General features: G+C 38.4%; 58 protein-coding genes, 1 tRNA gene, 1 riboswitch and 2 other annotated features (1 of these 62 running past the window's edge). Of the genes, 47 read left to right on the top strand and 12 right to left on the bottom strand.

Translation table 11 applies throughout. The features are described 5' to 3' along the window. From CD31_RS13580 to CD31_RS13535, 10 genes are all read left to right on the top strand, one after another. On the top strand, positions 1–144 hold the end of the coding sequence (locus CD31_RS13580; RefSeq protein ID WP_016994857.1) for a M42 family metallopeptidase. 945 nt of this gene lie to the left of the window's left edge; 144 of the gene's 1,089 nt are visible here — the last part of the coding sequence; its start codon lies off the left edge, out of view; its stop codon occupies positions 142–144. A gap of 277 nt (positions 145–421) precedes the next feature. Beyond that, positions 422–1,387, top strand: a complete 966-nt coding sequence (argF, locus tag CD31_RS13575) for an ornithine carbamoyltransferase (protein WP_016994858.1) — start codon at positions 422–424, stop codon at positions 1,385–1,387. A gap of 298 nt (positions 1,388–1,685) precedes the next feature. Next, on the top strand, positions 1,686–2,582 hold the full coding sequence (locus tag CD31_RS13570) for a LysR family transcriptional regulator (RefSeq protein ID WP_016994859.1): 897 nt from the start codon (positions 1,686–1,688) through the stop codon (positions 2,580–2,582). A gap of 144 nt (positions 2,583–2,726) precedes the next feature. Next, on the top strand, positions 2,727–4,055 hold the full coding sequence (locus CD31_RS13565) for an LLM class flavin-dependent oxidoreductase (RefSeq protein WP_016994860.1): 1,329 nt from the start codon (positions 2,727–2,729) through the stop codon (positions 4,053–4,055). Between the two features lie 45 nt (positions 4,056–4,100). After that, on the top strand, positions 4,101–5,114 hold the full coding sequence (locus CD31_RS13560) for an LLM class flavin-dependent oxidoreductase (RefSeq protein WP_036078315.1): 1,014 nt from the start codon (positions 4,101–4,103) through the stop codon (positions 5,112–5,114). Positions 5,115–5,126: 12 nt separating this feature from the next. Then, entirely contained in the window at positions 5,127–5,405 is a 279-nt protein-coding gene (locus CD31_RS13555; protein ID WP_004226351.1) for a glutaredoxin family protein, read from the top strand. An 18-nt stretch (positions 5,406–5,423) separates the two neighbouring features. Next, entirely contained in the window at positions 5,424–6,248 is an 825-nt protein-coding gene (locus tag CD31_RS13550; protein WP_016994861.1) for a transporter substrate-binding domain-containing protein, read from the top strand. Positions 6,249–6,272: 24 nt separating this feature from the next. Further along, entirely contained in the window at positions 6,273–6,977 is a 705-nt protein-coding gene (locus CD31_RS13545) for an amino acid ABC transporter permease (protein WP_016994862.1), read from the top strand. A gap of 12 nt (positions 6,978–6,989) precedes the next feature. Next, positions 6,990–7,703: an amino acid ABC transporter permease gene (locus CD31_RS13540; RefSeq protein WP_036078312.1), complete on the top strand. Its 714-nt coding sequence runs from the start codon at positions 6,990–6,992 to the stop codon at positions 7,701–7,703. A gap of 15 nt (positions 7,704–7,718) precedes the next feature. Continuing rightward, positions 7,719–8,231, top strand: a complete 513-nt coding sequence (locus CD31_RS13535) for a GNAT family N-acetyltransferase (RefSeq protein ID WP_016994864.1) — start codon at positions 7,719–7,721, stop codon at positions 8,229–8,231. A 46-nt stretch (positions 8,232–8,277) separates the two neighbouring features. Here CD31_RS13535 and CD31_RS13530 read toward each other — a convergent pair whose 3' ends face one another. Beyond that, positions 8,278–9,657, bottom strand: coding sequence for an FAD-binding oxidoreductase (locus tag CD31_RS13530; protein WP_016994865.1), 1,380 nt, complete (start codon positions 9,655–9,657; stop codon positions 8,278–8,280). Positions 9,658–9,735: 78 nt separating this feature from the next. Beyond that, positions 9,736–9,945 carry a small acid-soluble spore protein SspI gene (gene sspI, locus CD31_RS13525; protein WP_004226361.1) on the bottom strand — a complete coding sequence of 70 codons (210 nt, stop codon included), beginning with the start codon at positions 9,943–9,945 and terminating at the stop codon, positions 9,736–9,738. 237 nt (positions 9,946–10,182) lie between these two features. On the opposite strand from sspI, the gene CD31_RS13520 reads away from it, so the two are divergent. After that, positions 10,183–10,710, top strand: a complete 528-nt coding sequence (locus CD31_RS13520) for an RNA polymerase sigma factor (protein ID WP_036078308.1) — start codon at positions 10,183–10,185, stop codon at positions 10,708–10,710. 198 nt (positions 10,711–10,908) lie between these two features. Continuing rightward, complete coding sequence (locus tag CD31_RS13515) at positions 10,909–13,053, top strand: bifunctional diguanylate cyclase/phosphodiesterase (RefSeq protein WP_244905039.1); 2,145 nt, start codon at positions 10,909–10,911, stop codon at positions 13,051–13,053. 44 nt (positions 13,054–13,097) lie between these two features. Here the strand turns inward: CD31_RS13515 and CD31_RS13510 are convergent, their stop codons facing one another. The 3 genes from CD31_RS13510 to CD31_RS13505 form a co-directional block, all read right to left on the bottom strand. Beyond that, a complete protein-coding gene (locus CD31_RS13510; RefSeq protein ID WP_016994871.1) occupies positions 13,098–13,289 on the bottom strand; it encodes an H-type small acid-soluble spore protein in 192 nt (63 codons plus the stop codon). Between the two features lie 12 nt (positions 13,290–13,301). Further along, positions 13,302–13,466 (bottom strand): YfhD family protein, encoded by a 165-nt coding sequence (locus tag CD31_RS23345; protein ID WP_004226371.1) that lies wholly within the window; start codon positions 13,464–13,466, stop codon positions 13,302–13,304. 130 nt (positions 13,467–13,596) lie between these two features. Next, a complete protein-coding gene (locus CD31_RS13505) occupies positions 13,597–15,006 on the bottom strand; it encodes a glycoside hydrolase family 18 protein (RefSeq protein ID WP_036078306.1) in 1,410 nt (469 codons plus the stop codon). 152 nt (positions 15,007–15,158) lie between these two features. Between CD31_RS13505 and CD31_RS13500 the strand changes: the two genes are divergently transcribed. The 3 genes from CD31_RS13500 (at position 15,159) to CD31_RS13490 (ending at position 18,427) form a co-directional block, all read left to right on the top strand. Then, positions 15,159–16,508: an FAD-binding oxidoreductase gene (locus CD31_RS13500; RefSeq protein ID WP_036078304.1), complete on the top strand. Its 1,350-nt coding sequence runs from the start codon at positions 15,159–15,161 to the stop codon at positions 16,506–16,508. A 125-nt stretch (positions 16,509–16,633) separates the two neighbouring features. Further along, positions 16,634–17,425, top strand: a complete 792-nt coding sequence (locus CD31_RS13495; protein ID WP_016994873.1) for an alpha/beta fold hydrolase — start codon at positions 16,634–16,636, stop codon at positions 17,423–17,425. A 24-nt stretch (positions 17,426–17,449) separates the two neighbouring features. Beyond that, positions 17,450–18,427, top strand: coding sequence for a sensor domain-containing diguanylate cyclase (locus CD31_RS13490; RefSeq protein ID WP_036078300.1), 978 nt, complete (start codon positions 17,450–17,452; stop codon positions 18,425–18,427). A 7-nt stretch (positions 18,428–18,434) separates the two neighbouring features. Here the strand turns inward: CD31_RS13490 and CD31_RS13485 are convergent, their stop codons facing one another. Then, a complete protein-coding gene (locus CD31_RS13485) occupies positions 18,435–18,830 on the bottom strand; it encodes a (deoxy)nucleoside triphosphate pyrophosphohydrolase (protein ID WP_036078298.1) in 396 nt (131 codons plus the stop codon). A 172-nt stretch (positions 18,831–19,002) separates the two neighbouring features. Here CD31_RS13485 and CD31_RS13480 point away from each other — a divergent pair, with 172 nt between their 5' ends. The 4 genes from CD31_RS13480 (at position 19,003) to CD31_RS13465 (ending at position 24,907) form a co-directional block, all read left to right on the top strand. Continuing rightward, entirely contained in the window at positions 19,003–19,767 is a 765-nt protein-coding gene (locus CD31_RS13480; RefSeq protein WP_036078296.1) for a TrmH family RNA methyltransferase, read from the top strand. Between the two features lie 90 nt (positions 19,768–19,857). Continuing rightward, positions 19,858–20,098, top strand: a binding site (T-box leader). A gap of 59 nt (positions 20,099–20,157) precedes the next feature. Further along, positions 20,158–21,195 carry a phenylalanine--tRNA ligase subunit alpha gene (gene pheS, locus CD31_RS13475; protein WP_004226385.1) on the top strand — a complete coding sequence of 346 codons (1,038 nt, stop codon included), beginning with the start codon at positions 20,158–20,160 and terminating at the stop codon, positions 21,193–21,195. Between the two features lie 12 nt (positions 21,196–21,207). Continuing rightward, the gene (gene pheT / locus CD31_RS13470; RefSeq protein ID WP_036078293.1) at positions 21,208–23,625 is read left to right on the top strand and encodes a phenylalanine--tRNA ligase subunit beta; all 2,418 of its coding nucleotides are present in this window, start codon (positions 21,208–21,210) and stop codon (positions 23,623–23,625) included. A 343-nt stretch (positions 23,626–23,968) separates the two neighbouring features. Then, positions 23,969–24,907 (top strand): nuclease-related domain-containing protein, encoded by a 939-nt coding sequence (locus CD31_RS13465; protein WP_036078291.1) that lies wholly within the window; start codon positions 23,969–23,971, stop codon positions 24,905–24,907. A gap of 329 nt (positions 24,908–25,236) precedes the next feature. Here the strand turns inward: CD31_RS13465 and rnhC are convergent, their stop codons facing one another. Next, entirely contained in the window at positions 25,237–26,160 is a 924-nt protein-coding gene (rnhC, locus tag CD31_RS13455; protein ID WP_036078288.1) for a ribonuclease HIII, read from the bottom strand. A 135-nt stretch (positions 26,161–26,295) separates the two neighbouring features. On the opposite strand from rnhC, the gene zapA reads away from it, so the two are divergent. The 14 genes from zapA to CD31_RS13385 all read left to right on the top strand — a co-directional run bounded on the left by zapA (position 26,296) and on the right by CD31_RS13385 (position 43,009). Next, positions 26,296–26,556: a cell division protein ZapA gene (gene zapA / locus CD31_RS13450; RefSeq protein WP_016991554.1), complete on the top strand. Its 261-nt coding sequence runs from the start codon at positions 26,296–26,298 to the stop codon at positions 26,554–26,556. A 5-nt stretch (positions 26,557–26,561) separates the two neighbouring features. Next, positions 26,562–27,101, top strand: coding sequence for a CvpA family protein (locus CD31_RS13445; protein ID WP_016991553.1), 540 nt, complete (start codon positions 26,562–26,564; stop codon positions 27,099–27,101). Positions 27,102–27,159: 58 nt separating this feature from the next. Continuing rightward, positions 27,160–28,869, top strand: coding sequence for a DNA polymerase/3'-5' exonuclease PolX (gene polX / locus CD31_RS13440; protein WP_036078287.1), 1,710 nt, complete (start codon positions 27,160–27,162; stop codon positions 28,867–28,869). A gap of 18 nt (positions 28,870–28,887) precedes the next feature. Beyond that, positions 28,888–31,254 (top strand): endonuclease MutS2, encoded by a 2,367-nt coding sequence (locus tag CD31_RS13435; RefSeq protein WP_036078285.1) that lies wholly within the window; start codon positions 28,888–28,890, stop codon positions 31,252–31,254. A gap of 22 nt (positions 31,255–31,276) precedes the next feature. After that, positions 31,277–31,690, top strand: coding sequence for a DUF350 domain-containing protein (locus CD31_RS13430; protein ID WP_008179180.1), 414 nt, complete (start codon positions 31,277–31,279; stop codon positions 31,688–31,690). Positions 31,691–32,134: 444 nt separating this feature from the next. Then, positions 32,135–33,829 (top strand): AMP-binding protein, encoded by a 1,695-nt coding sequence (locus CD31_RS13425; RefSeq protein WP_036078283.1) that lies wholly within the window; start codon positions 32,135–32,137, stop codon positions 33,827–33,829. Positions 33,830–33,967: 138 nt separating this feature from the next. Then, positions 33,968–34,549, top strand: a complete 582-nt coding sequence (locus CD31_RS13420) for a fatty acid metabolism transcriptional regulator FadR (protein WP_016991551.1) — start codon at positions 33,968–33,970, stop codon at positions 34,547–34,549. 14 nt (positions 34,550–34,563) lie between these two features. Beyond that, on the top strand, positions 34,564–35,337 hold the full coding sequence (locus CD31_RS13415) for an enoyl-CoA hydratase (protein ID WP_016991550.1): 774 nt from the start codon (positions 34,564–34,566) through the stop codon (positions 35,335–35,337). Positions 35,338–35,451: 114 nt separating this feature from the next. Further along, entirely contained in the window at positions 35,452–36,225 is a 774-nt protein-coding gene (locus CD31_RS13410; protein ID WP_016991549.1) for an electron transfer flavoprotein subunit beta/FixA family protein, read from the top strand. Between the two features lie 47 nt (positions 36,226–36,272). Then, a complete protein-coding gene (locus CD31_RS13405; protein ID WP_036078280.1) occupies positions 36,273–37,250 on the top strand; it encodes an electron transfer flavoprotein subunit alpha/FixB family protein in 978 nt (325 codons plus the stop codon). Between the two features lie 138 nt (positions 37,251–37,388). After that, positions 37,389–37,620 (top strand) — a binding site (T-box leader). A gap of 91 nt (positions 37,621–37,711) precedes the next feature. Next, the gene (locus CD31_RS13400) at positions 37,712–39,028 is read left to right on the top strand and encodes an amino acid permease (protein ID WP_425319311.1); all 1,317 of its coding nucleotides are present in this window, start codon (positions 37,712–37,714) and stop codon (positions 39,026–39,028) included. 121 nt (positions 39,029–39,149) lie between these two features. Continuing rightward, the gene (gene trxA, locus CD31_RS13395) at positions 39,150–39,461 is read left to right on the top strand and encodes a thioredoxin (RefSeq protein ID WP_004226420.1); all 312 of its coding nucleotides are present in this window, start codon (positions 39,150–39,152) and stop codon (positions 39,459–39,461) included. 123 nt (positions 39,462–39,584) lie between these two features. Continuing rightward, complete coding sequence (gene uvrC, locus CD31_RS13390; protein ID WP_036078276.1) at positions 39,585–41,375, top strand: excinuclease ABC subunit UvrC; 1,791 nt, start codon at positions 39,585–39,587, stop codon at positions 41,373–41,375. A 107-nt stretch (positions 41,376–41,482) separates the two neighbouring features. Then, positions 41,483–41,660: riboswitch (Lysine riboswitch) on the top strand. 122 nt (positions 41,661–41,782) lie between these two features. Further along, positions 41,783–43,009, top strand: a complete 1,227-nt coding sequence (locus CD31_RS13385; protein ID WP_036078274.1) for an aspartate kinase — start codon at positions 41,783–41,785, stop codon at positions 43,007–43,009. 98 nt (positions 43,010–43,107) lie between these two features. On the opposite strand, the gene CD31_RS13380 is transcribed toward CD31_RS13385, so the two are convergent. Then, positions 43,108–43,542, bottom strand: coding sequence for a YslB family protein (locus CD31_RS13380; RefSeq protein ID WP_016991545.1), 435 nt, complete (start codon positions 43,540–43,542; stop codon positions 43,108–43,110). A 272-nt stretch (positions 43,543–43,814) separates the two neighbouring features. On the opposite strand from CD31_RS13380, the gene CD31_RS13375 reads away from it, so the two are divergent. The 13 genes from CD31_RS13375 to CD31_RS13320 all read left to right on the top strand — a co-directional run bounded on the left by CD31_RS13375 (position 43,815) and on the right by CD31_RS13320 (position 54,045). Further along, positions 43,815–44,423: a succinate dehydrogenase cytochrome b558 subunit gene (locus CD31_RS13375; protein WP_004226428.1), complete on the top strand. Its 609-nt coding sequence runs from the start codon at positions 43,815–43,817 to the stop codon at positions 44,421–44,423. 66 nt (positions 44,424–44,489) lie between these two features. Beyond that, positions 44,490–46,244, top strand: coding sequence for a succinate dehydrogenase flavoprotein subunit (gene sdhA / locus CD31_RS13370; protein WP_004226429.1), 1,755 nt, complete (start codon positions 44,490–44,492; stop codon positions 46,242–46,244). 5 nt (positions 46,245–46,249) lie between these two features. Then, the gene (gene sdhB, locus CD31_RS13365; RefSeq protein ID WP_004226431.1) at positions 46,250–47,029 is read left to right on the top strand and encodes a succinate dehydrogenase iron-sulfur subunit; all 780 of its coding nucleotides are present in this window, start codon (positions 46,250–46,252) and stop codon (positions 47,027–47,029) included. Between the two features lie 193 nt (positions 47,030–47,222). After that, complete coding sequence (locus CD31_RS13360; protein ID WP_036078272.1) at positions 47,223–47,687, top strand: acyl-CoA thioesterase; 465 nt, start codon at positions 47,223–47,225, stop codon at positions 47,685–47,687. Between the two features lie 187 nt (positions 47,688–47,874). Continuing rightward, positions 47,875–48,096 (top strand): helix-turn-helix domain-containing protein, encoded by a 222-nt coding sequence (locus tag CD31_RS13355; RefSeq protein ID WP_004226437.1) that lies wholly within the window; start codon positions 47,875–47,877, stop codon positions 48,094–48,096. 74 nt (positions 48,097–48,170) lie between these two features. Continuing rightward, entirely contained in the window at positions 48,171–48,623 is a 453-nt protein-coding gene (locus CD31_RS13350) for a MarR family winged helix-turn-helix transcriptional regulator (protein ID WP_016991542.1), read from the top strand. A gap of 10 nt (positions 48,624–48,633) precedes the next feature. Continuing rightward, positions 48,634–49,431, top strand: coding sequence for a glutamate racemase (racE, locus tag CD31_RS13345; RefSeq protein ID WP_036078269.1), 798 nt, complete (start codon positions 48,634–48,636; stop codon positions 49,429–49,431). Positions 49,432–49,566: 135 nt separating this feature from the next. Beyond that, positions 49,567–50,316 carry a ribonuclease PH gene (gene rph / locus CD31_RS13340; RefSeq protein ID WP_036078267.1) on the top strand — a complete coding sequence of 250 codons (750 nt, stop codon included), beginning with the start codon at positions 49,567–49,569 and terminating at the stop codon, positions 50,314–50,316. A 1-nt stretch (position 50,317) separates the two neighbouring features. After that, entirely contained in the window at positions 50,318–50,911 is a 594-nt protein-coding gene (locus CD31_RS13335; RefSeq protein WP_016991540.1) for an XTP/dITP diphosphatase, read from the top strand. 12 nt (positions 50,912–50,923) lie between these two features. Beyond that, a complete protein-coding gene (locus tag CD31_RS13330) occupies positions 50,924–51,427 on the top strand; it encodes a metallophosphoesterase (RefSeq protein ID WP_016991539.1) in 504 nt (167 codons plus the stop codon). 129 nt (positions 51,428–51,556) lie between these two features. Then, complete coding sequence (locus CD31_RS13325) at positions 51,557–53,017, top strand: protein adenylyltransferase SelO (RefSeq protein WP_036078265.1); 1,461 nt, start codon at positions 51,557–51,559, stop codon at positions 53,015–53,017. Between the two features lie 108 nt (positions 53,018–53,125). Next, positions 53,126–53,287: a DUF2639 domain-containing protein gene (locus tag CD31_RS23010; protein ID WP_016991537.1), complete on the top strand. Its 162-nt coding sequence runs from the start codon at positions 53,126–53,128 to the stop codon at positions 53,285–53,287. A gap of 59 nt (positions 53,288–53,346) precedes the next feature. Next, a complete protein-coding gene (locus CD31_RS13320) occupies positions 53,347–54,045 on the top strand; it encodes a YqjF family protein (protein ID WP_036078263.1) in 699 nt (232 codons plus the stop codon). On the opposite strand, the gene CD31_RS13315 is transcribed toward CD31_RS13320, so the two are convergent. After that, complete coding sequence (locus CD31_RS13315; RefSeq protein WP_016991536.1) at positions 54,042–54,692, bottom strand: hypothetical protein; 651 nt, start codon at positions 54,690–54,692, stop codon at positions 54,042–54,044. The genes CD31_RS13320 and CD31_RS13315 overlap by 4 nt on opposite strands. Positions 54,693–54,785: 93 nt before the next feature. Next, entirely contained in the window at positions 54,786–55,532 is a 747-nt protein-coding gene (locus tag CD31_RS13310) for an SDR family NAD(P)-dependent oxidoreductase (protein WP_036078260.1), read from the bottom strand. Between the two features lie 221 nt (positions 55,533–55,753). On the opposite strand from CD31_RS13310, the gene CD31_RS13305 reads away from it, so the two are divergent. Next, positions 55,754–55,827, top strand: a tRNA-Arg gene (locus CD31_RS13305). 178 nt (positions 55,828–56,005) lie between these two features. Here the strand turns inward: CD31_RS13305 and CD31_RS23700 are convergent. Together CD31_RS23700 and CD31_RS23850 are read right to left on the bottom strand one after the other, a co-directional pair. Continuing rightward, entirely contained in the window at positions 56,006–56,593 is a 588-nt protein-coding gene (locus CD31_RS23700; protein ID WP_052125380.1) for a site-specific integrase, read from the bottom strand. 224 nt (positions 56,594–56,817) lie between these two features. Continuing rightward, positions 56,818–57,027 carry an Arm DNA-binding domain-containing protein gene (locus CD31_RS23850; RefSeq protein ID WP_036078258.1) on the bottom strand — a complete coding sequence of 70 codons (210 nt, stop codon included), beginning with the start codon at positions 57,025–57,027 and terminating at the stop codon, positions 56,818–56,820. Positions 57,028–57,671 lie beyond the last annotated feature (644 nt).

The raw sequence follows: 57,671 nt of genomic DNA, 5'->3' as shown, positions 1-57,671 counted from the left end.
CTATCTATCGGTATTGCAACACGCTACATCCATTCACATGCAGGTATCCTACATCGTGATGATTATGATAATGCTGTTAAATTAATGGTAGAAGTGATTAAAAAATTAGACCGTGATGCGGTCAATAAAATTACTTTTGATTAAGTAGAAGAAATGGACTTGCCCTCTAACAAATTTGTTAGGGGGCTTTTCGTGTTTTCAGTATTAGAATTTCTTCCTCTAATACCAATGGTGACAATACTATCCCTAAATAGCGGGTATTCTAAAATGGCCTTTTATGCATAAATATTCGTTTTGACGAATTTTTGTCACATTTTATAACAAACGAATAATAATTAATATTAATTATAAAAATTCAGTTGATTTTATATTTATGCATGTTATACTAATTTCAACAGCAACGATATAAGGAGCGAAGGCTATGAAATTACTCGAAGAAGTACAGTTAAAGTTAGTGTCTAGTTTAAAAGGAAAAGATCTACTAACTTTGCTAGACTATACAAGTCAAGAGGTTCAAGATCTTATAGAATTAGCAACACAGCTTAAAATGATTACAAAAGAGGGGAAATGTCCAAGATTACTAGAAGGTAAAACGCTTGGTATGATTTTTGAGAAACATTCAACTCGTACACGTATTTCATTTGAAGTTGGTATGAATCAATTAGGTGGAAAAGGTATGTTTATGCATGCTCGCGATTTACAAATTGGTCGTGGCGAATCGATTTATGATACAGCCCATGTATTATCGGGCTATTTAGATGGTATTATGATTCGTGCAAACTCTCATGAGATGGTGAAGGAGCTTGCAGAGCATGCAGTAATTCCTGTCATCAATGGATTAACGGATATTTATCATCCTTGCCAGGCATTAGCTGATTTAGAGACAATTGCAGAAAATAAAGGCATGTTAAAAGGGCTTAAAATTGCCTATGTAGGAGATGGCAACAATGTAGCACACTCACTCGTAGTAGCTTCAGCACACGTTGGCATGAATGTAGCCGTTGCGACTCCTGTAGGCTATGAATGTGATGGGGAAGTCATCGCAAAAGCACAGGCGATTGCAGCAGCAAATGGCAGTACGATTATGATCACAAATGATCCTGTTGAAGCCGTATTAAATGCAGATGTTGTCTATGCAGACGTTTGGACATCTATGGGTCAAGAGGAAGAGGCAGCAAAACGCTTACAAGACTTTGCTGGCTATCAAATTAATGATGAGTTAGTAGCCTATGCAAAACCAAATTATATGTTCTTGCATTGCTTACCAGCACATCGTGAGGAAGAGGTTGCGACTTCTGTTATTGACGGACCTAATTCTTACATCTTTGAGCAAGCCGAAAATAGATTGCATGCACAAAAGGCAGTATTAGCATCGATTTTAGCTTAAATTTAGACATATGCTTTCTCGAGTTGAGAAGTACGATAGATAGAGTTTACATGGACAACAGAGGGTGTTCATGTGAATAACATACAAGTGGTAGGCAGACAGAGGGATGTTCACCACGTGCGATGTTTGTTGTCAAGATGGATGGCTACATCGCTACATAGCAAAGTAACCTGGGAGACGCTGGGTTGCTTTTTTTCTTTGTCAAAAAATATAAAACATAGTTTTCTTATAAGTTATAGAGAATATAAGGAATTATTTATATAATAGGTTAAATAAGTAATGAAGGGGTGAACTCCTCGTGAATATAGACCATATCGAGGCATTTTTATATGTTGTCCATTACAAAAGTATCCATAAAGCAGCCAATGCATTATTTCTTTCACAGCCAACTGTAACTGCACGTATTAAGTCATTAGAACGAGAACTAGGTGTTGAGTTATTTTACCGAGATGGAAGAAGTGTGAGCGTATCAGAGAAAGGGAAAGATTTTTTACCATTTGCTACGCAAATTGTGCAAACATTTCAGCAAGGAAAGAAGCAATTAGAAGAAACGCAGGAGACTGATGAGGTATGTATTGGTGCAAACGGTGTAACAGCTCAGTATTTCTTAGCCTATGCATTGCCTAAATGGAAAGAGCAATTCCCTTATTTGCGTTTTCAATTATTTACAGGCTCCACAGCAAACATTTTAGAAAAGCTACAAAGCCACCAAATTCATCTAGGCTTTATTCAATATGTACATGGGGATGACATTGAGAACGAGCTTTTATTGAACAATACAGTAAAACTTGTTAAACATCGTGATCACCCTTTACAACTACATGAACTCATTCAAGCAAAAGAATTAGCTCAACAGAAAATGGTGTTTTTTGAATGTGGAGCGTTTGATTGGAATTATGTGCATAAAATGTTCGAGGTAGAGGGAGTAGCAGCCAATATTGAAGTACGAACAGATCATTTAGAAGTTGCCAAAGAATTTATCCGGACAAAAGACTATCTAAGCTTTTTACCACATCTTTGTGTCAAAAAGGAACTGGAAAGCGGTGAATTTGTGGAGATAGACGTCAAGCATTTGCTGGATATGAATCAACATATATTTTTAACCTATAAAGAGAAAGAGACGTTGCCATCAGCCTTTTGGCAGACAATTTGTGAAACAGCTAAGCATTTTGAAGGCATGGGAGACACGTATTGATAAAATATTTTATCACCACATAAAATTTTTTCTATTACTGTACCTATTGCATATCGTCTAAAGGAACGGTAAGATCATTCTCAATCCAATAAAACATACTTAACCACTATGTTTAGTAAAATAAAAAATTGAGGAGGAATTGACATGGCTAGACAGGATAAAATTCGATTTGGAGCAATTATTCATGGGGTAGGAGGGAATATTTCTGGTTGGCGTCATCCAAAGGTGGCGAGCAATCAAAGTGTAAGTTTGCCTTTCTATATTCAACAGGCTCAGAAAGCAGAGCAGGGGAAATTTGATGTAGCATTTATTGCGGATGGTTTATTTATTAACGAAAAATCCATTCCTCATTTTTTAAATCGATTTGAACCGATTACAATCTTATCGGCTTTAGCAGTAGCGACGAAAAACATTGGGTTAGTTGGAACAGTGTCAACCTCCTATAGCGAACCATTTACAGTAGCAAGACAATTCGCTTCATTAGATCATATTAGTGCTGGCCGTGCTGGATGGAATGTTGTAACGACACCATTAGAAAGTACTGCTTTGAACTATAACAAAACAATTGACGAACATCCTAGCCATGCAGAGCGCTATCAAATTGCGGAAGAATACTTAGAGGTTGTCAAAGGCTTATGGGACTCGTGGGATGATGATGCGTTTATTGCAGATGTCAACAAAGATCAATTTTTTGATCCAGAAAAATTACACACATTACATCATAAAGGGCGATATTTTTCAGTCCAAGGACCACTCAATATTGGTCGAACAAAGCAAGGTCAGCCCGTTATTTTCCAGGCTGGGTCGTCTGATGCAGGCATTCGATTAGCTGCAAAAGATGCAGATGCCATTTTCACACATGGGGCATCTATTGAAGAGGCACGGAAATTTTACTCAAGAGTAAAAAAAGAGGTGGCAGCATTTGGACGAAATCCCGAAGAAGTAAAGATTTTTCCAGGTATATCACCAATTATTGGCGATACAGTGGAGGAAGCAGAGGCGAAATATCAAGAAATTGTTGAGTTAGTTTCCATAGACCGTGCTCTTGCTTATCTTGGGCGTTACTTTGACCATCATGATTTTACTCAATACGATGTGAATGCACCGTTCCCTGAGCTAGGAGATATTGGAGCCAATAGCTTTAGAAGCACAACCGATTATATTAAACGATATGCTAAGCAAGAGAGTCTGACATTACGTCAAGTCGCTTTACGCGAGGCGACACCAAAAACAGCCTTTTTTGGGACAGCTGAGCAAGTAGCAGATCTTGTACAAGAATGGTTTGAAAAGGAAGCGGCAGATGGCTTTATTATTGGTGTGACTGTTCCTGGTGCTCTCGAAGATTTTGTTGATAAAGTAGTGCCAATTTTGCAAGCAAGGGAGCTTTATCGTAAAGACTATGAGGCGGATACTTTACGCGGGAATTTAGGTTTACCATTCAAGGAAAGTCGCTATGTTAAACAATCTGTCTAAAAACCTAGTAAATTTATTTGAATAAAAGAAATTAGGAGGGGTTGTATGAGTTATACATTAGGCATATTAGATCAAAGCCTCATTATTGAAGGAGCAAGCAATGAACAAACATTACAAAAAACGGTGGCCTTAGCACAACGAGCTGAGCAGTTAGGCTATTCACGTTTTTGGGTATCGGAGCATCATGATACAAAGTCATTAGCAGGCTCTTCTCCAGAAGTATTAGTTTCTTATTTACTTGCCAAAACCAAATCCATTCAAATTGGATCAGGAGGGGTTATGCTACAGCATTATAGCCCCTATAAAGTTGCAGAAAATTTCCACGTACTAGCCTCATTGGAGCCAGGACGTGTAGATTTGGGCATCGGTAAAGCCCCTGGCGGCTTACCACTTTCAACAAAGGCTCTACAATACGGCACACTCAATCAGGGGGAAGATTTTGAAGAGAGATTAACATTCTTACAGCAATTGATCAAGCAAACCATACCAAAAGAGCACGAACTCTATGGCATACAAGCAACACCGATACCGCAGACAAAGCCAGCTTTATTTTTACTAGGTGCAAGCCCAGAAAGTGCTGCTCTTGCAGGGAAACTTGGCATTGCCTTTGTCTTTGCTCGATTTATTAATAGCGACGATAAGGTTTTGGCACAAGCGGCTTCAACCTATCGTAGTCATCATCCAAACGGCACTTTTGCACTTTCCATTGCCGCGCTTGCTGCTCCAAGCAAAGAGGAAGCGAAAGAGCTAATTGGAGATCAAAAAATCACAAAGGTCCATTTAGCAAGTGGCAGAAGCTTGACATTACAATCAGTAGAGCTAGCAGAGAAATTTGGTCAGGAATCTGGAGAGGAATACACGGTGGAGCAGTATGAGGCTGATATTTTATACGGTACAGCAGAAGACATTAAAGCCAATTTTGATGACTACCATGTACGATTCCAAATTGATGAATTTATTTTGCATACGCCCATCTTGAAGGAATTTGAACGTCAACGTTCGTTTGAGCTTTTAAGTCCTGTCCATTTGCAGTTACAGCACAAGGTGAAGGTAATCTAAGGAGGTCATGATATGACAAAAAGTTTAGATATAATCATTTGGTCGAAGCAAGGTTGTAGTTATTGCGAGGAAATAAAAGCATATCTACAAGAACGACATATTTCCTACAAAACAGTTGATGTCACGTCTAATGATAATTTTAGAGACATCCTTGATATAAAGTATGGTGTTCGACATGTACCCGTTGTAGAAATTGGTTCAAGTGAAACAGGTATCTATAGAGCCGTAACAGCAATTGGTTTAGAGCATCTACAGAAGGCACTTGCTGTGAATCTACCCTCATACGCATAACAGAAGGAGAGGAATTTTATGAAAAAAATATCATTTTATTTGCTACTTGTGCTAGCAGCACTATTAACAGCATGCGCAAACTCAGAAAAAACAGTTGGTGACGCAAGTGCTCAAAAAACAGCACAGAGCGGCAAGGATGTTCAAAAAATTATTGTTGGTACGGGAACACAGTTTCCAAACATCTGTTTTTTAGATGACAAGGGAAATTTAACTGGTTATGATGTGGAGCTTGTTCGTGCAATTGATGAGAAGCTACCAGAGTATGAGTTTGAATTTAAGACAATGGAATTCTCCAATTTATTACTAAGTTTAGAAACAAGAAAAATAGATTTTATTGCCCATCAAATGGAAGTTAATAGTGAGCGTGAAGAGAAGTTTTTATTTAATAAAGAGCCGTATAATGTTTTCCCATTAAAGGTGACAGTCAACGAGAAAAATAATGCAATTCAATCCATTGAGGATTTAAAAGGGAAAAATGTGAGTGTCTCACCAACAAGTAACTCAGCTGTCTTTATTGAAAAATATAATAAAGAGCACAATTTAGGAGCAAATATCGTTTATTCTTCTGGCTCAGTTGATGTTAACAATCAACTTGCAACGGGACGAATTGATGCCATTATTACCACACCGTTTGCTGTAAGATACTATAACGAAAGCAATGAGGCACAGCAAAAGGTTGTAGGTGATGCATTATTAAATTCAAAGGTCTACTTTCTACTCAATAAAGATGAAGTGAAGTTACAGCAGCGCTTAGATGAAGCCATCGTTGAATTAAAGAATGAGGGGATAGTTAGTGAGCTTAGTAAAAAGTGGTTGGGTGATGATTATACAGTAGACTTCTAATGAACAGGAAAGGAAGATGACAGTATGGAAAATAACTTTGATGTCGTGCTAATTGCGAAGGTCATTCCAACATTGCTTCAGTATTTACCCATAACTTTCGAGATTCTAGTATTCTCCATACTTTTTGGTGTGATGCTTGGAATTGTGCTAGCCATACCAAAGCTACTTCACATACCGATATTGAAGCAAATTATTACAATCTATATATCCTTTATTCGTGGCACACCCATCTTAGTGCAGTTGTTCTTAGTATTTTACGGTATACCCGCATTGTTAAAGCTCATTCATATTGATGTGACACGAATGGATGCGATGTATTTTGTTATTATTACGTACACATTCAGCAATGCGGCAGCCTTTGCCGAAATATTTCGTGCAGCCATTTTAACTGTTGATCGAGGTCAAATGGAGGCGGCCTATTCAGTAGGCTTAAAAGGATCACAGGCTTTTATGCGAATTGTTTTTCCACAGGCAATACGTGTTGCTTTTCCAAATATAGCGAATACAATGATTAGTTCATTAAAAGATACATCGTTAGCATTCTCCATCGGTGTAATGGATATGGTGGGGCGGGGAGAAACCTTGATTGCTTCTACAACACGAGCGTTTGAAATCTATGTAGCTTTGTCAATTGTTTACTATGTCATCGTGATTATCCTTGAAAAAATATTTAAATTTAATGAACGTTATTTTAATCGCTATATGCCAAAGGAGCTTGCTTCACAATAGGGGGAATATGCCATGACCATTGATATCGCTTTTATAGTAGAAGCATTACGAGAAATTAGTAAAGTAATACCGTTAACCTTATTCATGACCATGACACCTATTTTATTAGGGATTGCTATTGGCATCATTGTAGCTTCCGTGCGCATTCAACAAATAAAAATAGTCTCATCTGTACTTAATTTTTATGTTTCCTTTTTCAGAGGAACACCTATCATTATGCATATCATGCTCGTTTATTTTGGCTTGCCAATTCTAGTCGATATTGTAGCTAATCTGCTTCAATTAAAGATACAATCAAGCGCTATTCCTATTTTATTTTTTGTCATACTTGCCTTAACACTAAGTGCAGGGGCTTATGCCTCAGAAATTATTCGTTCAGGGATATTAGCTGTACCTAAAGGACAATTAGAAGCAGCATATGCAATTGGTTTAACATTTCCCCAAGCGATGCGACGTTATATTTTACCTCAAGCATTTGGGCAATCTATTCCCAACTTGACGAATGTCTTTATCGGTTTTTTACATGCTACCTCATTAGCATTTTTCCTATCCATTAAAGAATTGACGGGTGTGGCAAATATTATTGCTTCCATGAACTTAAAGTTTTTAGAGTCATTTATTGCTGTTGGTATTATTTATTGGGGAATTTCAATCATAGTAGAATGGGTTTCACACCGTATTGAAAAAAGAGTAACAGCCTATAGTAAGGGCGGTTTTTCATCATAGAAAGGGGAAATTAGAATGACAGTAGCGGACATTGTGATTGAACATTTACAAGAGGAAGATTATGCAAGCTATCTTAAAGTTTTAGTTGAGAGCTATGCGCAATATGAAAAGGACTATAAGGACCCAGAGCACTGGCAATCATATTTAAGCGATATCCGTGCTTCGGTTGGTAATCCGAATGCAAAAACAATTCTGATTGCAAAACGCGGAGATGACATATTAGGTGGATTACAACTATTTACTGATGCAGGGAAAGCGTATGGCTTGCCAGAGCTCAATATTCAATCGACGATTGTGCGCTTATTAGGTGTGCATCCAAAAGGAAGAGGGCAAGGGGTTGCTAAGAAATTATTGCATGAAAGTTTTGCCTTTGCTAGAAAGAGACAGGATCAGGCACTTTATTTACATTCAGGTGATATGATGCAGGCTGCCATTAATCTTTACTTATCGTTAGGTTTTGTGCGAGATGAGTCGAAGGAATTTTACAAGGGAGATATTTTAGTCAAGAGCTTCCGTTATGATTTATAATGATAAACCCGCTGATGCTCTAGTCAATCAGCGGGTTTAATGTTAATTATAGAGTGAAAATCTTTCCTGGATTCATAATGTTAAGTGGATCAAGTGCTGCTTTTATGCTTTTCATGACGACTAAAGAGCTACCATGCTCAGTGGCTTGGTATTTCATTTTGCCAATGCCAACACCATGCTCGCCCGTACATGTGCCACCTCGAAGTAATGCATATTGCACGATTTGTTCATTGAAGCGATCCGCTTTTGCCTGCTCCTCGGTGTCATTTGGATTTAACATTAAAAGAGCATGGAAATTTCCATCGCCCACGTGGCCAACAAACCCACCTGCGAGTCCAACATGATCAAGCTGTTCTCGTGCATATAAAATGGTTTCGGCAAGTACAGAGATTGGTACACAGACATCCGTTGACATGAGCTTCTTACCAGGATAAGCATGAATATATGCATAGGCTAAAGAATGTCGTGCTTCCCAAAGCTTATTACGAGCAGCATTATCTTGTTCGAATTCGACGGATAGACAGCTGTAGTCCTCAAAAATTTCTGTAGCAAATGCTATGTCCGCATGCATACCCGCTTCGTTTCCGTGGAATTCTAAAAACAATGTTGGTTTTTCGCTAAAGGATGTATCGTTATAGACATTAGCTTGCTTCATAGAGGATTCATCGACCAATTCCACTCGACCAATTGAAATACCAGCCTGTAATAAGGCTGTAACAGCACTAACAGCATCTCCAACTGTATCAAAAACAGCTCGCCCCGCTGTCACAAATTCGGGTATACCATATACTTTTAACGTTAACTCTGTAAAGCAGCCAAGTGTTCCTTCTGAGCCGACAAATAGACCATTTAAATGATAACCAGAAGAGGATTTCGCGGCTAAATTACCTGTATGGATGACAGAGCCATCTGCTAGGACAACCTCTAAATCACGAACCTGATCACGCATAACACCGTAACGCACAGCAGTCGTACCACTAGCATTCGTCGCAGCCATCCCACCTAGTGTTGCATCTGCACCTGGATCTACTGTGAATTGTAGTCCGTGTTTTTTTAACTCCTTATTCAGTTGAGAGCGTGTGACGCCTGGCTGAACTTTTACAAGAAGATCGTCAGGGCGAACTTCTAAAATCGTATTCATTTCAGAGAAATCGATAGAAATACCATGTGCAATGGGTATCGCGTTTCCTTCTAGGCTGGAGCCAACACCGAATGGTACAACTGGTACACGTTGTGCATGTGCAATTTTTAAGATGGCACTGACATCAGCTGTGGAACGGGGAAAGACTACGATATCAGGTAAGCTCATCATATGATGAGATTCATCCTTACCGTGTAGCTGTCGTACCGTTTCGTTTGTTGACACTTGTTCTTCTAATAAAACCTGTTTGAGTTGATTGACAAGTAATTCTACTGCAACAGTCATTCCAATCCCTCCAAATTTTCTGATAAATAAAACTTTATCACGCATTTATTGGAAATGGAATGCACTGTTCATTAAAAATCAGTTAGCAAATACTTTTTCTAGTTTTTGAACAAATTCATCTTGTTCTGATGGACTGGATTGTTTCCACCATTTTTCAAAAAACACCCCAAGCCCTGGCAGTAAATGCTCTTCTCCACGATTAATAGCATCTTCCACAATATCTTTGAATTCTGCGGCAGATTGACCATGTACATTCGCTGTGATTGCGTCTCTTATTTGAAAATTCATCTATATCGCCTCCTTAGTAGTAATTTGTCCAACTATCGTTTAAATATGTACGAAATACCAAAGAAAATAGATAATTTTTGCAATAACTTGCGGGAATTATGACTAAATATGACAAGCATTTTATTCATTATGCACGAGGAAATGATGAGAATGGGCATTAGCTCTCAAGCAACATGACGGACTAAGATTATGTTACCTAGGAATATTGAACTGTGCACAGTTGATAGGAAGACTAGAATGTCCATTCAAAACAATCAAAAGCTGTCATTCACACAATCGTTTGAAGAAATTTTAGAAGCAGTGCAACCAATGATTACAGCCATTCTTACGCAGCTTCATATTTACAAGGATTTTGATTATTTTCGTCATATTGCTTCCATTGCTGTATGGAGAGCATGGCTAAAAGCAGATTCAGCAAAAGGACAATTTTCTGCTTATCTATATTCTTCGATAAAAGGAGAGATTTTAAATGAGTTATCAAAAGAAAAAAACTATAGAGAACGAATGACTGTTGTGGATGATGAAACAATGAATTATATACTTAGTGAGCAGGAGGAAAGAGACAATCAAAAAAATTCTAACTCTCTTGAAATGATGTTAGCCGAGTTAAAGCAGATAGAAAGGAAAATATTACTGCTTTATTATGTAGAAGGTTACAGTGATCTAGAAATAGCCAATGCACTAGATCTATCTGTTGTTGCTATCAAAAAAAGAAGGGCCAGAATCATCCAAAGGCTGAAACATCAACTTTTCAGAGTGGAATAAAGAACTAAAAATATCAAAAGTATGCTAATATTGAAATAAAATGAATATTAGCATACTTCACATAGGTGCATACAAATTCCGATAAAAGTGTTATGATTTGTAAGAAGTCAAAGAAATATACAATTCGAATTTAAATAATCGAAATAGATAGATAAAATTTCCTAGTGAATGTTTATATAGTAGTATGGAGGGTTTGGAGTGGAGAGATGGTTTAATCAGATAGAGAAAAAAGAGATTTGGTACATGGTATTACCCTTATTACTTGTCATACCATTACTGAGCTTTAGCAATCAAATATATGGTGTTTTCCAAGGTGACATGTATCAAGATATAAAATTGGTGATACAAATATTAATCATTGTTTTTACAATGGCAATTGCGATCCAATCCTATTTAGTATTTTCACACTTATTATCCAATCAAACTTTATACATAGGAAACATGTTTTTCATTATTGCCTTATTAGAATTAGTTAGCTTGTTTTTTAGCCAATCTAGAGAATGGAACTTTATGAACGAGCCCCTACATATATTAATGCGTTTATACTTAGCCATTGGATTTATACTTATTATTTTAAATCCTAAAAAGCGATTAACCATGAATCATCGGATACTGACATATGGTTGTTCGATGCTTTTCGTTCTAGGAAGCGTTTTTCTGGCTTATAATTCAACCAAAATATTGCCTAAAAATTGGTTAGATACGATTGATACTATGGTACACCTAATTGCTATTATTCTTCAAATTTTAACCATTGCTATTGTTAGTACATATGTAAAAAAATTACCGAAGCGTTCTATGTGGTTAATCAGCGCAGCTATTTCCCTTATTGTGAGTGATGTCTTCTTTATCGTTAGTCATGATCAAAGTGCAATATGGGATTTCTCGGCATTAATCTATCAGTTTTTAGCATTCTATTTTTTCCTAAAAGCGATTTATTATACATCTGTGGAAAAACCATTTCAGCAACTGTTGAAAATTAAGAAGGATCTTGAACAATCACAACAGGAGCTTCGATTTCAAGCTTATCATGATGACATTACATTGTTGCCAAATGAACATTTATTACTAAAGACGTTAAAAGAAAATTTACATAATAATAAAGAGCAAAAGGCTATCATTGCCATAGAAATTGATCGCTTTGCGGCGATTCGTTCGTCCATTGGGATAAGTAACTCTAATAAAATGATGAAACTTGTAGCAGAGCGTATTCAAGCGATTGTACCACCTCATTATTTTGCAACTAAACTTCGTGAGGGACAATTTGTTATTTATATTGACCATGTAAAGACCATTGAAGAACTACTACAATTTTGCTTAAATCTCAAAAGTGCCATGACCGATCCTTTACAGGTTCAGTTATTTTCATTGAACGGCAATCTAAATATAGGTATAGCCCTCTACGAGGATCAATGGACAGGTGAAGAGCTATTAATGCATGCACAGTTAGCAATGCGAGAGGCTAGACAAATACCTCAAAGATTTCTTTTTTATAAACCGTATATGTCTAAAGGTATTGCAGATCGAATATTGTTAGAGCAAGACCTACATAATGCGTTAGCCAATAATGAATTTTATCTAGACTATCAACCACAGGTCAACTTAAAAACAGGCACCATTGAATCGGTCGAAGCTTTGGTACGCTGGCGTCATCCAACTCGGGGCTTTGTTCCACCTGATGTCTTTATTCCTATTGCTGAAGAATGTGGCCTTATTATCCCGCTAGGTAAATGGATTTTAGAAACCGCATGCACTCAAGCAAAAATATGGGAGAAACAAGGCTTACCTCCAATGAAAGTGGCAGTAAATTTATCACTTGGACAATTGTTTCAGCAGGATTTAGTAGAAATGGTACAAGATATTTTACAACGTACCAAATTAGATCCGACATTTTTACAATTAGAAATTACAGAAAGCATGACGATGAACATTGATCAAATGACACAGCTATTACATGAGTTAAAGGCATTAGGCATTCAAATTGCTGTAGATGATTTTGGAACAGGCTATTCTTCTCTATCCTATTTAAAGGAATTCCCAATTGATTGTTTAAAAATTGACCGAACGTTTGTGAGAAACGTGCCACATAATCCAAATGATGAAGCACTTGTTTCCATGATTATTTCGATGGCTAAACATTTACGGTTGAAGGTTGTGGCAGAGGGCATTGAAGAAGTGGATCAGTTATCATTTCTGATAGATGGTGGCTGTGATTATATTCAAGGCTATCTATTTAGTAAGCCAATCTCTCCACAGCAAATCACGGATACCTATAAAGATTTACACCATCATGTAGATGAAGTATTAACACAACTTCAATATATTGAGGATTATATTATATAAAAAAGAACCTGCTTATTCCTTTTGAGTAAGCAGGTTCTTGCTGTTTAATGAATGAGATATTCTTCTTTTAATTCGGATATAGCTACTTCAGATCGCTCTTCTAAAGAACGGCGTAGATGAACTGTCGCTGTTTTTTCATCATCGTGGAGCTGATCGATCCAGATGGAAACACCATTATAGCTCACTTCAAATTCTAAAGGTGAGGCGACAATTTCTTGTGCACGCTGAAAATCCAACTGAAGCCCCCCTTATTTTTTCTGCTTATTTTTATTTTGCGTGACTGTATTAATTAGCTCCATAAACTCTTGAGAAAATTCCTCACTCACCTTGTTTGGTGCAATCTTTTGGTTTTTTGGCGTTTGAGGTAACGAGCCTTTATTATTGCTTTGACCTTGTTTATTGTCTCTTCCCATGTGAGTTGCTCCTTTCCTGTTGATATAAATTAATATGGCTTTGAAATGAACTTTTTATCCCGCATCACAGATAGCACTTCACAAGGAAAAATTCGCATAGCTCTTTGTTTATTGCGAACAATAATGAGTATTAAGATTTTTTAACAGAAAAATTATCATTTAATAAAACCCAATTTTGAGGAAACGGGAATCCTAATGCCCAATAACTAATGCCACGTAAGTTGTAATGTTTAGTCATGTCGAATTTGGCTTGCGCACTTCTCGCATCTTCAAACCATACCTCATGTTGCCTTCCTTGCTCATCAACATATCGATAAAAGGGAGATTGTGCAGTTGGATCATATTGGATTGTTGCCCCGTACTTGATGGCCCTATTGAGTGCTTCCTGAGGGCTAAACGTTTCGGCTTCTTGGCCTTTAACATGAGGTAAGAGCCAATCACGCGCATACAACTCAAAACCCAATAAGATTTTATCAGCTGGTATTTCAGTTAAAGCATACTCCACGACTCTGCGCATTTCATTAATGGGGGAAATGGCTTGTGGGGGGCCGAGACGATAGCCCCATTCATATGTCATTAATACAACAAAATCTGCTATTCTCCCATGTGCTTCGTAATCATGTGCCTCATATAATGTCCCTTTTTGTGAAGCACTTGTTTTAGGTGCGAGCGCTGTTGAAACCAAATAGCCCTTTGGATGAAGTGTATCCACAGCCAATTGAATAAAGGCATTGAAATTTTCGCGATCAGCAGGTAAAACATTTTCAAAATCAATATTTAATACTTGATAACCTTTATCTTGCATCACCTGTAACACATTATTCATGACCTTTTTACGTAACTCTGCATTGGACAAGACGACATGTGCTAAATTAGAGCCTTCTTCTGTAGAAGTAAAATTAGTGAGCGTTAACATAGGGATGATATGTTTAGCCTTTGCTGCCGCTATCATATTTTCATCATTAATGGGCTGTAATGTCCCATCTTCCTTCATTTTATAAGCAAAAGGGCTAAAATAAGTCAGTAGATGACCAATAGCATTAATGGAGTCTACAGCTTCTTCTGAAGGTTGGTAGGAATAAGCATTGACTTCAATCATTGGTAATTTTCTTGGGATCATCAATTGGGAACCGACATAAAGCATATCGGGATTGTTTATTTTATTTTCTACAGCAATGGCTTGAACGGTCGTACCATAGCGCTGTGCTATTTGCCATAAAGTTTCTCCGGGCTGCACGATATGAACAATGGGAGGAATAATTAATTTCGTTCCTGGTGTTAATTGATCGGGATTTGTTAGATGATTTTCTAATATGATAGATTGCAAGGGAACGCTAAATTTCTGTGCGATGGACCATAACGTATCTCCTTTTTGAACCGTATAAATTGTATAAGGAGAAGGGATAACCAGTGATTGTCCGATGGCTAATTGATCAGGAGTAGCTAATGCATTTAATTGACTAATAGATTGAACGGGTACAGCATAACGATTAGCGATTTGCCACAGTGTTTCGCCAGCACTTACCACGTGGATAAGCATAGAACACCTCCATCACGATCTTATTAGTGCATCATATGTTTCAAGTGTGAAAAAGAGTATTTTAGTATGTGTCCAGTAAAATAGTTGAAACGTCAAATTCTTTCTCAATGAGTTGCATAGGATAAGTATCATTGTGAGAAAGGGGCTTGATGTTGAAAAAGGCGAAGCTCACAGGAAGAATCGTCACGCCTGAAGATTTGGATTATGAACAAGCGAGAACGAATAATAATTTAAATAATCCCAAATATCCGAGTGTCATTGTGTTTTGTCAAGAAACGAAAGATGTGGTTAATGCCTTAAAATGGGCTAGAGAAAACAATGAGCCATTCAGAATTCGAAGCGGTCGTCATAGCTATGAAAATTTTTCTTTAGTAAATAAAGGACTTGTCATTGATGTAAGTGATATGAACGATATTTCGGTAAATCTCTCAGAAATGACGGCTAGGATTGATGCTGGAGCGAATATGGGAAATGTATACCGTACATTATGGGCGCATGGTGTTACCATTCCTGCTGGTACAGAAAGTAGTGTTGGAGTGGTCGGTTTGACACTTGGTGGGGGGATTGGAATGCTATCACGACCGTTTGGGTTAACTTGTGACAATCTTATAGAAATCGAAACGGTGGTTGCGAGTGAACATAAGGGTGCTCAGGTAATCAGAGCCAATAAGCAACAACATCATGATCTGTTTTGGGCAAGTCGTGGTGGAGGTGGGGGCAATTTTGGTATAGTCACTTCTTTGACATTCAAGCTTCATGCGATTAATGAGGTATCACTTTTCTCTATAACATGGGGATGGGATGATTTTGAAGTGGCCTTTGATGCATGGCAAAAATGGGCTCCCTATACAGATAAGCGTCTAACCTCACAGATTGAACTAAAAACAAAGGAAGTAGGTGAAATAGTCGCACAAGGTGAGTTCATAGGAACAGCAGCTGAATTAAAGAAATTGCTTCGCCCTCTTAGGAAAACAGGCATGCCAACAAGTATTTGGATAAAGGAAGTGCCATATATCAAGGCAGTAGAATTTTTTGATTTACCAAGTGGCAATCAGCCTGCTCTTCGAAAAAGATCTGGCTCATTTTTGGAGAGACCGTTTCCATATAAGGCGATTCAACGAATGAAAGAATTTTTAGCCCATGCACCTAATTTAAATACAACGATCTGGCAACAGTCTTTAAGAGGAGCGGTCGGTGAAATTGCTCCCCAGCATACTGCCTATTACTATCGCAATGCGATAATAGCCCAAGAATATAATACTTCCTGGAAAAACCCGAAAGAGGAAGAACAAAATATTAGGTGGGTAGAAAATTTACGTCGAGCATTATCACCTTATACGGCTGGTGATTATGTCAATTTTCCGGATCGATTTATTCAGGACTGGCATACAGCCTATTACGGACGTAATTTTAGAAGGCTTCGTGAAGTGAAAACAAAATATGATCCGTATAACGTATTTCAATTTCCGCAGAGTATCCCACCTATTAGAAAGTGGCTGTAGCTGGAGAAGGGGGCAGGTGAAGAGCCACTCCTGCTCCTTTTTGATTTTCACGTTTTAGCTTGATAAATACTGTATAAGGGGTCACAATAAAACTATTACATATATTTCTAAAAGGATTGATTGGGATGGAAAATATTGTTGTTCGTAATAATGTAACAATACTTGGACAAGGAGACCAACCGCTTATTTTTGCACATGGATTTGGTTGTGATCAAAATATGTGGCGTTTCATTACGCCTGCTTTTATGGACAAATATCAGATTATATTATTCGATTATGTAGGCTCTGGTAACTCAGATATAAATGCCTATTCATCAGAAAAATATCAATCGTTACAGGGCTATGTACAAGATATATTGGACATTATTGAAACGCTATCATTACAAAATAGTATTTTTGTAGGGCATTCCATTAGTGCCATGATAGGACTGCTCGCATCTATCCAGCACCCTGACTATTTTAAGAAATTGATTATGATTGGTCCTTCTCCCTGTTATTTAAATGATGATGGTTATCGAGGGGGATTTGAGCGAAGTGATATAGCGGAGTTATTAGAAATGATGGAAATGAACTTTACAGGTTGGGCTAGCTATATGGCACCTATTGCTATGAGTAATCCTGAACAGCCAGCATTAACACAGGAACTGAAGCAAACCTTTATAGCAGCAGACCCTATCATTGCAAAAGAATTTGCTGAGGTTACTTTTTTATCTGATCATCGAAGTGAATTACCAAAGGTCTCAATTCCTTCGTTAATTATCCAATGCTCGGAAGATAGTATTGTGCCAATTGGTGTGGGAGACTATTTGCATCAGCATCTCAAAAATAGCACGTTACAATTACTGGAAGCAAAGGGTCATTACCCACATATTAGTCACCCAAATGAAACGATACAATGTATCGCAGATTTTTTGTAGGGAAAAATGAAAGGATTTTCAACAATGGAAAAACGACTCAACAATGCACCATGTGGATTTCTTTCCATCACACATGAAGGGCTTATTTCAGAAATCAATCAAACCCTTGTAGATTGGATCGGCTATGAGCAAGAGGAATTATTACATAGGCATCTAGAAATTCTTCTATCTACGCCCAATAAGATGATTTTTCATTCTTATTTTTATCCTATGATTAATCTAGAGGGGCGAGTAGAGGAATTATTCATTCATCTCAAACAGAAGGACGGAATGTCGCTTCCGTTTTTAATGAATGCTAAATTGTACAAAGAGGATATGGTAGAGCGCATTGATTGTATTTTAGTAAAGATGAAAAAGCGCATAGATTATGAACAGGAATTACGATCAGCCAAAAAACTACTTGAGGCTGCCTACCAAGAAAAGGATCATGCATTAGCTAATTTGGAGCAAATTCATGTAGAAATAGAACATCAGCAGGCGAAATTATTGGAAATGAATGCTGCTTTAGTAGAATTATCAATGACTGATAAACTGACTGGCTTGAAAAACAGGAGATTTTTCCAGGAACAACTCGAACAACATTTTAATCGTTTTCATGAGACTGCAGAGCCTTTTTCGTTATGCATTTTAGATATCGATCATTTCAAAAAGGTTAATGATACATATGGTCATCAAGTTGGAGACGATGTCCTCGTTCAATTGGCACAACTATTACAAATTCAAGTACGTCTAGAAGATATCGTCGCTCGTTATGGTGGGGAGGAGTTTATTATCCTCTTACCAGAAACCGAAATACATGTGGCAAAAAAAATCGGCGAAAAAATTAGACACACCGTGGAGCAGGATGGCTGGCCAACAGGTCGTCTTACGATCAGTATGGGAATTGCCACTGTAACTTCAGAAGATACAGAGACGACATTAATAAAAAAAGCAGATGAAGCATTGTATGGATCGAAAGCGCATGGACGAAACAAAGTCACTCATTTTCATGAGATAAAGTGAATCGTTTTTACAATTCGTCTACTAATTTTTGGATAGAAGGAAGATCTGCTGGAGCAAATGGAAGGTTAAGCAATTGGTTGCGGGGAACCCATCTTGCTTCAGCATGTTCTAGTATTTGAGGTGTGCCTTTAATAATTGAAGCTTTGTATGTTTCTAAATGAACGAAAAATTGTTCGTATTCATGGAGTGTTACAGCCACTTGCTTACCTACTTGAATCATACAGTTAAACTCCTCAAGAATTTCTCGATAAAGTGCCTGTTCTGGTGTTTCGCCCTGCTCTATTTTACCGCCAGGGAATTCCCAATAATTTGCTAATATCATTTGGGGATTTCTTAAAGCACAGAAAATTTCTTGTTGTTCATTTTCAATAATAGCCCCTACTACATGTATTGTTTTTTTCATTTAGATTCCTCACTTTGTGTCTTCATTAGATATGTATAATTATAGCATGTTTAAGTTGTACGCCACTTGCCACCACAGGAAAATAACAGTTTTCTTACTTAGCTATGAAATTTGCCATTTCGTAGGGTATAATAGTGGTCAATATATAGGAAAAAGGCGGTAAGAGGTAGCGATGAAGAGAATTGAATCTACGCAAAATGCGTTAGTGAAATATTGGAAAAAGTTAGCGACAACAAGAAAAGAGCGTGAACGTTCAGGTGAATTCCTAGTAGAGGGCTTTCATCTTGTTGAAGAAGCATTAAAAAATAAAAACCAAGTATTACAAATTATAGTGCGTGAAGGTATCGATTTGCCAATGTTATGGCCAATTGATGATGTAGCTATTGTAGAGGTATCGACTGCGGTAGCAAAGGAATTTGCAGAGACAGAAACCTCTCAAGGTGTTTTTGCTGTATGTAAACAGCCCATCTTAGAGGATAATGTGATGACCACTTGGCGAAAAGTGTTATTAATTGATGCTGTCCAAGATCCTGGAAACATCGGAACAATGATTCGTACAGCGGATGCTGCAGGTTTAGATGCTGTAATTTTAGGAAAAGGCTGTGCCGATCTTTATAATCCTAAAACACTACGTGCTGCTCAAGGCTCACATTTCCATATTCCAGTAGTGCGTGGAGATTTAGCAGAATGGATTGATTTACTACAGGATCAAGGTGTACCAGTATTTGGTACTGCATTGGATGAGGAGGCGGTGCCGTATAGCGATATTCAGCATACAGGTGCATTTGCGATTATCATGGGGAATGAAGGAAGTGGCATTCAGCCTCAGTTATTAGCAATGACAGATCAAAATATGATCATTCCTCTTTTTGGACAGGCTGAATCATTAAACGTAGCAGTAGCAACAGGTATTGTTTTATATGGCTTTGCTAAGTAATTGACAGAACTTTATGGGATTGAGGCAGTTGTCTCTTGATTTGCCACAGTCCATTATTGTATAATTTATTCTAAAATGTATGTTTAAATAATAAATGCTTTGACCGAGAAGTAGTAAAGATTGTGAATGGACAACAGGGAGCGTCGGCCACAGATTGAGAGCCAGCGCCGTACCAATGCAGTTTTGAATTCAGCTCGCGAGCAGCTACCGGGACCAGTGTGATGCTGTAAAGGTAAGCCGGCTTTATCAAGTCGTTATGTTAATGAAGTGATTGTAAGGATTTGTCTTGCAATAACTAGGGTGGTACCGCGAAAATGTCCTCGTCCCTTTTTAGGGGCGAGTTTTTTTATGCCTAAAATGCAGGCATTTATTTTCTAAGGAGGTTTTAACATGGAAGAGCAATTAAAACAATTAGAGCAAGAAGCACTTGCTAAAATTGAAGCAGCTGCAAATTTAAAAGAATTGAATGAAGTACGTGTTGCGTACTTAGGAAAAAAAGGACCTATCACAGATTTACTAAAAGGGATGGGGAAATTATCAGCTGAAGAACGTCCGAAAATGGGTGCTTTAGTGAATAATGTTCGTGAAAACGTAACGGCGGTATTAGAAACAAAGATAACGGTTTTAGAAGAAGCGGCTATTGCTGAAAAATTAGCGAGTGAGTCGATTGATGTCACTTTACCAGGTCGTGAAATTAAAGTGGGGAACCGTCACCCTTTAACACGTGTCATTGAAGAAATTGAAGATTTATTTATCGGAATGGGCTATGAAATTGCTGAAGGCCCAGAAGTTGAGAAGGATTACTATAATTTTGAAGCACTAAATTTACCAAAAGGACATCCAGCTCGTGATATGCAAGATTCGTTCTATATTTCCGAGGAAATATTATTACGTACGCATACTTCACCAGTGCAGGCTCGTACTATGGAAGCCAAAAAAGGCGAATCGATTCGCATAATTTGTCCTGGTAAAGTATTCCGTCGTGATAATGATGATGCAACACATTCACATCAGTTTATGCAAATTGAAGGTTTAGTCATTGGCGAAAACATTCGCATGAGTGACCTCAAAGGAACATTAGATACTTTAGCGAAAAAAATGTTTGGTGCAGACCGCGAAATTCGACTGCGTCCGAGCTTCTTCCCATTTACTGAGCCATCAGTAGAAATGGATATCTCTTGTTTCAAGTGTGGTGGAGCAGGCTGTAACGTATGTAAGGGCACAGGCTGGATTGAGATTCTAGGAGCAGGTATGGTGCATCCAAACGTATTAGAAATGGCTGGCTATGATCCAAAGAAAGTTTCTGGATTTGCATTTGGTATTGGTGCAGAACGTATTGCGATGTTGAAATATGGTGTTGACGATATTCGTCATTTCTATACAAGTGACACTCGCTTCTTATCACAATTCGAGCGAACAGAAGCGTAAGGGGGATAAAACATGTTAGTATCATTAGAATGGTTAAAAGATTATATCAATACACAGGACTTAGCACCTGAGCTATTAGCAGAAAAAATTACACGCTCTGGGATCGAAGTAGATGCAGTAATTGATCGTGCTAATGCTATGGATAAAGTTGTGGTTGGTTATGTAGTCTCTAAGGAGAAACATCCAGAGGCCGATAAGTTAAATATTTGCCAAGTTGACGTTGGTGAAGCAGAGCCTCAACAAATTATTTGTGGTGCACCAAATGTTGATGCTGGCCAAAAAGTCATTGTTGCTCGACCAGGTGCACATTTACCAGGTGGCATTAAAATTAAAAAAGCAAAACTTCGCGGCCATGAATCGAACGGAATGATTTGTTCCTTACAAGAGCTTGGAATCGAAGGAAAGCTTGTGCCTAAGGCATACTCAGAAGGTATTTTCGTCCTACCAGCAGATGCAGAAGTAGGCTCAGATGCACTGGCTATATTGGGCTTACGTGATACCGTATTGGAGTTAGGTTTAACACCAAACCGCTCAGATGCCCTTTCAATGCTTGGTGTAGCCTATGAAGTAGGTGCCATTCTTTCAGAGGAAATCCAATATCCAGAAATTGTATATCAAACTACTAGTGAAAAAGCACAGGATTACCTAAAGCTTCATGTAGAAGATTTACAAGCAAATCCTATGTATGTGGCAAAAGTAGTGAAAAACGTAAAAATCGGTGAATCACCAATGTGGCTTCAAAATCGTTTAATGGCTGCAGGAGTCCGTCCACACAATAATGTGGTAGATGTAACGAACTATGTATTAATGGAATATGGTCAACCTCTACATGCTTTTGACTATGATAGCCTAGCAACAGGTGAAATCGTTGTTCGTAAAGCAACAGAAGGTGAAAAAATTACAACATTAGATGACCAAGAACGTACATTAAAAGCTTCAGATTTAGTCATTACAAATGGCAAAGAGCCAGTAGCAATTGCTGGTGTAATGGGTGGTGCTAATTCAGAGGTAACAGATTCAACAACGACTGTTGTCATTGAGTCAGCCTATTTTGATGGTTTAACAGTGCGTCAAACGTCTCGTCATCTTGGCCTACGTTCAGATGCATCGGCTCGTTTCGAAAAAGGGGTAGACCCAAACCGTGTCTTACCAGCTGCTGAACGTGCTGCCGCTCTACTTGCCGAATTAGCAGGCGGTGAAGTATTAGAAGGTACATGTTTAGTAGATGAGTTAGATAAAACACCAGCGCGAGTAGTCGTTTCCCCAGATTTTATTAATGAGCGCTTAGGTATGAAGATTGCATTAGAAGATATGCTTTCTATTTTAGAGCGTTTAAAATTTGGTGTAGAGGCAGCAAATGGTTTATTAATCATCGATGCACCAACACGCCGTCAAGATATTAAAATTGAAGAGGATATCGTGGAGGAAATTGCACGTCTTTACGGTTATGATGAAATCCCAATGACATTACCAGAAGGTGCAACACAAGTAGGTAATTTATCACCTTACCAGGCAAATCGCCGTGTTGTTCGTCAATACTTGGAAGGTGCTGGTTTGTATCAAGCAGTGACATATTCATTAACATCAGATGCATTGTCACAACGCTTTGCCTTAAAAGCAGAGCCAGTAACTCGTTTACTTATGCCAATGAGTGAGGAGCGTTCTACATTACGTCAAAGCCTTATTCCTCATTTAATCGAAGCAGCCGCATATAATGTTGCTCGTCAAGCTGAAGGCGTGGCTTTATATGAAATTGGTTCCGTATTCCTTGGTCAATCAGATGAGGGGCAACCATATGAGGAAGAGCATGTGGCAGCTGTACTAACTGGCAAATGGCTAGACCATGCTTGGCAAGGCGAGAAAAAAGCCGTAGATTTCTTTGTGCTAAAAGGTATCGTCGAAGGTGTCATTGGCAAACTTGGCTTAGAAAATCGCATGACATTTGTGAAATCACAAGTGGATGGCTTACATCCAGGACGTACGGCTAGCATTTTATTAGATGGCGAGCAAGTCGGCATTATCGGTGGACTTCACCCTGCTGAACAAAAAGCATGGGGTGTAAAAGATACGTATGTGATGGAAATGAATTTAGTGGCGCTATTAAATGCAACGGCACAAGAAGCACCACTTGCTTACACACCAGTACCTCGTTTCCCAGCTATGTCTCGTGATATCGCACTTATTATGGACCGTACTACAACAGCGGGCGAAGTAATGGAAGCTATCGATACAGCGGGTGTGAAATTATTAAAAGATATCCGCGTATTCGATGTTTACGAAGGGGAGAAAATGGAACCAGGTAAAAAATCGGTTGCCTTCTCTCTCACATACTTTGATCCAGAACGTACTTTAACGGACGAAGAAGTAGTGGCTGCACATAACAAAGTGTTAAAAGCCATTGCTACGATTGCAGGCACAGAAGTACGCTAATATATGAAAAAAGACTGTCTAATGAGGCAGTCTTTTTTTGTTTGAGAATGGTGAAGATGATGATCTAAAAGGTGAAGAATCTGCTCAAAAGAAAGTGTGGAGTGAGCCAAAAAGTAAGAAAAGTGCTCATTAGGGGAAATGCAAAAAGGAATAATACAGTCATAGAGATTAGACAATTCTACCAGAATCGAATCTACTAAAAAAATATAGACTGAAAGATATTCACAAAAATTATTAAAAAACTAAATTTAGTGCGGCAAAGTTGATCAAATAATTAGTTTCGTAAATAGTCTAGGAATGGATAATTTTCCTTGCTATAGTCATTTGAAAAAGGTGTGATGAAATGTTTATTAAACCATATGAGGAAGCGAAAATGACATTAGGTTTGCGAGCTTTAGTGAGAAGACTCATACCAAATCATCCATCTCTTGATCAAATGAAGAGGGAGTTATTACAGGCGGAAGCAGGCGAATACGGTGAAAAATTTATTATGAAACAACTGGAGAAATTAACTTTTACGAAGAATTTCCAAGTTTTATATAATATCACTTTTCAGCATCCATACTCATTACAGTTAGATGTTGTGGTGATAACACAATATGAAGTAATAATTATTGAAAGTAAGAATATTCGAGGAGAAGTAGAATTAAAAAATCGACCACGTCAAATGATTCGGACTCTTGAAACAGGTGAACAGCGTGTATTTCATCATCCTGAAGTGCAGCTCGAGGAATATGTATGTAATTTAAAGGGATTTTTCAAGCAACATCAAATTGAAGTACCTGTCAACGGTATCATTGTTTTTCCTTTTAATAATGCACGAATGAATTATGAAGATGGATTATTTCCAGTATTGATGGCAAGAGAGTTAACGAGCTTTTTGCAACAACGTCCAATGAAGACAAAAACTATAGATTGTCAATATATTAGTGCATTACTTGTGCAACACAACAAACCGTATGAGAGGTTTCCTCTAAGTCGATACTATGGGATAGAGGTTGATACGATTCAAACAGGCGTGATCTGTCCAAAATGCGAATTTGGACAGATGCATTGGCTTAAGATGAATTGGACCTGTTCCAGCTGTCATTATACGAGTAAAAAGGCACATTTATCTGCTCTGCAAGATTATGGGATGCTCATCAATAAAAAGATTACGAATGCACAAGCCCAGCATTTTTTACAGTTAAACAATCGCCATACAATAAAAAGAATGCTAATGGCTAGTTGTTATCGGGAATCGGAATTAAAAAGATCAAGAGATTATCAAATTTTTTTATGACCTTTATAAGAATACTAGAAGCGGTTTATCTAATTGGAGATCTGCTCCCAAAGGTGCCAGAAGCGCTCATCCCAAATAGGAAACCGCTCCAAAAGGTGCCAGAAGCGCTCATCCCAAATAGGAAACCGCTCCAAAAGGTGTTAGAAGCGCTCATCCCAAGTAGGAAAGCGCTCCAAAAGGTGTTAGAAGCGCTCATCCCAAGTAGGAAAGCGCTCCAAAAGGTGCCAGAAGCGCTCCCCAAAATATAAAACCGCTTAAAAAGGTTCCTAAAGCGCGCTCACGCTCCTTAGGAACCCCAAAAAACTTTTTTAAGCAACCAGTATTACGATTTACTTCATCTTGCGTGCTTTATCAGTGTTGGCGAAATGCCATTTTGTAATGGAGCGTAGAAATTCTTCTCCTTGATTACGCCAGATTCGGGCTGCTTGCACATCTACCTTGTTAGAGGCGCCCTTCATTAATGTAAGCCCTGCAATATCACTCAAACGGTCCATTTCCTTTAAAAAGGCAGCACGAGCTAAAATAGATGCTGTAGCCACAGCTACATGTAATTGTTCTGCTTTAGTAGAAAAGTAGACATTTTCTTGTACTAGTTCACGTTCACTTTTTAAATAATTATAATAGACACCACGTTCTGCAAACTGGTCAATTAAAATAAATTCAGGTTTTTCAGGTGCCATTTTAGACAGGGTGTTTTGTAGGGCCTTATTATGCATCATGGCTTTCATTTTACCTTGAGAATAGCCCTTCGCTTGTAAGTTGTTATATTTCTCGTTGCGTAAGACGAGAACACTATGAACACAGGCTGCACGTAAATCAGGCGCAATTTTTCGCATATAATCATCTGTTAGCATTTTTGAATCTTTTACGCCAAGCTCATTTATGAGTTCAATTTTGGAGGTAGGCACATATACTGCCGCTACTGTTATTGGACCGAAATAATCACCTGTGCCTGTTTCATCTGAGCCTAAGACAGACATTGTTGCGAAATTGTTAGGCAGTACATCCCCTTTTGCCCCGATAGAGGAGGGTGGAGTAGCAGCTTTTTCAATAGTTCCCCAGCGCGCCGCCTCGCGTTCAGCACCGCCCCCCTGGAACATTAATTTTCCTGATTTATACATAGTTATGGCTGTATCTGGTAGTTTTGCCGCAAAAATGACTCCTGGAGCCTTTCGTTCTATAAAGTGCGGTCCATAGTAAGCCATCACCTCTTTTTGAATATTTGTTGAAATGGAAAGCACAATATTTGCCATTTAATCGTTCCTTTCTGTCCTCATTGTTCACAATTTTATACCTTTCATGGTATGATAATAAATAGCTTTTTTGTGTGATGGTGCTCACAAGCCTCTAAAATCATGTGTGCATCGAATTTATAGGAGGGTGCGACTATGGAAAAACAAGAAAAGAATAAAATTTCTGTTGAAATATATGGTCATACATACAAAATGGTCGGCTCTGAATCCATTGGCCATATGCGACTTGTTGCTTCGATTGTTGATGACCGTATGCGCGAGATGAACGTACATAATCCCTCACTTGATAGCACAAAACTTGCTGTTCTGACAGCAGTAAATACAGTTCATGATTATTTACTATTAAAAGAACGAATGGAGCAATTAGAAGAAGAATTGAAAAAGTTAAAGGGTTGAAGAGAATGTTAGATTTAATCATATTAGTGGTACTGTTAGCTGGTATAGGTGTCGGTGCAAAACGAGGTTTTATTGTACAGATGATGCATATTGTCAGCTTTGTAGTAGCCCTAATTGTTGCGTATATTTATTATAAGCCATTAGCACAAAAATTTGTATTTTGGGTTCCATATCCAGGCGTCACTGACACAGGTAGCCTTGGCGTTGTCATTGATAGTCTAGATTTAGACCGTACCTTTTATCGGGTAATTGCCTTTGCTGTTATTTTCTTTGCAGTAAAAATAACGTTGCAAATCGTGGCATCGATATTTGATTTTATCGCTTATTTGCCTGTACTAAATACAGTGAATCGTTGGCTTGGGGCGTTACTTGGCATGATTGAAAACTATTTAATTATGTTTATTTTGCTATATGTGTGCGCCTTATTACCAATAGATGCCATACAAAATTTAATGTCGAAGTCATTGTTAAGTGGTCTGATGTTGGAGCATACACCGATTATTACAAAGATGTTCCAAAACTGGTGGTATATTTATATGCAATAGTAACTGTGCACTTCTCTCTGTCTTGAGGGAAGTGTTTTTACGATAGGAGGAATTACCAATGAATAAAAAAACAATTATTCGCACACTCGAAAAAATTGCTTTATATATGGAACTACAGGGAGAAAATCCATTCAAGGTATCAGCCTTTCGAAAGGCAGCGGCAGCACTAGAGGGGGACGAGCGTTCATTAAGCGAAATGGATGATGTAACAAAACTCAAAGGGATTGGCAAGGGTACTGCGGCTGTAATAGAGGACTTAATGGCAACAGGTGAATCGAGTTTGTTAAAGGAGCTAGAAGAGATTGTACCTAAAGGGTTACTGCCATTGCTAAAATTACCTGGTTTGGGAGGAAAAAAAATTGCGAAACTACACCAAGAGCTTGGTATTGACTCTGCCGAAAGCTTGAAGGCTGCTTGTGAGGCAGGGAAAGTACGTGAATTAGCTGGGTTTGCTGTAAAAACGGAGGAGAAGATTTTAAAGGAGCTAGCCAATTTAGCAAATCGTTCAGAACGACTACCAATTTGGCAGCTTGAGCCTGTGGTTTTACAAATTGAGGCGCTTCTAGGTAGTATGAAGGAAGTAGACCGGTTTTCAGTTGCTGGGAGTTTCCGTCGAGCGTTAGAAACTAGCAAAGATATTGATTTTATTGTTGTGACAGAAGCAGTTGAGGAAGTACGAGAAAAGTTGTTAAATAGCTTGGCCATTCAAGAAGTAGTGGCGGCGGGGGATACAAAAATTTCGGTGATTTTAGACTTAGATGAACCAGTTAGCGTTGATTTTCGTTTAGTGAAGGACAATGAATATGCGACTGCGTTGCATCATTTCACAGGTTCAAAAGATCATAATGTTCGTATGCGGCAAATTGCCAAAGCCCGTGGTGAAAAAATAAGTGAATATGGTGTGGAACAAGAAGATGGTACTGTTTTAACGTTTCAAGATGAAGCGGCATTTTTTGCTCATTTTAATCTACCTTGGATTCCACCAAGCTTACGTACTGGAACAGCAGAATTTGATAAAACAAATATAATTCAAAAATTAGTTCGACTAGAGGATATTAAAGCTGATTTGCATATGCATACGACTTGGTCGGATGGTGCATACTCTGTTGCAGAAATGGGCGAGGCGTTACTAGCACGGGGCTATCAATATAGCGTTATTACAGACCATTCGCAATTCCTAAAAGTAGCAAATGGATTAACGCCAGAGCGCTTAGAAAAGCAGCGTGGAGAAATTGAGGCGTTTAATGCGGCACATCCAGATTTTCATTTGTTTAAAGGGACGGAGATGGATATTTTACCAGACGGTTCCCTTGATTTCGAAGATCAGGTGTTAAAAGAGCTCGATTTTGTTATTGCTTCCATTCATTCTAGTTTTACACAATCACAAGATAAAATTATGGCACGTTTACTAACAGCAATGCAAAATCCCTATGTTCATATGATTGCCCATCCGACTGGTCGAATTATTGAAGACCGTGATGGTTATAATCCTGATATGAAACAGTTAATTGCCTGGGCCAAGGAATATGGTAAAATTTTAGAGTTAAATGCAAATCCGTATCGTCTCGATTTATGTGTAGAACATTTAGAAATGGCCTGCGCTGCAGGTGTGCCGGTAGCCATCAACACAGATGCTCATGATATTACGCATTTACGTTTTATGGATATTGGTGTTCGCTATGCAAATAGAGCATGGTTACCGAAAGATATGATTGTGAATACATGGACGCGTGAACAGTTTGAAGCGTTCATACGACGAAATAAATAGGCTGAGGAGGTGTTCTCAGTGATAGCAGATCGCGCATTGAAAACACTAGAATACGATAAAGTTAGGCAACAAGTGGCTTCCTATTGTACTTCCTCCATTGGTAAATCTGCCATTGAGGAGCTTGTGCCACAAACAGATTTTGATAAAGTAGTACAATTATTAGAGGAAATGGATGAAGGATTATCCATTTTGCGTGTGAAGGGTAATGTACCAATGGGAGGCATTTTCGATGTCCGTCCCTCTGCCAGACGTGCTCAAATAGGAGGCATGTTAGCAGCAGTAGAACTAATGGAAATTTCGAGCACGATTCGAGCAAGCCGAATTTTGCGCAATTTTATTGAAGATTTAGAAGCCGAAGAAGTGATTGCTATTCCTCATTTCATCTCCAAAAAGGAAGCAATGCCTGTCTTAACAGGGCTGCAACATGAAATCAATAACTGTATTGACGACAATGGAGCTGTCTTAGATTCTGCTAGTCAAACATTGCGCTCTATTCGCCAATCTTTGCGTGCTGAAGAAGGGAAAGTTCGCTCTAAGCTGGAAAGTCTAATTCGTGGAAGTAATGCAGCAAAAATGCTTTCGGATACACTTGTGACAATTCGTAATGATCGCTTTGTTATTCCTGTAAAGCAAGAATACCGTCACCATTATGGCGGGATTGTCCATGACCAATCTTCTTCTGGTCAAACCTTATTCATTGAGCCAGATTCTGTTGTCCAAGCAAACAATGAAATTCATCGCTTGAAAATGAAGGAGCAGGCAGAAATTGAACGTATTTTACTAGCATTAAGTGCAATGGTGCAAGAAGTAGCATCAGATTTATTTAACTTAGTGAAGGTATTAGGTGATATCGATGTCATTTTAGCAAAGGGCAAATATGGCCAAGCCAATAAATGTACAATGCCTAAAATGAATCAGAATGGCTATATCCGACTAATACGTGCGCGTCATCCACTGTTACCTATAGAATCAGCTATTCCCAATGATATTGAATTTGGTAAAGATATTACAGCTATTGTCATTACAGGTCCGAATACAGGTGGTAAAACGGTGACATTAAAAACGGTTGGCTTGTGTACATTAATGGCGCAAGCAGGATTACCAGTGCCAGCATTAGATGGCTCAGAACTTGCTGTATTTGAGCAATTATTTGCCGATATTGGTGATGAGCAATCAATTGAGCAGTCACTTTCTACGTTTTCGTCCCATATGGTCAATATTGTAGACATCCTACAAAAATTTGATCACGAATCACTTGTTCTTTTTGATGAGTTAGGGGCAGGTACTGATCCACAGGAAGGGGCAGCCTTAGCCATCTCAATCTTAGACGAAGTACATGGGCGCGGTGCTCGTGTAATGGCTACAACTCACTATCCTGAGCTAAAAGCTTATGGCTATAATCGACCAGGTGTAGCCAATGCCAGTGTAGAATTTGATATTGAAACGTTGAGCCCGACCTACCGTCTACTTATCGGTGTGCCTGGGCGCTCAAATGCATTTGAAATTTCCAGTCGTCTCGGTTTACCTGAATCCATTATTGATCGTGCTAAAGGCTTTACTGGAACCGATCGACATGAGGTTGAATCGATGATTGCCTCATTGGAAGAAACACGTCGCCAATCCGAAGATGATGCAGAGCGTTCGCATGCATTACTATTAGAATCAGAGACATTGCGTAAAGAGCTTCAAGATAAATTGCAAGCCTATGAGGAGCGCAAAGAGGCGCTTGATAAGAAGGCGAAGGAAAAGGCGCGTAAAATTGTTGATGAAGCGAAACGTGAAGCAGAAGCGATTATTGCGGAGCTTCGAGAAATGCGTAAAAATGCGGATCAAGTTGTCAAGGAGCATGAATTGATTGAAGCACGTAAACGCTTGGAAGAAGCAACACCACTTGAAGACAATAAAGTGCTAAAAAAGGCGGCGCAAGTTAAAGCTCGTGCACAAAACTTAGTTGTCGGAGACGAGGTAAAGGTGTTAAGCTATGGTCAACGAGGTACTTTGTTAGAAAAGGTGTCGAATACCGAATGGGTTGTCCAAATGGGGATTTTAAAAATGAAAATCTCAGATAGTGATTTGGAGTATATTAAACCTGAAAAAGAGCCTGTATTACGAACAGCTGGTGTGAAAAATAGAAATAGTCATGTGAAATTAGAATTAGATTTACGTGGTGAACGCTATGAGGATGCAATCGTAAGAACAGAGAAATATATTGATGATGCATTACTCTCTAATTATGGTCGTGTATCCATTATTCATGGAGTTGGTACAGGGGCGTTACGTCAAGGTATTCAAAGCTATTTGAAAAAGCATAAGCGCGTAAAATCCTTCCGTTTTGGTGAAGCCGGTGAAGGGGGCTTAGGCGTCACAGTTGTTGAATTGAAATAAGCTATAAAGGGGACGGAGAAAAATGCTGAATTCTGGCTTTTGGCGATATCCAATTATCGAAACGGCAGGATATTTTAGTGTTGTAGTATTATGTTTAGTCGTCTCGATGGCATTGTTCGAAGTCGTTACGAAATATAAAAATTGGGAAGAAATTAAAAAAGGTAATGTCGCTGTGGCTCTTGCAACGGGGGGGAAAATACTAGGGATTTGTAATATCTTCCGCTTTTCCATTGCACGTCATAGCACATTAAGTGAAATGATCGGCTGGGGCCTTTTTGGCTTTACATTATTAATTGTAGCGTATTTCTTATTTGAATTTATGACACCTCGTTTTAACGTTGATCAAGAGATTGCCAATGATAATCGCTCAGTTGGTTTCATTTCCTTTACCATTTCAGTCGGTCTTTCGTTTGTAATTGGGGCAAGTATTGCATAGGAGTGTCATGAATGGAAAAATTAGCAAAAGTACTAATCGTTGTCTGTATTGCATTTTTGGCAGTAGGTGTCTACTATATGTTAACGGTTTAAAAAAACGCATTCTCTTTATGAGGATGCGTTTTTTATTTATTAAACATCGCATAAAATTCTACTACAACCTATTAATTTTCTCTCATATAACGCTATTAAAGGGTTGAACAAATTATTTTTATAATATAGGAATATGCTGATCATTTTTTTATGGAGTAAGTCAAGAATGAATGAGTATTCATAAGGTCTATTCAAACAAATCCCGATAAATACCAATCATATTAATGTTGTAAATTGCATAATAATTAATCGAAAATGCATTTATTTTCTATTTTCTGTTTGAAACTGTATTTCTTTTTCATTATAATAAATATAAGAATTGACAAAGTTTGGGACAAAGGGGAGAGGACGTATGACAGCAAAACCATGGCTAGCAAATTATCCTGAAGAAGTACCATCGTCTTTAACGTTTGAGGAAATTCCAGTGCAAGAGTTTTTGACACGTGCCTATAAAAAGAATCCATCCAAAGTAGCGATTCATTTTATGGGAAAGGATTTGACGTACACCGAGCTATATGAGTCAGCTTTAAGGTTCGCAAACTATTTACAAACACTAGGTGTGGAAAAGGGAGATCGAGTAGCCATTATGCTGCCAAACACGCCACAAAGTGTAATCGCTTACTATGGTGCCATGTATGCAGGTGCTGTTGTAGTACAAACAAATCCACTTTATACTGAACGTGAGCTTCAATATCAAATGGCTGATTCAGGAGCAAAGGTTATTCTCGTAATGGATATTTTATATCCAAGAGTCATGAAAATTATGAAAGAGACAGCACTTGAAAATGTCATTGTGACAGCTATTAAAGATTATTTACCATTCCCAAAAAATTTAGTCTATCCATTTATTCAAAAAAAGCAGTATGGCTTTAGTGTCAAGGTTGAACATAGCGGTCAAAATCATTTGTTTTCAGAAATAATGCGCTCAGCACCGATTAAGCTAATTGACAATATTCCATTTGATTTTGAAGAAGACCTAGCACTCCTTCAATATACGGGTGGGACAACAGGTTTCCCAAAAGGCGTTATGCTGACACATAAAAATTTAATTGCCAATACAACAATGTGTGATGCTTGGATGTATAAATGTGTTCATGGTGAAGAAACCATTATGGGCATTCTACCATTCTTCCACGTCTATGGAATGACTACTGTTATGCTTTTATCTGTATTCACTCAAAATAGAATGGTGCTTTTACCGAAGTTTGATGCAGAGACGGCTTTAAAAACGATTGATAAACAGAAACCAACACTGTTCCCCGGCGCACCAACCTTATACATTGGCCTTTTAAATCACCCAGACATTGCGAATTATGATTTATCATCTATTAAGGCATGCCTAAGTGGCTCTGCTTCATTACCGATTGAAGTGCAAGAGAAGTTCGAGGCCGTTACTGGTGGAAAGCTAGTAGAAGGATATGGATTAACTGAAACCTCTCCTGTAACACATGCTACGCCAATTTGGGGTAAGCGGGTGATTGGCTCGATTGGTTTACCATGGCCAAATACAGAAGCAGTTATTTTACGTACAGGGGATACAGAAGAGCTACCTATTGGTGAGGTGGGTGAAATCGCTGTTAAAGGACCACAAGTAATGAAGGGCTACTGGAACCGTCCAGAGGATACAGCTGCGACATTTGCTGACGGTTGGTTTTTAACAGGTGATCTTGGTTATATGGATGAGCAAGGCTTCTTCTATGTAGTAGATCGTAAAAAGGATTTAATAATAGCTGGTGGCTTTAATATTTATCCTCGTGAAGTGGAAGAAGTGTTGTATGAACGTGAAGAGATCCAAGAGTGCGTAGTGGCAGGCATACCTGATCCGTATCGTGGTGAAACAGTAAAAGCTTATATTGTGTTAAAAGAAGGATATTCGATTACTGAGGACGAATTAAATAAATATTGTCGTCAGCATCTAGCGGCTTTTAAAGTTCCACGTTATTATGAATTTAGAGAAGAGCTGCCAAAAACAGCTGTAGGAAAAATTTTGCGTCGTACGTTAGTTGAAGAAGAAAAAACAAAATTAGCGAATAAAGAAGCGAAATAAATACGTGTGAAAGTATTGACAAGCAATGCTGTAAAATATAATATGAAAATATGAATGAATGACCATTCATATTTTCATATTTTTTTAGGTTCACACGTCATATCGACGTGCGCATGTTTTTTAGGTGGTGATATAAAAGTGAAACGAGATAAGCCAAAATATAAACAAATTATTGATGCAGCTGTCATCGTTATTGCGGAGAATGGGTATCACCAAGCGCAAGTATCGAAAATCGCCAAACAGGCAGGGGTGGCCGATGGAACAATCTATTTATATTTTAAAAATAAAGAAGATATATTAATTTCTGTCTTTAATGAAAAAATGGCTGTTTTTGTAGAGTCATTACAAGATATAATAGAAAATGGGAGTACGTCTAAAGACAAACTTTCACGAATGATAGAAAATCATTTTAATGTTCTAGCGACAGATCGATACCTAGCAACTGTCACACAATTAGAGCTTCGCCAGTCAAACAAAGACTTACGATTAAAAATTAATTCAGTATTGCGTGAGTATTTACAGCTACTTGATCAAATTTTAATCGAGGGTATGCTTACAGGTGAGTTCAATCAGACGATGGATGTACGCTTGGCACGACAAATGGTTTTTGGAACAATTGATGAAACTATTACGTCGTGGGTTATGAATGACTATCGATATGATTTGATGGAACAGGTTCCAAAGGTTCAGGCGTTAATCCTGAACGGCATTAAAGCTTAAAAGGATGTGGAGAAATGGAATTTCTAAGTTGGAAAGTAGAAGATGGAGTAGCGATTATTACAATTGCACGTCCACCAGCAAATGCATTATCTCGCGGTATTATTGCAGAAGTTAACGCTGTACTAGATGCTGTAGAACACGATGATGCTGTAAGAGTCCTTGTACTTCATGGTGAAGGCCGTTTCTTCTCTGCAGGGGCAGATATTAAAGAATTTATTGGGGTAGAATCTGGAGAGGAATTTACAAAGCTAGCTAGCAACGGGCAACAGGTTTTTGAGCGTGTTGAATCGTTTTCTAAGCCTGTCATTGCAGCTATCCATGGTGCGGCATTAGGCGGAGGCCTAGAGTTAGCGATGAGCTGTCATATGCGATATGTCACTGAATCTGCAAAACTTGGTTTACCTGAATTACAATTAGGGCTTATTCCTGGTTTTGGTGGTACACAGCGTTTACCACGCTATGTTGGTGTAGCAAAGGCTGCTGAAATGATGTTTACAAGTGAACCAATCTCTGGTACCGAAGCTGTTCAGTGGGGCTTAGCGAACCGTGCATTCTCAGATGAAGCACTGCTAGAAGAAACGTTAAAAATCGCTAAGGGCATTGCTAAGAAAAGTCCAATCGCTTTAAAAGCGGCTATTCAAACATTGCAATATGCAAAACATGCATCATTCTATGAAGGCATTGAAGCAGAGGCGAAATCGTTTGGAACAGTATTTGTTACAGAAGATGCCAAAGAGGGAATTCAAGCATTCATAGAAAAGCGTGAGCCTGTGTTTACTGGCAAATAATTTTCCAAATGTCGATAGCAACGTTCAGTATGTTATCGGCGTTATCGAAACTGAAAATATATAATATTTATAAGTTTACTTAGAATTATAAAACGTTCCAGGAGGTATGGATATATGAACATTTTTGCATTAATTAAACGTACGTTTGATACAGAAGAAAAAATCGTTGTGTCGGGTGGTAAAATCCAAGAGGATGGCGCAGAATTCATTATCAACCCTTACGATGAATATGCCATTGAAGAGGCGATCCAAGTTCGCGATGCTGCTGGTGGGAAAGTAACAGTAGTGACAATTGGTGGCGAGGATGCAGAGAAGCAATTACGTACAGCACTTGCTATGGGAGCAGACGAAGCAGTGCTTATTAATACAGAAGATGATTTAGATGAGCTGGACCAAAATGCAGCAGCTTATCTACTAGCAGAATACTTAAAAGATAAAGATGCAGATTTAATTTTAACAGGAAATGTTGCGATTGATGGTGGTTCAGGGCAAGTTGGTCCACGTGTTGCTGATTTATTGGATATAAATTATGTAACAACGATTACGAAACTTGAAATTGACGGAACAACTGCGAAAATTGTTCGTGATATTGAAGGAGATTCAGAGGTAATTGAAACTTCTTTACCGTTATTAGTAACTGCTCAGCAAGGTTTAAATGAGCCTCGTTACCCATCTCTACCAGGTATTATGAAAGCGAAAAAGAAACCGCTTGCAGAGCTTGAGTTAGATGATTTAGATATCGATGAAGATGATGTAGAAGTGAAGATTGAAACAGTTGACATCTTCTTACCAGCTCAAAAAGCAGCAGGTCGTATTTTAGAGGGTGACCTTTCTGCACAAGCAAAAGAACTGGTAAATCTACTTCACACAGAAGCAAAAGTTGTTTAATTATTGGATGTCAATCGAATCTTAAAGGGTAACGGAGGGAATATGCTATGTCAAAAAAAGTATTAGTATTAAGTGAAGTTCGTGAAGGAAGCTTACGTAATGTTTCTTTCGAAGCAATTGCAGCTGCAAAACAAATCGCTGATGGTGGCGAAGTTGTTGGGGTACTGTTAGGGGATGCTGTAGCAGGTTTAACAGGTCCATTATTTGAATATGGTGCTGATCGAGTAGTAACAGTGGAACACCCGCATTTAAAACAATATACATCTGATGGCTATAGTCAAGCACTATTAGCTGTTATCGAGCAAGAACAACCAGCAGGTATTGTCTTTGGTCATACAGCAAATGGGAAAGATTTATCGCCAAAAATTGCAAGCAAATTGCAAGCAGGTCTAGTATCTGATGTCACTGCTATTGAAGGTGCAGGCGATGATGTGGTATTCATCCGACCAATTTACTCTGGTAAAGCTTTTGAAAAAGTAAAAGTGAAAGATGGTATTGTTTTAGCTTCTATTCGTCCAAATAACATTACACCTTTAGAGAAAGCAGAAGGTAAAACAGGTGATGTGTCTGCAGTCGCTGTAGAGATTACAAACCTGCGCACAATTATTAAAGAAGTTGTTCGTAAGTCTTCAGAAGGTGTAGATCTTTCAGAAGCAAAAGTAGTTGTTGCTGGTGGTCGTGGCGTGAAGTCAGAAGAAGGCTTCGAGCCATTAAAAGAGCTAGCAGATTTACTAGGCGGTGCAGTTGGTGCATCACGTGGTGCATGTGACGCTGAATATTGTGATTACTCGCTTCAAATTGGACAAACAGGTAAGGTTGTAACACCAGATCTTTATATTGCAGCAGGTATTTCAGGCGCAATTCAACATTTAGCTGGAATGTCCAATTCAAAAGTCATTGTTGCCATTAATAAAGATCCAGAAGCAAATATTTTCAAAGTAGCTGATTATGGTATCGTTGGAGATTTATTTGAAGTTATTCCGCTTCTAATTGAAGAATTTAAAGCATTAAAAGTGAACGCATAATGCAGATGCAGGAAGGGATACCCTTCCTGCTTTTTTATATTGGTTTCCTTTTCAAGAAGCACTATTTGAAAATTATCGCAAAATAAAATATTGACATAATTAACGATAGACATTATAGTGATGGATACATTAATGATTTGAAACGCAAAGATTAGGAGTAGTAAAAGCTCATTATTCGGTGAAGAGAGCTGCGGGTTGGTGCAACGCAGACCAATAAGACTTTGAACTTGCCTAGGAGTGGTAACACAAATGTAATTATCAGATTATTCCATTTGTTTGACGTTTAACCTTCGTTACAAGGTTTTAAGCTGGGTTCTCATGAACCAATTAGAGTGGTACCGCGGTTTGCTGATAGCATATCGTCTCTTCTTTCATTTGATGATGAAGGAAGAGATGGTATGCTTTTTTGATTTTTAGGAGGTAAGAAAGTGGAAAAAAACAAGCAACAATTGACAAGAACAATGACCTCGCGTCATATCACAATGATGGCGTTAGGTGGTGCCATTGGCGCGGGGTTATTTAAAGGAAGTAGTGCAGCCATTGATATGGCAGGACCATCTGTGCTGATTGCGTATTTAATCGGAGGCATTATTTTATTATTTGTCATGCAAGGCTTAGCAGAAATGGCTGTACGTAATAAAGAAGCAAGAACCTTTAGAGATTTAGTGCAATCAGTGTTAGGCAAATACCCTGCTTATTTCCTGGATTGGATTTATTGGAAAATGTGGGTTTTAAATATTGCGGCAGAATCTGTCGTTGCAGCTATCTTTATTCAATATTGGCTACCAGATTATCCAATTTGGATACTCGCACTATCTGTTTCAGTGTTAGTAACAGCCATTAATTTACTATCCGTAAAAATATTTGCAGAAACAGAATATTGGCTAGCATTAATCAAAATTACCGTTATTATTGTCTTTATCATTGCAGGACTTATTTTATTGCTTGTTACGTTTGGAAATCATAATGCTGTTGGTTTTGCTAACTTAACAGAGCATGGTGGGTTTTTCCCTAATGGCTCGACGGGATTAATTGCAGCTATGCTTGTAGTTATCTACTCTTATGGCGGGACAGAAATCATCGGGATTACATTAGCTGAAACGAAAAATCCTGAAAAAGTAGTGCCAAAAGCTGTTCGCAGTACATTAGTACGTATTGTTACTTTTTATTTACTGCCATTCTTTATTATCGTAAGCTTGATTCCTTGGAATGAAGTAAATGGGGTTCCTGAAAGCCCGTTTGTCATGGTTTTTAAAATGGTTGGTATTCCAGGGGCAGACCATATTATGAACGCTGTTGTTTTACTTGCCATTATTTCATCAATGAATTCTGGACTGTATGGTTCATCACGCGTACTCTATACACAGGCTGTAGATGGACGGGTGCCTAAAATCTTTGCTTATTTATCGAAACGAAAAGTACCAGTATATGCAATTTTAATGTGTACTTTAGCGATGTATCTAGGGGTCATTTTATCTTTATATGCGGGAAGCAAGACCTTTGATTTTCTAATGGGATCACTTGGTTATACTGTGTTATTTATTTGGTTAATTATTGCGATTGCACATTTAAAATCACGTAAAAAACAAGCAGAGCACACAAGTGCCTATGAAGTAAAATGGTTCCCTTATACAACTTGGGTAGCTATACTAGCGTTAAGTGCGATTCTCATCGGGATTATTTTTACCACATCAATTATTGTGACAGGCATTACGTTAGCTATTTACCTTTTTATTACGTTAACCTATGTATTGAAAGGTCGTTATCAAGACAATTAATGGCTGTGATTTGATTTTTCGACATAGATTTGCATAAAAAATACATTGTAGGCAGATTGTTCGCTCAAGTGAATTTATCCATGCTATACTACAGTCATAGTAAGTTTAAGGAGGATTTCAAATGGCAATTGTACATGCAACAGATGCTACGTTCCAGGACGATATTAAAGAAGGGTTAGTACTAGTAGACTTTTGGGCTGCTTGGTGCGGACCATGTAAAATGATTGGGCCAGTTCTTGAAGAAATGGACGCTGCGGGTAGTGCGGCTAAAATTGTAAAAGTTGACGTTGACAATAACCAAGGTACTGCAGCTCAGTATCAAATTATGTCAATCCCATCTTTACTATTATTTAAAGATGGAGAATTAGTTGACAAAACAGTAGGCTTCCAACCAAAAGAAGCTTTAGAAGCATTTATCGCAAAACATGCGTAATGAATGAAGTTCACAAAGCCGAGCCATCAATAGATGTGTTCGGCTTTTTTTCGTTATATAATATAGAAAATAACTAACATTATTCTAATGAGGGGAATTTTTACTTAGGGGGGCAGGTAGGTAATGAATGATTTAATCAAACGAAAACTGGATATTTTACCAGATCAGCCTGGCTGCTATTTGATGAAGGATCGACAAGGGACAATCATTTATGTCGGTAAAGCAAAAGTTCTGAAAAACCGTGTCCGCTCTTATTTTACTGGAACACATGAAGGCAAAACGCAAAGGCTTGTAGGTGAAATAGAAGATTTTGAGTATATTGTGACGTCATCCAATATTGAAGCACTTATTTTAGAGCTGAATCTCATCAAATTACATGATCCAAAATATAATGTCATGTTAACGGATGATAAGACCTATCCATATTTAAAAATTACGAATGAAAAACATCCTCGTCTAATTACGACACGGAAGGTAAAAAAGGATAAGGCTAAATATTTTGGTCCTTATCCAAATGCCTATGCAGCAAGTGAAACAAAAAAGCTATTGGATCGATTGTATCCGCTGCGTAAATGTGTACAATTACCATCGAAGGTTTGCCTGTATTATCATATGGGTCAATGCTTAGCACCATGTGTGAAGGAAATTGATGGTCAGGTTTACCAAGAAATGATTGAGGATATGACGAAGTTTCTAAATGGTGGTGTGGAGGCAGTCAAAAAAGAGCTTGAAGCTAAAATGCTAGCAGCTGCCGAAAATCTGGAATTTGAGCGAGCGAAGGAATTCCGAGACCAGATTGCCCATATTGATACGGTTATGCAGAAACAAAAAATAGTTTCAAGTGATACAACAAATCGAGATGTATTTGGCTATGCCGTGGAAAAAGGATGGATGTGTGTACAGGTTTTCTTTGTGCGCCAAGGTAAGCTGATAGAGCGTGATGTCTCGATTTTCCCAATCTATCAAGATGCAGAGGATGAATTTTTAACTTTTGTTGGACGCTTTTATGAAAAACCAGAGCATATTAAGCCAAAAGAAATCTTTATTCCACAAGCCATTGATGCAGCTATCTTAACGGAATTATTAGAGATCAAAGTGCTCACACCGAAAAGAGGTCAAAAGAAGGAATTGGTTGAATTAGCAACCAAAAATGCCGAAATTGCTGTGGCAGCTAAATTCCAGCTAATAGAACGCCAGGAGGAACGTACCATTGGTGCTTGTGAGGCACTTGGTGAAGCAATGGGTATTAGTACACCTTTACGAATTGAAGCTTTTGATAATAGTCATATGCATGGAACGGATGCAGTATCTGCTATGGTAGTGTTCATTGATGGGAAGCCTGCGAAAAAGGAATACCGAAAATATAAAACACGTACAGCAGCCAAGCATGATGATTACGGTGCAATGCAGGAGGTTATACGTCGTCGCTATATACGTGTTTTAAAGGAAGGTCTCCCATTACCAGATTTAGTCTTAATTGATGGTGGTAAGGGGCAAATGGAAGTAGCCCGTGAAGTACTAGAAGATGAGCTGGGTCTTGTCATACCGATTGCTGGTTTAGCAAAGGATGATAAGCATAATACATCTCAGCTATTGTTTGGTGATCCACCAGAAGTGATTAGCTTGAAACGTACAAGTGATGGCTTTTATTTATTACAACGAATTCAAGACGAAGTTCACCGCTTTGCTATTACCTTCTTGCGTCAACAGCATGAGAAGCATGCCATTCAATCTGTATTAGATCATATTGAAGGGGTAGGACCAAAACGAAAGCAACAGTTGCTAAAACATTTCGGTTCAGTCAAAAAAATTCGAGAGGCGAGCGAGCTAGCATTACAGGAGGCTGGGATGCCCGCTAATTTAGCAAGCCAAATTTTTAGCTATTTTCAGCAACAATCATTGTCAAAGGAATAGGCATGTGCTATGGTTATAAATAACATTGTTTTCAATGTTATGGAGAGCCAACTGCGTGACTAGTTTGTTTACGCTAAGGCTTAATGAATTGAATACATTCACTTTAAAGTGATGATAGAGGTGCAAGGTTCAAGAGTAACACGATGGAGGATGGACAAATCCAAAGATATTGTGTGAAAGGGGAGCTTGCCGAAGTACAGTATTGTTGTTCCATTGCTGTACTGGTTTTGCATTTAAGAAATGTAAGACTGTCGATTCTAAACGTTTCGGAGAGCTATCACACATGCGCAAGTTACGATTATTGTACATGTTATAGGTAGCTTTCACGTTATGTGGAGGCTGCCTTTTAGTTTTTCTAGAAACCCATAATTAGGTGAAATACATGAACTGGAAGGGAGAATGAAAGAATGGCTAAAATCGTGATGAAGTTTGGAGGAGCTGCATTAGGTTCCACTGAACAAATCCAAGAGGCTGCTCGAAAAGCGATTGCTGAAAAGGACAAAGGTTTTGATGTAGTGGTGGTCGTTGCAGCGATGGGACACACTGTGAAAGAGATGAAAATGATGGTACATCAACTAACAGACGATGTATCGAAACGAGAATTAGATGCGGTTTTGTCAACAGGCTCTCAATTATCTAGTGCTTTATTAGCCATCGCCTTACAGGAAGCAGGCTATAATGCTGTGTCTCTAACTGGATGGCAAGCTGGTATACATACGGACGGTATGTATCGACATGCACGAATCGACTATATAGATGTTAGTCGAATGGAAGAACACTTTACACAGGGACAAATTGTAGTCATTGCAGGAGAACAGGGGATTGACGAAGAGCACAATATTACCATGCTAGGGAAAGGTGGAGCTGAAACAGCAGCTGTAGCACTTGCTGTATCGTTAGAAGCGGAGAGAGTTGATATGTATACAAATGTGGACGGTGTTTATACAGCAGATCCACGTTATGTTACAAATGCCCAAAAGCTACAGGAAATATCCTATGATGAAATGTTGGAATTATCTAACTTAGGATCTCATATCATACATCCACGTGCGGTGGAGTTAGCGAAGAAATTTCAAATGCCTGTTATTATACGCTCAAGTTTAGTTGAATCAGTAGGCACTTTATTGAAGGAGGAAGTAGAAATGGAAAAAAATTTAGTCGTTCGTGGTGTGGCATTTGAATCGGATATTATTCGTTTAACAGTAGGGTATGATGCTTTTTCCAATGCTTCATTAGCAGACATATTTACGGTTCTTGCAGAGAACCGTATTAATGTAGATATTATTGTCCAAGCCATTATTGATGGGTTGAAGCCAACTGTATCGTTTTCCATTTTAAAAGAGGAATTTGCGGAAGCATTACGTGTGTTAGAGGATAGTAAATTATCACTCGGATTTAGTTTTGCTGACTTCGAAATTGGGCTAGCAAAAGTTTCTATCATAGGTTCAGGCATGGCTTCTAATCCAGGCGTTGCTGCTCGTATGTTTGATCGGTTACGTCGTGAAAATGTCCCTGTAAAAATGGTAAGTACCTCTGAAATAAAAGTGTCCGTTGTTGTCCCACAGGATGATATGATCAAAGCAGCTAATGCTCTCCATGATGAGTTTAATTTAGAGCAAGCACTTTACATATAATAATAGAAGAAACAGCATTTTATGTAATTGACCGAAATAAAAGGAAGAAAAAAGAAGGATTGTCCTCCCATTCTTTAATGGGAGACAATCCTTTTTAATTATTCTAAGGGAATGGTATTCATAATACGTTCTTTAACATCCCATTTGACTGTAAACATGACGTATTGTTGCTTTTCCCGTTTTTCATTATAGCATTCTGTCAGGTAGCCTTTCGCTAGTTGAATTTGCTCTGCTATAAATCCTGCTTCAAGTTTAAAGCTACGTTGCTTAATTTGCAGAATTTCAGGGTCATTTGTCAACTGGAAAATGCGTCCATCTTTTGATTCCTTTATGAGTTCTAATGTACCCCAGCAGGCATCTGCGAAAAATGCGATAAGTTCATCTTGACTTTTACATGGGAACTTGCGAGCAAGCTCCTTACCTGCCCAATAAAGGACATCATCTTCATGTTTACCGAGTATAGAAGATAGAATATGATCACGAATGATCTCATAGCCAAATGATGAGATTGTAGGAGATGGAGTGTTTAACATTGTTATCCTTCTTTCTTAGAATTTTCTTAAAATTTAACGGTAATAAAGTAATGATAGATTTTTCGAGAAAAAACGACGCATCATGTACTAGATTAGTTCTTTAATAAGCTCTATGAAAAACTCCGAGTTGCCTTGACGCTCGTAGCTCTTGAGAGTACAATAAACATGTCATAATATTGTACCATGATGAAATACACAGTCAATGAAGTATCATTTACAAAATGATGACTTCTTTTGTTGTGCTATTTTAAGTACTAAGGGGGGTAACAGTCTTGTCGAAAGATCGAGAGTTTTTATGGCGTCGCTTACATTCTCTACTTGGGATCATTCCAGTAGGTCTGTTTTTAACGATGCACCTGTTCATTAACTTTACAGCAACAGGCGGGGCAGAAAGTTACAACGATGCTACCGCAGTAATGGAAAAGATTCCATTCCTTATCCTAGTTGAATGGATTGTCATCTATATTCCATTAATGTTCCACGCATTCTATGGTGTCTACATTGCATTCACTGCTACACCAAACACAGGACGTTTCAGTACGTACCGTAACTGGATGTTCTCTTTACAACGTTTTACTGGTGTATTCTTAGTGATATTCATTGCATGGCATATTTTCCAAACTCGTATTCAAAAAGCACTTGGCACACACGTTGATTACGACATGATGGCGAATATCGTTGCTAATCCATTCATGCTTGGATTCTACATTGTTGGTATTTTATCAGCAACTTTCCACTTATCTAACGGTTTATGGGCATTCCTAGTAAGCTGGGGTATTACACAATCTCCTCAGTCTCAAAAGATCGCTACTTACGTAACAAACATTCTTTTCGTAATTCTAAGTGTAGTTGGTGTGGCTGCTATTTTAGCTTTCGTATAATTCAATAGAAGCTACGATAGAGCACATGCAATCATTGCAATTTTTTAAGAGGAGTGAGAAATAATCATGGCGAAAAGCAAAATAATTGTTGTCGGCGGTGGTCTTGCCGGTCTGATGGCAACGATTAAAGCAGCTGAAGTTGGTACTGAAGTTGATTTATTCTCATTAGTTCCTGTAAAACGCTCACACTCTGTTTGTGCGCAAGGCGGAATTAATGGTGCGGTAAATACTAAAGGTGAAGGGGATTCTCCATGGATCCACTTTGATGATACAGTATATGGTGGGGACTTCCTAGCGAACCAACCACCAGTAAAAGGTATGTGTGATGCAGCACCTGGCATTATTCACTTAATGGACCGTATGGGTGTTATGTTCAACCGTACACCAGAAGGACTTTTAGATTTCCGTCGTTTTGGTGGTACTTTAATGCACCGTACAGCTTTCTCTGGTGCAACAACTGGTCAACAATTACTATATGCGCTAGATGAGCAAGTTCGTTCTCATGAAGTAGCTGGTTTAGTAAATAAATATGAACACTGGGAATTCCTTGGTGTTATTATCGATGAAGACGGCGTTTGTCGTGGTATCGTAGCGCAAGATATGCGTACAGAAGAAATTAAATCATTCCGTGCAGACGCTGTTATTATGGCGACTGGTGGCCCTGGTATTATCTTCGGTAAAACAACAAACTCTGTTATTAACACAGGTTCTGCTGCTTCTATCGTTTATCAACAAGGTGCTTCATATGCGAATGGTGAGTTCATTCAAATTCACCCAACAGCGATTCCTGGAGATGACAAAAACCGTCTAATGTCAGAATCAGCTCGTGGTGAAGGCGGTCGTATTTGGACTTATAAAGACGGTAAACCTTGGTACTTCTTAGAAGAGAAATACCCAGCTTATGGTAACTTAGTACCACGTGATATTGCAACACGTGAAATTTTCGACGTTTGTGTAAACCAAAAACTTGGTATCAATGGCGAAAACATGGTATACCTAGATCTTTCTCATAAAGATCCACATGAATTGGACGTTAAACTTGGTGGTATCATCGAGATTTACGAAAAATTCGTAGGTGATGACCCACGTAAATTACCAATGAAAATTTTCCCAGCAGTTCACTATTCAATGGGTGGATTATGGGTTGACTACAATCAAATGACTGAAATTCCTGGTCTATTTGCAGCAGGTGAATGTGATTACTCTCAACATGGTGCAAACCGTCTTGGTGCAAACTCACTATTATCTGCTATCTACGGTGGTATGGTTGCAGGACCAAACGCAGTAGATTATGTAAAACACCTTAAAAAGCATGCTGAAGATCTTCCACAAGAGATTTACGATGCACGTGTAAAAGAGGAACAAGCGAAATGGGATGCTATCATGAAAATGGAAGGCACAGAAAACGCTTACTTACTGCATAAAGAGCTTGGTGAAATGATGACTGCTACAATGACTGTAGTACGTTACAATGATCAGCTTGAAGATACATTGAAAAAACTTGATGAGCTTACTGAGCGTTGGAATAATATCAACATCAATGATACGCAAAAATGGAGCAACCAAGGCGCACACTTTACACGTCAGCTTAAAAATATGTTAGTGCTTGCAAAAGTAATGACAAAAGGTGCACTATTACGTAATGAATCTCGTGGTGCACACTATAAACCTGATTTCCCTAACCGTGATGATGAGAACTTCTTAAAAACAACAATGGCGAAGTTTGACCCAGCTACTGGTAATCCAATCATCACGTACCAAGAAGTCGACGTTTCATTAATCCCACCACGTAAACGCGACTACTCTGCGAAAGGAGACTAAAAGTTATGCAAATCGCAGCTAATACTGGAAGAATGGTCAAAGTGGAAATCTTACGTCAAGATACACAAGGCGGCAATAGCTACTGGCAAAAATTCCAAGTGCCTTACCGTCATGGTATGAACGTAATTTCAATTTTAATGGAAATTCAAAAAAATCCTGTTACTGAAGATGGTGTAAACACATCACCAGTATCATGGGATATGAACTGTTTAGAAGAAGTTTGTGGTGCATGTTCAATGGTAATCAATGGCCGTCCACGTCAATCATGTTCTACACTAGTAGACCAATTGACAGAGCCGATTAAATTGGAGCCAATGAAAACATTCCCTGTTATTCGTGACCTACAAGTTGACCGTGAACGTATGTTCAACGCTCTTAAAAAAGTGAAAGCATGGGTACCAATCGATGGTACGTATGATTTAGGTGAAGGTCCACGTATGCCAGAAGGTAAACGTCAATGGGCTTATGAATTATCTAAATGTATGACTTGTGGTGTATGTATGGAAGCATGTCCAAACGTGTCTGAAAAAGCTTCATTCATCGGACCAGCTCCATTATCACAAGTACGTCTTTTCAACACTCACCCAACAGGTGCAATGATTAAAGATGAACGTTTAAATGCGATTATGGGTGATGGCGGCCTTGCAAACTGTGGTAACTCTCAAAACTGTGTTGCTGCATGTCCAAAAGGTATTCCTTTAACAACATCTATCGCTTCATTAAACCGTGCAACTACTGTGCAAATGTTCCGTAACTTCTTCGGTTCTGACCACTACGTAGACTAATATACGGACAAGAACTCCCTTACACTTCGTGTGAGGGAGTTTTTTATAGTTATAGAAATGAATAGTTATCAAATTGAATATTCGCGTTTTTTCTATGATAATATAGCATTTTCTTTTATAATGAATATGTATTCATTTTGTTTACCGTCGATTGATAAAAGACGGGCAATTACATGACAGGGGATGGTATATCATGAAGGCAAATTATATCGATAATTTTCAAGAGTGGGAAAAGGGTTTTTCATTTTTTAGTGAGGTACGAGTACGATTTTCAGAAACAGACATGTATGGTCATATGAACAATACGATTAGCTTTACATATTTTGAGCAAGCAAGAATTGATTATTTCCGTCATTTAGGAATTTTAATGCCCTCAGTTGGAGAAGAGGATGTGAAATCTATACCAATCGTAGCCGATTTACAATGTGATTATGTAAAGCAGGTTTTCTTTGATGACGTTCTACGAATTTATACAAAAATCGCGCAAGTTGGGAATTCATCGATGGACATTCATTATCTAGCAAAAAATCAAAAGGACGAAATTTGTTTCACTGGTCGTGGAACGATTGTGCAAATGGATCCTCGCACAGGCAAAAGTGTACCGATTTCAGAGGAAGAAAAAACGAAATTAAATCAGTTGGCTATGCTACCTCACTAGCTCAATATGTAACTGTATGTAAATTTATTAAAATAGTAGGAATTGCATTTTACGTAAAATTTACGAATGTATCAATATAATTTTCGAAATTTTTAAGGAAACATGGAATAATCATGCAAATAGCCGTCACCGCTTCCTGCCCCTTAACATAAGTTACAATACGTGCGGGGGAGGAGGGTGTAACTGAATGAATGGCTCTCATCATCGTTCTCTTTTAACAAACCGAGAACGTGAAATATTTGCGCTTTTATTAGCTGAAAAAACAACGAGAGATATTGCAGAGCAGCTTGGTATTAGTGAAAAAACAGTGCGAAATCACATTTCCAATACAATTCAAAAGCTAGGTGTAACGAATCGATCTCAGGCGTTAATTGAGCTGTTACGCTTGGAAGAATTTAAATTAGACTAATGGACACTTGCTATTTCGTGAAAAAAACGACAAAATAGAACTATTCAACGTATTTTTAGGAGTGAAATAGTTATATGTCGGATGAAGTAACAAAGCACTCACCTGAAACCGTTGCAACGGTTGAAAAGGAATTACGCTATATAGCGGCCATCGTGAAGCAAAAGGGAAGAGAAATTGTTTCCGATTATGCGATTACGCCGCCACAATTTGTTGCATTACAGTGGTTAGAAGAGCTTGGTGATATTACAATTGGCGAATTATCAAACCGTTTATATTTAGCTTTTAGCACAACAACAGATTTAGTGGACCGAATGGAGAAAAATGAATTAGTCAAGCGTGTGCGTGATGAAAATGATCGCCGTGTCGTTGTCGTTCATCTTCTCGAAAAGGGCGAACGTATTATTCAAGAAGTTATTGAAAAAAGACAGCAATACTTGCAAGAGATGCTTGTTGGTTTTAATGAACAAGAAGTCGCGCAATTATCAAGCTACTTAGAAAAACTACATGTACACATGAAACAGGATTGAGGCGGAAAGTATGAATGCCCCGATAGGCGTTATTGACTCAGGAGTAGGCGGTTTAACCGTAGCAAAAGAAATCATGAAGCGATTGCCAAACGAAACGATTTATTATATTGGCGATACAGCAAGGTGTCCGTATGGTCCAAGAAGTCGTCAGGAAGTACGGAATTTTACTTGGCAAATGGCAAAAGCACTCGAAAAAATGAATGTTAAGATGCTCGTTATAGCTTGTAATACAGCGACTGCAGTAGCACTCGAAAGTTTACAAAGAAATATGCCTTTTCCAGTACTAGGTGTTATCAATGCTGGCGCACGTGCAGCTGTAAAAAAAACGAAGCGACATGAAGTCGTTGTGCTTGCAACAGAAGGAACAATTAAAAGTGGGGCTTATGAAGAAGCCTTATTGTCACTCAATACGTCAACACATATTATTCCACTAGCTTGTCCAACATTCGTACCACTTGTAGAAAGTGGCGAATATAAAGGTGACTTTGCAAATAATTTAATAGCAGAAGGCTTAAAGCCGTTGAAAAATCGACAATTTGATACGGTTATTTTAGGGTGTACACATTATCCTATTTTACAAAAACAAATTGAAGCTGTTGTCGGAGAAGATGTAAACGTACTATCTTCTGCGGAGGAAACAGCAAAGGATGTTCAGGAAATGCTAGCGTATAATGGCACTTTAGCGAATGTAAATGCGGTGCCTGCTCATAAATTTTTTGCAACTGGTTCTGTACCAATTTTCCGTTCGATTGCTGAGAATTGGTTAGAGCAAGGTACTCTTGACATAAAACGTATCACATTAAAATAAAAAATCAGCTTAGCAACAGGCTAGGCTGATTTTTGCCGTTTTTAGCATTGTACATAAACCGCTATCGAGTACTTTTTCGATGACATAAATTATGTTAAGATGAGGGCGCGAAAGTTTTTAGGAGGAACGAATTATATGACAAGATTTGATGGTAGAAATGCAGATGAGCTAAGACCTGTGAAAATAGAGAGTGAGTATCTATTACATCCAGAAGGCTCTGTGTTAATTCAAGTAGGTAATACAAAAGTAATTTGTACAGCAACGATGGAAGACAAGGTACCTGGCTTTTTACGTGGGCAAGGGAAAGGCTGGATTACAGCCGAGTATTCCATGTTGCCTCGTGCAACCGCTCAACGTACACCACGTGAATCCTCTCGTGGGAAAGTCAATGGACGTACTATGGAGATTCAGCGCTTAATTGGACGTGCATTGCGTGCTGTAGTCGATTTAGAGGCGCTAGGCGAACGTACTGTGTGGATTGACTGTGATGTCATTCAAGCGGATGGGGGTACACGTACAGCATCCATTACGGGAGCATTTGTTGCCATGACACAGGCCATTGCTAAATTTGCTGAAGAAAAGCCATTCGAAAAATTCCCGGTAACAGACTTTTTGGCAGCAACAAGTGTTGGGATCGTAGTGGAACAAGGGGCTATTCTTGATTTAAATTATGTAGAAGATGTGGCTGCAGCTGTTGATATGAACATTGTGATGACAGGTGCAGGACGATTTGTCGAATTACAAGGTACTGGAGAGGAAGCTACCTTTTCTCGAGAAGAACTAAATGAATTGTTAGCACTAGGTGAAAAAGGCATACAACAATTAGTTGAACTTCAAAAAATAACGCTTGGTGAAATGGCAAACAAGATTGGAGGGAATCAATAATATGAAACAAGTAGTCATCGCCACAAAAAATAAAGGAAAAGCAAAAGACTTTGAAGCATTATTTGGACCACTTGGTTATGAAGTCGTGACAATGTTTGAAGTGGCCCCAGATATGGAAATAGAAGAAACAGGAACAACATTCGAAGAAAATGCCATCCTAAAAGCAGAAGCATTAGCGAAGGAGCTTGGAACCATTGTTATTGCAGATGATAGTGGTTTAGCAGTAGATGCATTAAATGGTGAGCCAGGTGTGTACTCCGCTCGCTATGCTGGTGACCATGACGATGAAGCAAATATGATTAAACTATTAGAAAATTTACAAGGTGTCGAAGATGACAAACGTACAGCACGTTTTTGCTGCTGTATTGCAATTGCAGGACCTGATTTTGCAACAACAACAGTATTTGGTACATGTGAAGGCGTTATTGCCCATGAAAAGCGTGGAACGAACGGCTTTGGCTATGATCCAATCTTTTTCGTGCCAAGCTTAAATCGAATGATGGCTGAGCTTTCACCAGAGGAAAAAGGCTCAATTTCTCACCGAGGCAATGCCATCCGCAAGTTAAAGGAGCAATTACCGAATCTTATCAAATAAGAGGTGATATCCATGAAAATGCTTGTTATGAGCGATACACATGGTGATAGCCATGTCATCGAAAAGGTTAAAGGTTTTTATCCTGAAATAGATGTTGTGGTTCATTGTGGAGATAGTGAACTTCCCTATTCACATGAGGCATTAGAAGGATTGAAAAAAGTACGTGGAAACTGTGATCGTGAAAAAGCTTTCCCTGAAGAAGAAATTTTCACTGTCCAGGATGTGAAAGTTTATGTAACACATGGTCATTTATTCAATGTGAAAAATTCCATCTTATCATTGTCCTATCGTGCAAAAGAAGTAGGTGCACAGATCGTTTGTTTCGGTCATTCTCATATACTCGGTGCTGAAATGATGGATGGCATCTTATTTTTAAATCCGGGCAGCTTATTAAAACCACGAGGCCGTAAAGAGAAAAGCTTTGCTGTTGTGGAAATCAATGCAACATCTTTTAAAGTTGATTGCATGACAGATGACAATCAATGTATGGCTACATATACATTTGAGCGACAATAATAGGGGAAATCCGCATGACTATCAAAGTATGCGGATTTTTATTTGGGCTGCTGATAATGGTAAAATTGCCTATGAATGATTAATGCTGAAATAGCAAAAATAAATCGTAAAGGCAATAAAGGAGAAAACATGAAAAAAACAATTGGCTGGCATTTTGATAATAGTTACGTTCAACTACCAAGTATTTTTTATTCCGACATATCGTTAAATCCTGTTCGTTCACCAAAATTGATCTTATTAAATGAGTCAGTTGCAGCATCACTTGGATTAGACATTCAGACTTTAAAGAGTGAGGAAGCATTAGCCGTTTTAGCTGGTAATACAATCCCTGAGGGTGGCGAACCGATTGCACAGGCTTACGCAGGGCATCAATTTGGTCATTTTAATATGCTAGGTGATGGTAGAGCTCTATTATATGGGGAGCAAATCACACCTCAAAATGAACGGTATGATATTGCTCTAAAGGGATCGGGTAGAACACCTTATTCTCGGGGTGGAGATGGGCGAGCCGCCTTAGGTCCAATGCTAAGGGAATATATTATTAGTGAAGCGATGTTTGCGCTAGGGATTCCCACTTCACGTAGTCTAGCAGTAGTCACTACAGGTGAAATGATTATTCGAGAAACGGAACTACCAGGCGCTATTGTCACACGAGTTGCAAGTAGTCATTTGCGGGTAGGGACATTTCAATATGCTGCGCAATGGGGGACAGATGAGGAGCTACAGCTCTTAGCTGATTATGCATTAGAACGACATTACCCAGCTAATAGTGGTGATCAAAATCGTTATCTTTATTTGCTGCAGGAAGTCATAAAGAAACAAGCGACCCTTATAGCAAAGTGGCAGTTAGTAGGCTTTATTCATGGCGTCATGAATACCGATAATATGACCATTAGTGGTGAAACCATTGATTATGGTCCTTGTGCATTCATGGACGTCTATGATCCAGCGACTGTGTTTAGCTCGATTGATCGCCAAGGACGCTATGCTTATGGAAATCAGCCCAACATTGGTGGCTGGAATTTAACGCGCTTAGCTGAGTCCTTACTACCTTTAATTGATGATGATCAAGAAAAAGCCATTCAACTGGCACAAGAAACGCTACAACAGTATCCAAAATTATTTGTAGAAAATTGGTTGGAAGGAATGCGTGCAAAGCTAGGCATTTTTAATGAGGAGCAAGAGGACATCAAGCTTGTTGAAGAGCTTCTTCAGCTTATGCAGCAATACCAAGCAGATTATACGAATACATTTATCGCCTTAACGTTTGAGCAATTGGAGGATTCGCCTTTATTTAACGCATCAGCTTTTAAGGACTGGCATCACAAATGGCAAGCTCGATTAGCGAGACAGCAGCAAACAAAAGACATGTCACAGCAATTAATGCGTCAACATAATCCAGCTATTATTCCGCGTAACCACAGGGTAGAAGAAGCTTTGGAAGCGGCTGTAGAACGAGGCGATTATAGTGTGATGAACAACTTACTAAAAGTCCTAGCTCAGCCTTATGCCCATACGAAAGAGCAACAAGCATACGCTTCATTACCTGAACCGACGAATCAACCATATCGTACGTTTTGTGGCACATAAGTAAAAACGAGAGTTATTTATTCTCTCGTTTTTTATTTGTATAAAGGCACTCTACCGTATTCAAACGCATATTCTATGTATGAATAAAAATAAAGGAGAATAGGGTCGGTGCATAAGTATTCAAAGGGTTGGTTTGTCAAAGTATTACGTGCTCATGGAATAATGGTTCATCCTCAATTTAAAAGTCATTTAGGCTTATATAAAGAATCTGAATTACGAAACTTATATTATCGTTATGTCGAAATAGAGTCTGCTGAGCAAAATCAATAGACCGTTTGTTTGAATAACTCCTTTCTAGGAAAAACTAGTGCTTAGAAAGGAGTTTTACGATGTGGATGATGACTCAAACATGGCAAGATGTTCTATTTTTACATTGGCCGATAGACCCTCAAGAACTCGAAAAACATGTACCTAAAGAACTGAAGCTCGATCTCTTTGAACAAAATGCTTGGCTTAGTGCTGTCCTTTTTAAAGTTTATCGACATCGACTACGCTTTCTACCACCTCTTCCGGGGATGAATACCTATTTACAATTGAATGTCCGAACATATGTGGAGTATAACGGCATGAAAGGCATCTATTTTTTTCATTTAGATGTGACGAATAATTTCTTATCAAAAATTACGGCAATAGGTAGCTTGCCATATCGCCATTCCAACATCCTAGTAAAACAAAGAGGGAATCACTATTCATATACAAGCCATTACAAAGCATGTGACGAAAGATTGAGGGTTATTTATACAATAGAAGACAAGACCAATACTAATTTTGACCGATGGATTGTAGAGCGTTACCATTCATGGGCGAAATGGAAGGATACACTTTTTCGCATTGATATTCACCACTCCCCATGGGAATTAAAGCGAGCCAACGTAACGATTCAAAGCAATACATTAGCCTCTTTTATGAAGGGTAGTCTTCAGGGCATACAGCCTCATGCTCATTATGCCAAAAACAAAACGGCGAGAGTTTTTCCTCCAGCAGTTGAGCGTAAAATGGTCATAAATGCATCAAGATTTTTACATTAAAAGAGGTAACAAAATTGCATCACGATGGCACTGGCAATCATATCTGACATCGCAAGTGCCTCTGCTTCAATTTCATCGAATACGTCTACATCTGCCTGAAAATCTTTTTGTATCATCGTGACAGCTTCATTTTTCGTTAAAGCTAAATGCGTATAAAACATTTTTTGTACTGCCTCTCTACTTAGGTATGGATTGATTGTATGCAAAAAGAAAGCAATATCATCTGCATTACGATACCATTCCTTTTCTTTTGCTTCTGCTGTGGTAGCGTCACCTTTCGCAGCAGCTGTCACTAATTGAGCCGCAATTACCAGATGCTCTTTAATTAAAGCTGCATAACGATCCGCCACGGAGTCACCATAAAAGGGGCGTAAACAATTCCCTAAATCGGTTGCATTGCGTAGCAAACGCTGCTGCACAAAGGGTAAATCAGGCAAATTAAACACAATGCTAATAATAGTCATCCGTGTCCAATTCACATGCTCCATCCAAAGTAAGCGGTTCATAGCCATAAAGTCTGCTTCGCCTTTACTAATACAGCGTCGGTAATCATTTGACTGTAAAAAGTGACGAATCGGAGCCGTATACTGCGTATAGGGGGCATGATACAGCTGGCTTAATGAAAAACCATTTGAATAGGGGTACAAGGCTTCACTCCTTCTTGTTCTATCTCCTACAGTAGCATACTCCAAGGAATCTCAGAGTATGAAGAACAAGAAAGAAAAGAACAGACGACAAAATTACGCTTCATACATCATTTTCTTCGTCATGCCACCATCAACTGTAAGATTAATACCTGTTACAAAGTTATTCATCGGGTTTGTTAAATAGAGACAAGCCTGTGCAATATCTTCAGGCAGACCAACCCTTCCTGACAAATGCTGCGCATGATCAATTGGCCGTAGTGCCTCGTAATCACCTGTTTCAATCCACCCAGGTGAAATACAATTCACCGTAATTTGATCGGGCCCTAAAGATCGCGCTAAAGCATGTGTTAACGCTATGATACCACCCTTTGTAGCCGCATAAGCTTCTGTATGAGGCTCCGACATTTCAGCACGCGTAGAGGCCAGCGAAACAATAGAACCACCCTTTGCATTATGCCGCATCACTTTTGCAGCCTCTCTGGCACAGAAAAAGGTGCTCGATAAATTCGTCTGCAACAAATCCTGCCACTCATCAAACGTCACCTCATAGGGAGATTGATACTGAAACTTCCCAGCATTATTAATTAATATATGAATGGTCCCATATTGCTCAACAGCTCGCTGCATCAAATGAATGATATCCTGTTCCTTTGTCACATCCGTTGGAACAAATAATGCAGAGTAGCCTTGAGCAAGCATATCCTGTTCTAACTGTTGACCTAAGCCTGCATTCAAATCAGCAATCACCACTTTTGCGCCTTGTTGTGCATATGCGAGTGTAATGCCCTTTCCAATCCCTTGTGCACCACCAGTGACAATAACGACTAAATCTTTAAACATCCTCATACCTCCTACTTTTTTATCGCCAATAGTGTAGCAAATATTTTGCTATCCGTCCTGCTAAGTGGGTGAGGAAATGGTATAATGGATGCTGTAGCAACATATGATAAAAAATATGAGGCAAACCTTGCCTGCATAGTAAAATTAATGTTGACATTATGCTATAAAGTACATATAATAAATATTGTCCTTCCTATGGAATACATAAGAAACGACATCATGTCTCAGTAGCTCAGCTGGATAGAGCAACGGCCTTCTAAGCCGTCGGTCGGGGGTTCGAATCCCTCCTGGGACGTCAATAGGTAGTTTTAGAAAGAGAAACTACAGAGTAAAAAACACCTTAAATCCTTTAATATCAAGGATTTAAGGTGTTTTTAGTATTTTTGAAAAGTCGTTAAAAAGAGATAAAAATAAAAGGTTTCTACACATTTTCTACACATCTACACTCTCTATATTAGTTGAAGGCATTAACATCATCTTTTTAAATACATCTGCTGTTTTCTAGAATCACGTTCACGCAATTTTTTTAGCACATGGGCATATGTAGAAGAAGTAATTTCAATACTTGAATGACCTAGACGTTCAGACACATAAATCAAATTTACTTCTTCGAAAAGTAAAATGCTCGCATGTGTGTGGCGTAATCCATGAGCAGTAATGAGTGGTGTTATTTTAAGATGTTTCAATGCTGCTAGTAGTACATCATTTAATCGATCATTAGTGACGACTAAAATATCGGATGTATCTTCGAAAAAGACTAGTTGATATTGATTATCTGAGTGTGATGTTCGATATTTGAAAAATTTCTTAAACAATAGCATAGTCTCTGTATCAATGGTTATTGTGCGCTCAGAACTTTCATTTTTTAAGCCACTAAAGCCACCGCCTTCTTTGTATTTCCATTGCCGTTCTACACGAATGAAACTCTCTTTAAAGTTAAAATCTGTTTCGATGAGGCCAACTAATTCACCATAACGCATACCAGAAGTTAAGGCAAGGAGCAGTAGTAAATTTTCGATACCATTATCAATGTTCGGTAAATTTTTAATATTTTTTTTCAATATGATCTTTTAAATAATATAGGAGCCTTTCAGTGTCAGCTAGATTTAGAAATTTTTCAGAGTCTTTTTTGGAAGTGGCACCTGTAATTGTAATATTTCGAGTAAAATCATTCTTTATAAGACCTTCGTCAATTGCTTCTAAACAAACATTTTCGCAGTATCCGTTTAATTTAAGATTGTATAGGATCTCATTGTAATGTCAGAGATATTGGTTTTATATGTTTTTACCCAATCCATAAAATACTTAGTGAAAGGAATATCTTCTTGAATTGGTGGAAAGCCATTTTCCCAATGTTAGCTTTAATAGCTGCTGCTGCAATTGTTGCTTCTTTTTTGGTACTGAAACCACCTTTCCGTATAGGTTTATACTTTCCTTCTACCATTCTACTAACACAATACTGCCACGTCTTTCCACGCTTTGTTATACTCGCCATAATAGACACCCCCAATTACATTGTTATTAAGGTCATAGAAAAGTTCTATTCCTAATTCCTATTTGGCATATTCATTTTTTTATTAAAATATTGAGAAGTCGTTTTTCAGCGAAGTCATATTCCACATTATATAGTTGTTGAACATTCTCAATAGTGAGCACATCATAATCCATTTCGTCCAGCATGAAAAGAGGGGACACAGGCATGATACATAAAATTATTTGCTTTGTTCTCTAGATATTTTATCTAAGATTTGGACATACGCACTTGCTGTCCAGTATGTAATAAAACATGCCCTAACTCATGGCAAAAATCCTGTCACAGTTGTATACGGGATAATTTTTTGTTAAGAAAAATATAAACTTGGTGATCATCAAAAAGTGCTTGACTTGTTTTGTCTCAATAAAAAATCTTTATTTCTAAAGATGTAGCAATTTTTATAAAATCTAGTTGTGAAGGTTTTGTTATTCTCAATTTGCTGTAAAGCCTATTTATAAATACTTGTGTGTGTGTGGTATAGTTCATTCATTTAACAACTCCATCAATAAAATAGAACATTTGCTCTATTTTAGTTTACAATAAAACCCTACTCATTAATGAAGTGACCCCTAAAAGTTAGACACGGTTATTTCGTTTAGACAGCT

The sequence above is a fragment of the Lysinibacillus boronitolerans JCM 21713 = 10a = NBRC 103108 genome, assembly GCF_000772935.1.
GTDB classification, from domain to species: Bacteria; Bacillota; Bacilli; order Bacillales_A; family Planococcaceae; genus Lysinibacillus; species Lysinibacillus boronitolerans.
This window is presented reverse-complemented; position numbering and strand designations above follow the sequence as displayed.

Excerpts from the sequence above, each read along its gene's own strand:
- CD31_RS13555 (WP_004226351.1), top strand. The coding sequence starts at position 5,127 with ATGACAAAAAGTTTAGATATAATCATTTGGTCGAAGCAAGGTTGTAGT.
- CD31_RS13530 (WP_016994865.1), bottom strand. The coding sequence starts at position 9,657 with ATGACTGTTGCAGTAGAATTACTTGTCAATCAACTCAAACAGGTTTTA.
- CD31_RS13310 (WP_036078260.1), bottom strand. The coding sequence starts at position 55,532 with ATGTTTAAAGATTTAGTCGTTATTGTCACTGGTGGTGCACAAGGGATT.
- CD31_RS23345 (WP_004226371.1), bottom strand. The coding sequence starts at position 13,466 with ATGGGAAGAGACAATAAACAAGGTCAAAGCAATAATAAAGGCTCGTTA.
- CD31_RS13400 (WP_425319311.1), top strand. The coding sequence starts at position 37,712 with ATGACCTCGCGTCATATCACAATGATGGCGTTAGGTGGTGCCATTGGC.
- CD31_RS13520 (WP_036078308.1), top strand. The coding sequence starts at position 10,183 with ATGTCCATTCAAAACAATCAAAAGCTGTCATTCACACAATCGTTTGAA.
- CD31_RS13405 (WP_036078280.1), top strand. The coding sequence starts at position 36,273 with ATGTCAAAAAAAGTATTAGTATTAAGTGAAGTTCGTGAAGGAAGCTTA.
- zapA (WP_016991554.1), top strand. The coding sequence starts at position 26,296 with ATGGAAAAACAAGAAAAGAATAAAATTTCTGTTGAAATATATGGTCAT.
- CD31_RS13550 (WP_016994861.1), top strand. The coding sequence starts at position 5,424 with ATGAAAAAAATATCATTTTATTTGCTACTTGTGCTAGCAGCACTATTA.
- sspI (WP_004226361.1), bottom strand. The coding sequence starts at position 9,945 with ATGAATTTTCAAATAAGAGACGCAATCACAGCGAATGTACATGGTCAA.
- CD31_RS13415 (WP_016991550.1), top strand. The coding sequence starts at position 34,564 with ATGGAATTTCTAAGTTGGAAAGTAGAAGATGGAGTAGCGATTATTACA.
- CD31_RS13535 (WP_016994864.1), top strand. The coding sequence starts at position 7,719 with ATGACAGTAGCGGACATTGTGATTGAACATTTACAAGAGGAAGATTAT.
- CD31_RS13505 (WP_036078306.1), bottom strand. The coding sequence starts at position 15,006 with ATGCTTATCCACGTGGTAAGTGCTGGCGAAACACTGTGGCAAATCGCT.
- CD31_RS13410 (WP_016991549.1), top strand. The coding sequence starts at position 35,452 with ATGAACATTTTTGCATTAATTAAACGTACGTTTGATACAGAAGAAAAA.
- racE (WP_036078269.1), top strand. The coding sequence starts at position 48,634 with ATGAATGCCCCGATAGGCGTTATTGACTCAGGAGTAGGCGGTTTAACC.
- CD31_RS13385 (WP_036078274.1), top strand. The coding sequence starts at position 41,783 with ATGGCTAAAATCGTGATGAAGTTTGGAGGAGCTGCATTAGGTTCCACT.
- CD31_RS13325 (WP_036078265.1), top strand. The coding sequence starts at position 51,557 with ATGAAAAAAACAATTGGCTGGCATTTTGATAATAGTTACGTTCAACTA.
- CD31_RS13360 (WP_036078272.1), top strand. The coding sequence starts at position 47,223 with ATGAAGGCAAATTATATCGATAATTTTCAAGAGTGGGAAAAGGGTTTT.
- CD31_RS13425 (WP_036078283.1), top strand. The coding sequence starts at position 32,135 with ATGACAGCAAAACCATGGCTAGCAAATTATCCTGAAGAAGTACCATCG.
- CD31_RS23850 (WP_036078258.1), bottom strand. The coding sequence starts at position 57,027 with ATGGCGAGTATAACAAAGCGTGGAAAGACGTGGCAGTATTGTGTTAGT.
- CD31_RS13485 (WP_036078298.1), bottom strand. The coding sequence starts at position 18,830 with ATGAAAAAAACAATACATGTAGTAGGGGCTATTATTGAAAATGAACAA.
- CD31_RS13490 (WP_036078300.1), top strand. The coding sequence starts at position 17,450 with ATGGAAAAACGACTCAACAATGCACCATGTGGATTTCTTTCCATCACA.
- uvrC (WP_036078276.1), top strand. The coding sequence starts at position 39,585 with ATGAATGATTTAATCAAACGAAAACTGGATATTTTACCAGATCAGCCT.
- CD31_RS13330 (WP_016991539.1), top strand. The coding sequence starts at position 50,924 with ATGAAAATGCTTGTTATGAGCGATACACATGGTGATAGCCATGTCATC.
- sdhA (WP_004226429.1), top strand. The coding sequence starts at position 44,490 with ATGGCGAAAAGCAAAATAATTGTTGTCGGCGGTGGTCTTGCCGGTCTG.
- CD31_RS13560 (WP_036078315.1), top strand. The coding sequence starts at position 4,101 with ATGAGTTATACATTAGGCATATTAGATCAAAGCCTCATTATTGAAGGA.
- CD31_RS13320 (WP_036078263.1), top strand. The coding sequence starts at position 53,347 with ATGTGGATGATGACTCAAACATGGCAAGATGTTCTATTTTTACATTGG.
- rnhC (WP_036078288.1), bottom strand. The coding sequence starts at position 26,160 with ATGGCAAATATTGTGCTTTCCATTTCAACAAATATTCAAAAAGAGGTG.
- CD31_RS13380 (WP_016991545.1), bottom strand. The coding sequence starts at position 43,542 with ATGTTAAACACTCCATCTCCTACAATCTCATCATTTGGCTATGAGATC.
- CD31_RS13350 (WP_016991542.1), top strand. The coding sequence starts at position 48,171 with ATGTCGGATGAAGTAACAAAGCACTCACCTGAAACCGTTGCAACGGTT.
- CD31_RS13480 (WP_036078296.1), top strand. The coding sequence starts at position 19,003 with ATGAAGAGAATTGAATCTACGCAAAATGCGTTAGTGAAATATTGGAAA.
- pheT (WP_036078293.1), top strand. The coding sequence starts at position 21,208 with ATGTTAGTATCATTAGAATGGTTAAAAGATTATATCAATACACAGGAC.
- CD31_RS13355 (WP_004226437.1), top strand. The coding sequence starts at position 47,875 with ATGAATGGCTCTCATCATCGTTCTCTTTTAACAAACCGAGAACGTGAA.
- CD31_RS13445 (WP_016991553.1), top strand. The coding sequence starts at position 26,562 with ATGTTAGATTTAATCATATTAGTGGTACTGTTAGCTGGTATAGGTGTC.
- CD31_RS13540 (WP_036078312.1), top strand. The coding sequence starts at position 6,990 with ATGACCATTGATATCGCTTTTATAGTAGAAGCATTACGAGAAATTAGT.
- CD31_RS13465 (WP_036078291.1), top strand. The coding sequence starts at position 23,969 with ATGTTTATTAAACCATATGAGGAAGCGAAAATGACATTAGGTTTGCGA.
- CD31_RS13335 (WP_016991540.1), top strand. The coding sequence starts at position 50,318 with ATGAAACAAGTAGTCATCGCCACAAAAAATAAAGGAAAAGCAAAAGAC.
- CD31_RS13565 (WP_016994860.1), top strand. The coding sequence starts at position 2,727 with ATGGCTAGACAGGATAAAATTCGATTTGGAGCAATTATTCATGGGGTA.
- CD31_RS13430 (WP_008179180.1), top strand. The coding sequence starts at position 31,277 with ATGCTGAATTCTGGCTTTTGGCGATATCCAATTATCGAAACGGCAGGA.
- rph (WP_036078267.1), top strand. The coding sequence starts at position 49,567 with ATGACAAGATTTGATGGTAGAAATGCAGATGAGCTAAGACCTGTGAAA.
- argF (WP_016994858.1), top strand. The coding sequence starts at position 422 with ATGAAATTACTCGAAGAAGTACAGTTAAAGTTAGTGTCTAGTTTAAAA.
- pheS (WP_004226385.1), top strand. The coding sequence starts at position 20,158 with ATGGAAGAGCAATTAAAACAATTAGAGCAAGAAGCACTTGCTAAAATT.
- CD31_RS13495 (WP_016994873.1), top strand. The coding sequence starts at position 16,634 with ATGGAAAATATTGTTGTTCGTAATAATGTAACAATACTTGGACAAGGA.
- polX (WP_036078287.1), top strand. The coding sequence starts at position 27,160 with ATGAATAAAAAAACAATTATTCGCACACTCGAAAAAATTGCTTTATAT.
- CD31_RS13545 (WP_016994862.1), top strand. The coding sequence starts at position 6,273 with ATGGAAAATAACTTTGATGTCGTGCTAATTGCGAAGGTCATTCCAACA.
- sdhB (WP_004226431.1), top strand. The coding sequence starts at position 46,250 with ATGCAAATCGCAGCTAATACTGGAAGAATGGTCAAAGTGGAAATCTTA.
- trxA (WP_004226420.1), top strand. The coding sequence starts at position 39,150 with ATGGCAATTGTACATGCAACAGATGCTACGTTCCAGGACGATATTAAA.